Source organism: Streptomyces flavovariabilis (genome assembly GCF_000725785.1).
Classification (GTDB): domain Bacteria; phylum Actinomycetota; class Actinomycetes; order Streptomycetales; family Streptomycetaceae; genus Streptomyces; species Streptomyces hawaiiensis.
Map to the genome: position 1 here is coordinate 112,825 of NZ_JNXD01000018.1, position 56,871 is coordinate 169,695.

General features: G+C 71.6%; 50 protein-coding genes, 1 tRNA gene and 1 pseudogene (2 of these 52 cut by a window edge). 18 read left to right on the forward strand and 34 right to left on the reverse strand.

Annotated elements, in window-relative coordinates; genetic code table 11:
* The 3 genes from IO24_RS0128345 to bldG form a co-directional block, all read right to left on the reverse strand.
* Positions 1-1,745 carry the 5' portion of a sodium-translocating pyrophosphatase gene (locus tag IO24_RS0128345; RefSeq protein WP_031140387.1) on the reverse strand. The gene continues 661 nt to the left of window position 1, outside the view, so 1,745 of the gene's 2,406 nt are visible here — the first part of the coding sequence; the start codon lies at positions 1,743-1,745; its stop codon lies off the left edge, out of view.
* Between the two features lie 272 nt (positions 1,746-2,017).
* Positions 2,018-2,455 carry an ATP-binding protein gene (locus IO24_RS0128350; RefSeq protein ID WP_031140389.1) on the reverse strand — a complete coding sequence of 146 codons (438 nt, stop codon included), beginning with the start codon at positions 2,453-2,455 and terminating at the stop codon, positions 2,018-2,020.
* A 122-nt stretch (positions 2,456-2,577) separates the two neighbouring features.
* The gene (gene bldG / locus IO24_RS0128355; protein WP_003991900.1) at positions 2,578-2,919 is read right to left on the reverse strand and encodes an anti-sigma factor antagonist BldG; all 342 of its coding nucleotides are present in this window, start codon (positions 2,917-2,919) and stop codon (positions 2,578-2,580) included.
* Positions 2,920-2,997: 78 nt separating this feature from the next.
* Here bldG and IO24_RS0128360 point away from each other — a divergent pair, with 78 nt between their 5' ends.
* Positions 2,998-5,544, forward strand: a complete 2,547-nt coding sequence (locus IO24_RS0128360) for a DEAD/DEAH box helicase (RefSeq protein WP_078899400.1) — start codon at positions 2,998-3,000, stop codon at positions 5,542-5,544.
* 40 nt (positions 5,545-5,584) lie between these two features.
* Here the strand turns inward: IO24_RS0128360 and IO24_RS43460 are convergent.
* The 7 genes and pseudogenes from IO24_RS43460 to ssd all read right to left on the reverse strand — a co-directional run.
* Positions 5,585-5,974, reverse strand: a pseudogene (locus IO24_RS43460) (Rv3654c family TadE-like protein); the annotation flags it as partial.
* On the reverse strand, positions 5,971-6,330 hold the full coding sequence (locus IO24_RS0128365) for a TadE family type IV pilus minor pilin (protein WP_031140395.1): 360 nt from the start codon (positions 6,328-6,330) through the stop codon (positions 5,971-5,973). The gene IO24_RS0128365 and the pseudogene IO24_RS43460, both read right to left, overlap by 4 nt.
* Positions 6,317-6,526 (reverse strand): DUF4244 domain-containing protein, encoded by a 210-nt coding sequence (locus tag IO24_RS43465; protein ID WP_078899406.1) that lies wholly within the window; start codon positions 6,524-6,526, stop codon positions 6,317-6,319. Before IO24_RS43465 ends, IO24_RS0128365 begins: the two co-directional genes overlap by 14 nt.
* Before the next feature lie 70 nt (positions 6,527-6,596).
* Positions 6,597-7,391: a type II secretion system F family protein gene (locus IO24_RS0128375; RefSeq protein ID WP_031140398.1), complete on the reverse strand. Its 795-nt coding sequence runs from the start codon at positions 7,389-7,391 to the stop codon at positions 6,597-6,599.
* Positions 7,388-8,260 (reverse strand): type II secretion system F family protein, encoded by an 873-nt coding sequence (locus IO24_RS0128380; protein ID WP_031140400.1) that lies wholly within the window; start codon positions 8,258-8,260, stop codon positions 7,388-7,390. Before IO24_RS0128380 ends, IO24_RS0128375 begins: the two co-directional genes overlap by 4 nt.
* A complete protein-coding gene (locus IO24_RS0128385) occupies positions 8,244-9,473 on the reverse strand; it encodes a TadA family conjugal transfer-associated ATPase (protein ID WP_045296600.1) in 1,230 nt (409 codons plus the stop codon). The genes IO24_RS0128380 and IO24_RS0128385 overlap by 17 nt, the downstream gene beginning before the upstream one ends.
* Complete coding sequence (gene ssd / locus IO24_RS0128390) at positions 9,470-10,582, reverse strand: septum site-determining protein Ssd (RefSeq protein ID WP_031140404.1); 1,113 nt, start codon at positions 10,580-10,582, stop codon at positions 9,470-9,472. The genes IO24_RS0128385 and ssd overlap by 4 nt, the downstream gene beginning before the upstream one ends.
* 573 nt (positions 10,583-11,155) lie before the next feature.
* On the opposite strand from ssd, the gene IO24_RS0128395 reads away from it, so the two are divergent.
* Positions 11,156-11,989: an HAD family hydrolase gene (locus IO24_RS0128395; RefSeq protein ID WP_031140406.1), complete on the forward strand. Its 834-nt coding sequence runs from the start codon at positions 11,156-11,158 to the stop codon at positions 11,987-11,989.
* A gap of 334 nt (positions 11,990-12,323) precedes the next feature.
* Here the strand turns inward: IO24_RS0128395 and IO24_RS0128400 are convergent, their stop codons facing one another.
* Both IO24_RS0128400 and IO24_RS0128405 read right to left on the reverse strand, forming a co-directional pair.
* Positions 12,324-13,148, reverse strand: a complete 825-nt coding sequence (locus tag IO24_RS0128400) for a Fic family protein (protein ID WP_031140408.1) — start codon at positions 13,146-13,148, stop codon at positions 12,324-12,326.
* A 109-nt stretch (positions 13,149-13,257) separates the two neighbouring features.
* Entirely contained in the window at positions 13,258-14,523 is a 1,266-nt protein-coding gene (locus tag IO24_RS0128405; protein ID WP_031140410.1) for a polysaccharide deacetylase family protein, read from the reverse strand.
* A gap of 291 nt (positions 14,524-14,814) precedes the next feature.
* On the opposite strand from IO24_RS0128405, the gene IO24_RS0128410 reads away from it, so the two are divergent.
* The 6 genes from IO24_RS0128410 to IO24_RS46695 all read left to right on the forward strand — a co-directional run bounded on the left by IO24_RS0128410 (position 14,815) and on the right by IO24_RS46695 (position 23,070).
* Complete coding sequence (locus tag IO24_RS0128410) at positions 14,815-17,184, forward strand: bifunctional SulP family inorganic anion transporter/carbonic anhydrase (RefSeq protein ID WP_031140412.1); 2,370 nt, start codon at positions 14,815-14,817, stop codon at positions 17,182-17,184.
* 432 nt (positions 17,185-17,616) lie between these two features.
* A complete protein-coding gene (gene acs / locus IO24_RS0128415) occupies positions 17,617-19,572 on the forward strand; it encodes an acetate--CoA ligase (RefSeq protein ID WP_031140413.1) in 1,956 nt (651 codons plus the stop codon).
* Positions 19,573-19,764: 192 nt separating this feature from the next.
* Positions 19,765-21,201: a Na+/H+ antiporter NhaA gene (nhaA, locus tag IO24_RS0128420; protein ID WP_031140415.1), complete on the forward strand. Its 1,437-nt coding sequence runs from the start codon at positions 19,765-19,767 to the stop codon at positions 21,199-21,201.
* A 121-nt stretch (positions 21,202-21,322) separates the two neighbouring features.
* A complete protein-coding gene (locus IO24_RS0128425) occupies positions 21,323-21,811 on the forward strand; it encodes a phage holin family protein (RefSeq protein WP_031140417.1) in 489 nt (162 codons plus the stop codon).
* The gene (locus IO24_RS0128430; RefSeq protein WP_031140419.1) at positions 21,808-22,761 is read left to right on the forward strand and encodes an alpha/beta fold hydrolase; all 954 of its coding nucleotides are present in this window, start codon (positions 21,808-21,810) and stop codon (positions 22,759-22,761) included. Before IO24_RS0128425 ends, IO24_RS0128430 begins: the two co-directional genes overlap by 4 nt.
* A gap of 126 nt (positions 22,762-22,887) precedes the next feature.
* Positions 22,888-23,070: a hypothetical protein gene (locus IO24_RS46695; RefSeq protein ID WP_078899401.1), complete on the forward strand. Its 183-nt coding sequence runs from the start codon at positions 22,888-22,890 to the stop codon at positions 23,068-23,070.
* Between the two features lie 51 nt (positions 23,071-23,121).
* Here IO24_RS46695 and IO24_RS0128435 read toward each other — a convergent pair whose 3' ends face one another.
* The 3 genes from IO24_RS0128435 to nth all read right to left on the reverse strand — a co-directional run bounded on the left by IO24_RS0128435 (position 23,122) and on the right by nth (position 26,222).
* Entirely contained in the window at positions 23,122-24,321 is a 1,200-nt protein-coding gene (locus tag IO24_RS0128435) for a MarP family serine protease (protein WP_031140422.1), read from the reverse strand.
* A 13-nt stretch (positions 24,322-24,334) separates the two neighbouring features.
* On the reverse strand, positions 24,335-25,030 hold the full coding sequence (locus IO24_RS0128440; RefSeq protein ID WP_031140424.1) for an NUDIX hydrolase: 696 nt from the start codon (positions 25,028-25,030) through the stop codon (positions 24,335-24,337).
* A 157-nt stretch (positions 25,031-25,187) separates the two neighbouring features.
* Positions 25,188-26,222: an endonuclease III gene (nth, locus tag IO24_RS0128445; RefSeq protein WP_078899402.1), complete on the reverse strand. Its 1,035-nt coding sequence runs from the start codon at positions 26,220-26,222 to the stop codon at positions 25,188-25,190.
* A gap of 335 nt (positions 26,223-26,557) precedes the next feature.
* On the opposite strand from nth, the gene IO24_RS0128455 reads away from it, so the two are divergent.
* A complete protein-coding gene (locus IO24_RS0128455; RefSeq protein ID WP_020129286.1) occupies positions 26,558-27,232 on the forward strand; it encodes a Crp/Fnr family transcriptional regulator in 675 nt (224 codons plus the stop codon).
* 72 nt (positions 27,233-27,304) lie between these two features.
* On the opposite strand, the gene IO24_RS0128460 is transcribed toward IO24_RS0128455, so the two are convergent.
* From IO24_RS0128460 to sp36, 4 genes are all read right to left on the reverse strand, one after another.
* Entirely contained in the window at positions 27,305-28,135 is an 831-nt protein-coding gene (locus IO24_RS0128460; protein WP_031140432.1) for an MBL fold metallo-hydrolase, read from the reverse strand.
* On the reverse strand, positions 28,132-29,001 hold the full coding sequence (locus IO24_RS0128465; RefSeq protein WP_031140434.1) for an NUDIX hydrolase: 870 nt from the start codon (positions 28,999-29,001) through the stop codon (positions 28,132-28,134). Before IO24_RS0128465 ends, IO24_RS0128460 begins: the two co-directional genes overlap by 4 nt.
* Positions 29,002-29,082: 81 nt before the next feature.
* The gene (locus IO24_RS0128470) at positions 29,083-29,544 is read right to left on the reverse strand and encodes a RidA family protein (protein WP_031115991.1); all 462 of its coding nucleotides are present in this window, start codon (positions 29,542-29,544) and stop codon (positions 29,083-29,085) included.
* On the reverse strand, positions 29,544-29,702 hold the full coding sequence (sp36, locus tag IO24_RS44630; RefSeq protein ID WP_097218487.1) for a Sp36 family protein: 159 nt from the start codon (positions 29,700-29,702) through the stop codon (positions 29,544-29,546). The genes IO24_RS0128470 and sp36 overlap by 1 nt, the downstream gene beginning before the upstream one ends.
* Positions 29,703-29,809: 107 nt before the next feature.
* On the opposite strand from sp36, the gene bagA reads away from it, so the two are divergent.
* The gene (bagA, locus tag IO24_RS0128480; RefSeq protein ID WP_031140438.1) at positions 29,810-30,787 is read left to right on the forward strand and encodes an ATPase BagA; all 978 of its coding nucleotides are present in this window, start codon (positions 29,810-29,812) and stop codon (positions 30,785-30,787) included.
* 50 nt (positions 30,788-30,837) lie between these two features.
* Positions 30,838-32,235 (forward strand): ATPase BagB, encoded by a 1,398-nt coding sequence (gene bagB, locus IO24_RS0128485; RefSeq protein WP_199808865.1) that lies wholly within the window; start codon positions 30,838-30,840, stop codon positions 32,233-32,235.
* Positions 32,236-32,356: 121 nt separating this feature from the next.
* Here bagB and wblA read toward each other — a convergent pair whose 3' ends face one another.
* Positions 32,357-32,695 (reverse strand): transcriptional regulator WblA, encoded by a 339-nt coding sequence (wblA, locus tag IO24_RS45775; protein WP_030846174.1) that lies wholly within the window; start codon positions 32,693-32,695, stop codon positions 32,357-32,359.
* Between the two features lie 408 nt (positions 32,696-33,103).
* On the opposite strand from wblA, the gene IO24_RS0128495 reads away from it, so the two are divergent.
* Positions 33,104-35,404: a transglycosylase domain-containing protein gene (locus IO24_RS0128495; protein WP_031140442.1), complete on the forward strand. Its 2,301-nt coding sequence runs from the start codon at positions 33,104-33,106 to the stop codon at positions 35,402-35,404.
* Positions 35,405-35,541: 137 nt separating this feature from the next.
* On the opposite strand, the gene IO24_RS0128500 is transcribed toward IO24_RS0128495, so the two are convergent.
* Positions 35,542-36,006, reverse strand: coding sequence for a GatB/YqeY domain-containing protein (locus IO24_RS0128500; protein ID WP_031140444.1), 465 nt, complete (start codon positions 36,004-36,006; stop codon positions 35,542-35,544).
* 136 nt (positions 36,007-36,142) lie between these two features.
* Between IO24_RS0128500 and IO24_RS0128505 the strand changes: the two genes are divergently transcribed.
* The 3 genes from IO24_RS0128505 to IO24_RS0128515 all read left to right on the forward strand — a co-directional run bounded on the left by IO24_RS0128505 (position 36,143) and on the right by IO24_RS0128515 (position 38,179).
* Positions 36,143-37,081, forward strand: coding sequence for a metallophosphoesterase (locus IO24_RS0128505; protein WP_031140446.1), 939 nt, complete (start codon positions 36,143-36,145; stop codon positions 37,079-37,081).
* A 206-nt stretch (positions 37,082-37,287) separates the two neighbouring features.
* The gene (locus IO24_RS0128510; protein WP_031140448.1) at positions 37,288-38,058 is read left to right on the forward strand and encodes a Pr6Pr family membrane protein; all 771 of its coding nucleotides are present in this window, start codon (positions 37,288-37,290) and stop codon (positions 38,056-38,058) included.
* Positions 38,059-38,105: 47 nt separating this feature from the next.
* A tRNA-Pro gene (locus IO24_RS0128515) sits at positions 38,106-38,179 on the forward strand.
* Positions 38,180-38,243: 64 nt separating this feature from the next.
* Here IO24_RS0128515 and IO24_RS0128520 read toward each other — a convergent pair.
* The 9 genes from IO24_RS0128520 to IO24_RS0128560 all read right to left on the reverse strand — a co-directional run bounded on the left by IO24_RS0128520 (position 38,244) and on the right by IO24_RS0128560 (position 47,573).
* Positions 38,244-38,783: a Pycsar system effector family protein gene (locus IO24_RS0128520; RefSeq protein WP_031140450.1), complete on the reverse strand. Its 540-nt coding sequence runs from the start codon at positions 38,781-38,783 to the stop codon at positions 38,244-38,246.
* Between the two features lie 89 nt (positions 38,784-38,872).
* Positions 38,873-40,255 (reverse strand): DUF4407 domain-containing protein, encoded by a 1,383-nt coding sequence (locus tag IO24_RS0128525; RefSeq protein ID WP_078899403.1) that lies wholly within the window; start codon positions 40,253-40,255, stop codon positions 38,873-38,875.
* On the reverse strand, positions 40,248-41,321 hold the full coding sequence (locus tag IO24_RS0128530; RefSeq protein ID WP_031140455.1) for a hypothetical protein: 1,074 nt from the start codon (positions 41,319-41,321) through the stop codon (positions 40,248-40,250). The genes IO24_RS0128525 and IO24_RS0128530 overlap by 8 nt, the downstream gene beginning before the upstream one ends.
* On the reverse strand, positions 41,318-43,582 hold the full coding sequence (locus tag IO24_RS0128535; protein ID WP_031140457.1) for a hypothetical protein: 2,265 nt from the start codon (positions 43,580-43,582) through the stop codon (positions 41,318-41,320). The genes IO24_RS0128530 and IO24_RS0128535 overlap by 4 nt, the downstream gene beginning before the upstream one ends.
* Positions 43,575-44,366 carry a hypothetical protein gene (locus IO24_RS0128540; protein ID WP_031140459.1) on the reverse strand — a complete coding sequence of 264 codons (792 nt, stop codon included), beginning with the start codon at positions 44,364-44,366 and terminating at the stop codon, positions 43,575-43,577. The genes IO24_RS0128535 and IO24_RS0128540 overlap by 8 nt, the downstream gene beginning before the upstream one ends.
* Positions 44,367-44,458: 92 nt before the next feature.
* On the reverse strand, positions 44,459-45,211 hold the full coding sequence (locus IO24_RS0128545) for a Crp/Fnr family transcriptional regulator (RefSeq protein ID WP_234335289.1): 753 nt from the start codon (positions 45,209-45,211) through the stop codon (positions 44,459-44,461).
* A 175-nt stretch (positions 45,212-45,386) separates the two neighbouring features.
* Positions 45,387-45,761: a Pycsar system effector family protein gene (locus tag IO24_RS0128550; RefSeq protein ID WP_031140463.1), complete on the reverse strand. Its 375-nt coding sequence runs from the start codon at positions 45,759-45,761 to the stop codon at positions 45,387-45,389.
* 64 nt (positions 45,762-45,825) lie between these two features.
* Positions 45,826-46,536, reverse strand: coding sequence for a TIGR03943 family putative permease subunit (locus IO24_RS0128555; protein ID WP_031140465.1), 711 nt, complete (start codon positions 46,534-46,536; stop codon positions 45,826-45,828).
* Positions 46,533-47,573, reverse strand: coding sequence for a permease (locus IO24_RS0128560; RefSeq protein WP_031140467.1), 1,041 nt, complete (start codon positions 47,571-47,573; stop codon positions 46,533-46,535). Before IO24_RS0128560 ends, IO24_RS0128555 begins: the two co-directional genes overlap by 4 nt.
* 182 nt (positions 47,574-47,755) lie before the next feature.
* Here IO24_RS0128560 and IO24_RS0128565 point away from each other — a divergent pair, with 182 nt between their 5' ends.
* On the forward strand, positions 47,756-49,648 hold the full coding sequence (locus IO24_RS0128565; protein ID WP_031140469.1) for a potassium channel family protein: 1,893 nt from the start codon (positions 47,756-47,758) through the stop codon (positions 49,646-49,648).
* 144 nt (positions 49,649-49,792) lie between these two features.
* Here the strand turns inward: IO24_RS0128565 and IO24_RS0128570 are convergent, their stop codons facing one another.
* Positions 49,793-51,652, reverse strand: a complete 1,860-nt coding sequence (locus tag IO24_RS0128570) for a S9 family peptidase (RefSeq protein WP_031140471.1) — start codon at positions 51,650-51,652, stop codon at positions 49,793-49,795.
* Between the two features lie 102 nt (positions 51,653-51,754).
* Between IO24_RS0128570 and IO24_RS0128575 the strand changes: the two genes are divergently transcribed.
* The gene (locus IO24_RS0128575; RefSeq protein WP_031140473.1) at positions 51,755-52,576 is read left to right on the forward strand and encodes a class I SAM-dependent methyltransferase; all 822 of its coding nucleotides are present in this window, start codon (positions 51,755-51,757) and stop codon (positions 52,574-52,576) included.
* Between the two features lie 100 nt (positions 52,577-52,676).
* Positions 52,677-53,471, forward strand: a complete 795-nt coding sequence (locus IO24_RS0128580) for an SURF1 family protein (RefSeq protein WP_037668659.1) — start codon at positions 52,677-52,679, stop codon at positions 53,469-53,471.
* Positions 53,472-53,669: 198 nt separating this feature from the next.
* On the opposite strand, the gene IO24_RS0128585 is transcribed toward IO24_RS0128580, so the two are convergent.
* The 3 genes from IO24_RS0128585 to IO24_RS0128595 all read right to left on the reverse strand — a co-directional run.
* The gene (locus IO24_RS0128585; RefSeq protein ID WP_031140477.1) at positions 53,670-54,710 is read right to left on the reverse strand and encodes a hypothetical protein; all 1,041 of its coding nucleotides are present in this window, start codon (positions 54,708-54,710) and stop codon (positions 53,670-53,672) included.
* Between the two features lie 128 nt (positions 54,711-54,838).
* Positions 54,839-55,414 (reverse strand): SigE family RNA polymerase sigma factor, encoded by a 576-nt coding sequence (locus tag IO24_RS0128590; RefSeq protein WP_031140479.1) that lies wholly within the window; start codon positions 55,412-55,414, stop codon positions 54,839-54,841.
* A gap of 522 nt (positions 55,415-55,936) precedes the next feature.
* Positions 55,937-56,871: the 3' portion of an aspartate-semialdehyde dehydrogenase gene (locus IO24_RS0128595; protein WP_031140481.1), read on the reverse strand. It continues 151 nt past the right edge of the window; only the last 935 of its 1,086 coding nucleotides appear in the window; the start codon falls outside the window, past its right edge; it ends in the stop codon at positions 55,937-55,939.

A 56,871-nucleotide genomic window follows, 5' to 3' on the forward strand; every position in this document is an offset into this window, starting at 1 on the left:
AGGAAGACGACCGCCGCACCGGCGATGAGACCCACGAGGTTGTTGGGCTGCGAGATGTCCATCATCAGACTCATCGGGGCGCCTTCCCCGCTGAGTTTCTCGCCCACGTCCCGCGCGCCGGTGAAGATCGCGTCGCGGTACGACCCGAACAGCGCCGCCGCCGCGAGCACGGCCGTGGCGATCGCGATGCCCTTGGTGATCGCCTTGGTGGTGTTGCCGACGGCGTCCAGGTTGGTGAGCACCTGCGCGCCCGCGCCCTCGACGTCGCCGGACATCTCCGCGATGCCCTGCGCGTTGTCGGAGACCGGCCCGAAGGTGTCCATCGCGACGATCACACCGACCGTGGTGAGCAGGCCGGTGCCGGCCAGCGCCACCGCGAACAGCGCCAGCATGATCGACGTACCGCCGAGCAGGAACGCCCCGTACACACCGAGGCCGATCAACAGGGCCGTGTAGACGGCGGATTCGAGACCGACGGAGATACCGGCGAGGACGACGGTGGCCGGGCCGGTGAGCGAGGACTTGCCGATGTCCCTGACGGGCCGGCGGCTGGTCTCGGTGAAGTAGCCGGTCAGTTGCTGGATCAGGGCGGCGAGGACGATACCGATGGCCACCGCGATGAGCGCGAGGATCCGCGGGTCGCCGTCCTTGCCGAGGATCGCGGCGTCGGTGACCCCGTCGAGCTCGGAGTACTTGCCCGGCAGATAGACGAAGACGGCCACCGCCACCAGCACCAGCGAGATCACCGCGGAGATGAAGAACCCGCGGTTGATCGCGCTCATGCCGCTGCGGTCGGCGCGCCGGGGCGCCACCGCGAAGATGCCGATCATGGCGGTGATCACACCGATCGCCGGCACGAGCAGCGGGAAGCCGAGCCCGGCGTCGCCGAAGGCCGCCGAGCCGAGGATCAGCGCGGCGACCAGGGTGACGGCGTACGACTCGAAGAGGTCGGCCGCCATGCCCGCGCAGTCGCCGACGTTGTCGCCCACGTTGTCGGCGATGGTCGCGGCATTGCGCGGGTCGTCCTCCGGAATGCCCTGTTCGACCTTGCCGACCAGGTCGGCGCCGACGTCGGCGGCCTTGGTGAAGATGCCGCCGCCGACACGCATGAACATCGCGATCAGCGCGGCCCCGAGGCCGAAGCCCTCGAGCACCTTCGGCGCGTCGGCCGCGTACACCAGCACCACGCAGGAGGCGCCGAGCAGGCCGAGGCCCACCGTGAACATGCCGACCACGCCGCCCGTACGAAAAGCGATCTTCATCGCCTTGTGCGAGACGGTGGTCAGATCCTTTTCCGGCTCGCCTTCCGCCGGGGTGGCTTCGCGCGCCGCCGCGGCGACACGCACATTGCTGCGTACGGCGAGCCACATGCCGATATAGCCGGTGGCCGCCGAGAACGCCGCTCCGATCAGGAAGAACACCGACCGTCCGGCACGCTGATTCCAGTCGTCCGCGGGCAGCAGCATGAGCAGGAAGAACACGATCACCGCGAATACGCTGAGCGTGCGCAGCTGACGGGCCAGATAGGCGTTCGCGCCTTCCTGGACCGCTGCCGCGATCTCCTTCATGCTGTCGGTGCCCTCGCCGGCCGCGAGTACCTGGCGCACCAGGACGCCCGCGACCGCCAGTGCCGCCAGTGCGACGACCGCGATGACCACGATGAGGACGCGGTTGCCATCGGTCAGTACGGCGGCTGCGAGGTCTGTGGGATGGCCCGACTGTTGTGAGAGGGAAAGCCCCGCCATTCGTCCTCCTTGACGCTTGGGCTGAGCTCAAGATGTGGACGGGATTGTAGGTACCGGAACCTGATCAAAACAGTGCGCGATTAACGGAATTGGTCTTCCGGGTAATGCCCTGAAAGCATTCTGAGGCTGCCGGAGAGCGCGCGAATGATCGTGAACGAATTCACGCGATGAACGGCACAGGAACTACTGTAAAGGCGAGCACTGACACCCGCACATGACGAAGGGCCCCACGGGTGGGGCCCTTCGGAAGAACGGTGTGCGCGGTGGCGGGGTCAGACCAGAATCGTCGGCGGCGGCGTGGTCGGCCAGGTCATCTTGATCAGCCCGCCGTGCTCTCCCGCGCTGACCTCGACGTCGTCGACGAGTCCGCTGATGACCGCGAGGCCCATCTCGTCCTCGTCGGTCTCCCCGTCGGGGTCGCCGGGACCGGCGCCGGGGGCGCGCTCGCCGGCCACCGCGTGCGGGGCCTCGTCGCCGACCTCGATGGAGAACTGCTTCTCCTCCTCGATCAGCAGCACCTTCACCGGTGCCGAGATACCGCCGCTCTGGTGCAGCCCGACGGCTCGGGTGCACGCCTCGCCGACGGCGAGCCTGACCTCGTCGAGGACGGCCTCGTCCACTCCGGCCCTGCGCGCCACCGCTGCCGCCACCAGCCGGGCGGTCCTGACGTGCTCGGGCAGCGCGCTGAAGCGGAGCTCAACGGTGGCCATGCATCCCCCTCGCAACTTCGGGCGTGCTGTCGGGAGGCTCCGGGCCTCCGAAAGCCCGGGCCCCCTCGGTCTTCACTTCTGCCGAACGTCGTCCGGCCCGGGCCCGGAGCCCGGGACCGGTGTCAGTCGGTGGCCGCAACCGCTTCCTCGACCGAGGTGTGAATCGGGAACACCTTGGTGAGGCCGGTGATACGGAAGATCTTCAGAATGCGCTCCTGGTTGCACACCAGGCGCAGAGAGCCCTCATGGGCCCGCACACGCTTCAGGCCGCCGACCAGTACGCCGAGCCCGGTGGAGTCGAGGAAGTCCACGCCCTCCATGTCGACGACAAGGTGGAAACTGCCGTCGTTCACCAGCTCGACCAACTGCTCGCGCAACTTGGGCGCGGTATATACGTCGATTTCGCCACCGACCCTGACGATCGTGCGATCGCCCATGGTTTCGGTCGACAGGGACAGGTCCACGGATCCTCCAGCACCTTGCTATCGAGCGGTCGCCCTAGGGGCATTCGGCTTCAGCCCCTGGACGCTTCGCCAGCCGCGATGGCATTCAATCACTTACCGGCAGGCGTAGACGACGCCTTGGCTCCATTGTCCGTCACGCCAGTGACACACTCGGTGCCGATGGCCAAGAATCACCGATCCGATCGAACCCCGACGGACCCCGCCTCCCGACCCGCGCCGGGCGCGGTCCTGGACCGGCTCGCGTCCGGTCCGGGCAGGGCTTCGCGCATTACTCATACGGAGCACTTGCCCCCCCGTGAGGGCCGGCATGCCGTCTGGCCGGACCGGATCCGCGCGGAGGTCGTCGCGGCCGTGCGTGCCACGGGCATCGAGCATCCCTGGGCCCACCAGGCACGGGCGGCCGAGCACGCCCTCGACGGCGAGTCGGTCGTCGTCGCCACCGGCACGGCCTCAGGCAAGTCCCTGGCCTACCTCGTGCCGATCCTGTCCACCCTCGTGGAGGGCGCGGAGGCCCCGAACGGCCGCGGTGCGACCACTCTCTACCTGGCTCCGACCAAGGCTCTCGCAGCGGATCAGTGCCGTTCCGTGAAGGAACTTTCACAACCTTTGGGCAATTCCGTCCGCCCGGCCGTGTACGACGGCGATACTCCGTTCGAGGAACGCGAGTGGATCCGCCAGTACGCCAACTACGTCCTGACCAACCCGGACATGCTGCACCGCGGCATCCTGCCGTCCCACCCTCGCTGGTCCTCCTTCCTGAAGTCGCTCAAGTACGTCGTCATCGACGAGTGCCACACCTACCGCGGCGTCTTCGGCTCACACGTCGCCCAGGTACTGCGCCGGCTGCGCCGCCTGTGTGCCCGCTACGGCGCGTCGCCCGTGTTCCTGCTGGCCTCGGCGACCGCCGCCGAGCCCGCGGTGGCCGCCGGTCGCCTCACCGGTGTGCCGGTGCTGGAGGTGGCCGACGACGCCTCCCCGCGCGGTGAACTGGTGTTCGCCCTCTGGGAACCGCCGCTGACCGAGCTGCACGGCGAGAAGGGCGCCCCCGTCCGCCGCACGGCCACCGCCGAGGCAGCCGACCTGCTGACCGACCTCACCGTGCAGGGCGTGCGCTCGGTCGCCTTCGTCCGCTCCCGGCGCGGCGCCGAGCTGATCTCGGTCATCTCCCAGGAGCGGCTGGCCGAGGTCGACCGGTCGCTGGCCCGGCGTGTCGCGGCGTACCGGGGCGGCTACCTCCCCGAAGAGCGCCGCGCTCTCGAACAAGCCCTCCATTCGGGTGAACTGCTGGGCCTCGCCGCGACGAACGCCCTCGAACTCGGCATCGACATCTCCGGCCTCGACGCGGTCGTCATCGCCGGCTACCCGGGCACGCGCGCCTCCCTGTGGCAGCAGGCGGGCCGGGCCGGACGGTCCGGGCAGGGCGCCCTGGCCGTCCTGGTCGCCCGCGACGACCCGCTGGACACCTTCCTCGTCCACCACCCCGAGGCCCTGTTCGACCAGCCCGTCGAATCGACCGTCCTCGACCCGGACAACCCTTACGTGCTGGCCCCGCACCTGTGCGCGGCCGCCGCGGAGCTGCCCCTGACGGACGAGGACCTCGACCTGTTCGGCCCGGCCGGCGCGGATCTCCTGCCGCAACTGGAGGCCGCGAAGCTGCTGCGCCGCCGCACCAGGGCCTGGCACTGGACCCGCCGCGAGCGCGCCGCCGACCTGACCGACATCCGGGGGGAGGGCGGGCGCCCGGTCCAGGTCGTCGAAACCGGCACGGGCCGGCTGCTCGGCACGGTCGACGCGGGCGCCGCGCACTCGACGGTCCACGAGGGGGCGGTCCACCTCCACCAGGGCCGCACGTACCTGGTGCGCTCACTGGACCTGGAGGACTCCGTCGCCCTCGTCGAGGAGGCCGCCCCGCCGTACTCCACGGTCGCCCGCGACACGACGTCGATCTCCGTCCTGGAGACGGATATCGAGATCCCGTGGGGCGACGGCCGCCTCTGCTACGGCTCCGTCGAGGTCACCAACCAGGTTGTCTCCTACCTCCGCAGACGGCTCATCACCGGTGAAGTGCTCGGTGAGACCAAACTCGACCTCCCTCCTCGTACGCTGCGCACCCGCGCCGTGTGGTGGACCGTCACCGAGGACCAGCTGGACCGGGCCCGGATCAACCCCGAGATCCTCGGCGGCTCCCTGCACGCCGCCGAACACGCGTCGATCGGCCTGCTGCCCCTCTTCGCGACCTGCGACCGCTGGGACATCGGCGGCGTGTCGATCCCGCTCCACCCCGACACGCTCCTGCCCACGGTCTTCGTCTACGACGGCCATCCGGGTGGCGCGGGCTTCGCGGAGCGCGCCTTCCACACCGCCCGCACCTGGCTGACCGCCACCCGGCAGGCCATCGCCTCCTGCGAGTGCGACGCCGGCTGCCCGTCCTGCATCCAGTCCCCCAAGTGCGGCAACGGCAACGACCCGCTGCACAAGAGGGGGGCGGTGCGGCTCCTCACGGTGCTGCTGGAGGGGGCTCCGGAGGAGAAGGAGCGGGCGGACCAGGAGAAGCGGGCGGACCAGGCGCCTGAGCAGCCGTCGGCAGATCCAACGGAGCCGTCGCAGGCCCCGCCCGCGCCCTGACCTCCGCCGTGAACGGGCCCCGTCCCGACGCCGCCGTCACGTCCGAGACCTCCCCGACGACCTGGCAGCGCACGAGCCGCACGCCCTGTGCCCGGGCCGTCCGGCCGGCCCGGGCACAGGCCGCCGTACCGCCGTCGGCCCAGTGGTCCGCCGCGGCGAGTGCCGCGAGATCCGCGCCGCCCGCCGCACGATGCCGGATGACGACGGCCTGCCCGAGCGCGAGGACGACACCGAACACCACGCACAGGACGGCGATCGCCCCGACACTCCAGACGCCGGCGGAGCCCCGGTCCGAACGGGCGCTCCGGACGGCGGCGGACACCCGGTCCGAACCGGCGCTCCGGACGCCGGCGGACACCCGGTCCGAACCGGCACTGCGGGCAGCGGCCGACGCCCGGCCCGAGCAGGCCTTCCTCTGGTGCCGTCTCACCCGCCCACCGCCTCCTCCACCGACGCCACGGCCTCCTCGCGCACGGCGAAGGACAGACCGCGCAGTACCGGCGGCTGCGCCACGACGACCACCCGGACGTGCTCGGCGTCCCGGCTGACGGTCACCTTCGCGCCGGGCGGTGCCGCCTCGCGGGTCAGCTTCACGACCGCGCCGGGCGGGTCCTGGCGGGCCGCCGCACGCGCGCCGGTCCGGGCCGCGTCCACGCACTGGATCTGCGCGGCCACGACCAGGAGCCCCCACACCAGCGCCATCGCGAACATCACCAGTACGGGCAGCACGACGGCCGACTCCGCCGTGACGAACCCCCGGTCCGCGCCCCGCTCACATCCGCGCATTGAGGGCTTCCTTCACGATGTTCTGGAGCTCCGCGCTGACCGGGCCGCTCGTGACGACCTTGTAGAGCACCACCGCGAACGCCACCGCCGCGACGATTCCCATCGCGTACTCGGAGGTGACCATCCCCGCGTCCCTCCGCGCCGCACGCATCCCGCACACCAGGGCACGCAGTCGTGCCCGTACCGCCTGATACATCTCAACCCCCGTAGGAAAGAGTCCGAACTTCTTCTGTCTGTCGCTCAGTTGCTTCCGGTCCGGCGCCGCGTCATCCACCACCCCCTCCGAGCACCCCGCCCGCGAGCCCGATCACCACGGGCAGCACGCCGACCGCGATGAAGGCGGGCAGGAAGCACAGCCCGACCGGCGCACTGACCATCACGCCCGCCCGGCGGGCCCTGGCCGTCGCGGCACGGCCCCAGTCGGCCCGGGCCTCCGCGGCGAGCCGCGCGACCGGCACCGCGGCGGGCATCCCGGACACATCGGCCCGTTCGAGCAGCCGGGCCAGACCTCCGGCGCCCGGGACGGCACCCAACCCCCGCCAGGCCGAGCCCGGTTCGCCGCCCAGCCGTACCTCCGCGGCACCCCGGGCGAGGGCGTCCCCGACCGGGCCGCCCAGGGCCTCGCCCACCGCCTGCGCGGCGATCACCGGGCCGGCCCCCGCCGCGATGCAGGCCGCCAGCAGGTCGGCGGCAAGGGGCAGTTGCCGCGCCGCCTCAGCGAGGCGGCGCTCTCCCGGGCCGGTGGCAGCCGTCTCCTGCCTCAGCCGCCACCGCCGCCACACCGCCGCTCCGGCCAGTCCCACGGCCGCCCCGGTGAGGCCTTCGACGAGCACCCATCCGGCGCACGCCACGCCGAGAGGAACCAGCCAGGTCCGCGCGGCCGCGCGCATCGCCGGCCGCCGGACAGGAGCAGCCGCTTTCCGGGGACCTGACAGGCCGGTCAGCCGACGGCGCATCCTCCGGCGGCGCCGCGCCTCCACCAGCCACCGCACCAGCCATCCGCAGGCCAGCACGATCCCCATGGCCGCCCCCAGCCTGTGGACAACTTCTCCGCTGCTCATGCCGCCACCTCCGCACCCCGCACGATCCGCCGCACCCACCACAGCCCCAGGCCCTCCAGCACCCCGCCGGCCGCCAGACAGCCCAGCCCCGCCCCGGTGTGCAGCAGGACGTGGAGGGGACCGGCCCCGAGTGCGGTGCCGATGAGCAGCCCCAGGGCCGGCAGCCCGGCGAGCATCACCGCCGTGGCCCGGGCGCCCGCCAGCTGGGCCCGCAGATCGGAACGCTGGTCCCGTTCCGCCCGGAGGGCGGCGGCGAGCCGGTCGAGTCCGGCCGCGAGCCCCGCACCCTGGTCCACGGCCACCCGCCAGCACGCCGCGAGTCCCCGCAGTCCCTCGGCGCCCGGTTGCCGTGCCGCCGTCGCGAGCGCGTCCGGCACGTCACCGCCGAACCGCGCCGCCGCCAGCACCGTCGCCTGCGCGTCCGCGAGTCCGCCGTGGTCCCGCGCGGCCCGCAGCAGCGCCTCACCCGGCTGGCGTCCGGCCCGCACCTCACCGGCGAGCGCCCCGCACAAGGCGATCACCGCGTCGGCCCGGCACTCCCGGTCCCGCCGCGTCCGGCCGGCGAGCCGGGCCCGCCGCAGCAACGGCACCCCGGCCGCCCCCAGGACGGCCGGCAGCACCGACGCCCCGAGTACCGCCAGCACCAGCCCCGCCACCGGCAACCACCACTCGGCCCGCAGCCGCCCGCGAACGCCCCGCAGCCCACCGGTCATCCGCCGCCACCCGGGCGGCCCGTCCCCTGCGGCTCCACTGCCCGCGAGGAGCAACCGCGCCCGCCGCGCCGCGTCCTCGCGCTCACCCAGCATCCAGACGGCCGCCCCCATGCACGCAACGGCCGCAGCCATCGACATCTCAGGCACCCCCGTCATGACTCGCCCCCTCCATCCCGGCCCCGCCCGGGCGGCCGCTCTCGTTCGCCTCGCCCCGGAGCAGCCCCCGCAGCCGCTCCCACCCCCGCTCGCGCGCGAAGGCCTGCGCTCCCCACCGCAGCGCCGGCACCGTCCGCACCAGCCCCGACGGCTCCCGTTCCAGCACATGCACCTCGGCGATCCGCCGCCGCCCGGCCCGGTCGCGCACCAGGTGCAGCACCACGGAGAGGGCGGCCGCCAACTGGCTGTGCAGCGCGGCCCGGTCGAGCCCCGCGGCCGTACCGAGCGCCTCCAGCCGGGCCGGTACATCGGCGGCGGCGTTGGCGTGCACGGTCCCGCAGCCGCCCTCGTGGCCGGTGTTCAACGCGGCCAGCAGATGCACCACTTCGGGTCCGCGCACCTCGCCCACGACCAGCCGGTCCGGCCGCATCCGCAGCGCTTGGCGCACCAGGTCCTCGAGGGTGACGAGGCCCGCCCCCTCCTGGTTGGCGGGCCTCGTCTCCAGCCGCACGACGTGCGGATGGTCGGGCCGCAGTTCCGCCGAGTCCTCGGCGAGGACGATCCGCTCGTCCGGTCCCACCAGCCCCAGCAGGGCACTGAGCAGCGTGGTCTTGCCGGTGCCGGTGCCGCCGCTGACGAGGAAGGACAGCCGGGCGTCGAGCAGGGCGCGCAGCACGCGGTCCCCGCCCGGTGGCACCGTGCCCGCCGCGACCAGCTCGCCGAGCGTGAAGGCACGCGGCCGTACGACCCGCAGCGACAGGCAGGCGCAGCCCACGGCCACCGGCGGCAGCACCGCGTGCAGCCGGGTTCCGTCGGGCAGCCGGGCGTCGGCCCAGGGCCGGGCGTCGTCCAGGCGGCGTCCGGCGACGGCGGCGAGGCGCTGGGCGAGCCGTCGCACGGCCGCCGCGTCCGCGAACCGCACCGGCGTCAGCTCCAGTCCGCCGCCCCGGTCGACCCAGACCCGGTCCGGGGCCGACACCAGCACGTCCGTCACCGACGGATCGGCGAGGAGCGGCTCCAGCGGCCCGCTGCCGACCAGCTCGGACCGCAACTGTGCGGCGGCCCCCAGGACTTCGGCGTCGCCGAGGACCCGCCCCTGCTCCCGCAGCGCCTGCGCCACGCGCGCGGGAGTCGGCTCGGCCCCGCTCTCGGCCAGCCACCGCCGCACCCCGTCGAGCAGTGCCGCGCCCTCGAGTCCGGCCAGGGTGGTCATGCCGCACCCGCCTCGACGAGCGCCCGCTCCCAGAACTCCTTGCAGAACCGGGCGAGCGGGCCGCGGGGGACGGCACCCGGTGGCGCCGTGTCCTCGTCCGGGCGCGACAGCCCGGGCTCGGCCGGCACCTCGCCGACCAGGGGCAGTCCGAGCAGCCGGGCCACCTCACGGTCGTCGAGCCCCGGTGGGTAGGGTCCGCGGACGGCCACTCGCAGATCCCGCAGGACCATGCCGACCGCGGAGGCCACCCGCCCCGCGGCCGCGACGGCCCGCAGCTCGGCGGGCACCACCAGCACGCCCACGTCCAACTGGGTGAGGACCTCGGCGACGCCGTCGTCGATCCGGCGCGGCAGGTCGACCACGACCGTGCCGCCCCGGCGCCGGGCCGCCGCGAGCACGGCCCGCACCGCCTGCGGCGGGACCGCGATCCGGTCGCCGCGGTCCCAGCTGAGCACCCGCAGCGAGTGCAGCTCGGGCAGCGACTCCTCCAGGGCTCCCCCGCCGACCCGGCCGCGCGAGGAGGCGAAGGCGGGCCAGCGCAGCCCTTCGGCCGTCTCACCGCCGAGGAGTACGTCGAGTCCGCCGCCCAGCGGATCGGCGTCCACGAGGAGGGTGCGCAGTCCCTCCCGCGCGGAGGTGACGGCGAGAGCGCACGCGAGCGTGGACGCTCCGGCCCCGCCCCGGCCGCCGATGACGCCCACGGTGAGGGCGGGCCGGCCGACGCCTTCGGCCACGTCGGCGATCCGGTCGACCAGCCACTGCTCGCCGTCGGGCAGCATCAGGACGTGTTCGGCGCCGATCTCGACGGCCCGCCGCCACACCCCGGAATCGTCCTGGTCCCGGCCGACGAGCACCACGCCCCTTCTGCGCACGGCCCCGCGCACTCGCCGCGCGGCGTCGTCGCCGACCAGGACGAGCGGTGCGGCCTCCCAGCTGCCTCTGCGCTCCGGCACCCCGTGGTGCACCTCGGGTGTGGCGCCCGCCGCCGCGCACAGGCGCAGCAGATCGTCGAGGAGTTCGGTGTCCTCGGTGACGATCAGCGGTCCGCCCTGCCGCCCTCCGGCGGCCGGCGGCGGGTCGTGTGTGACGGTTCCGGCCACGGTTTCCATCCCCCTTCGCTGCATGAGTCGCGCGGCCTCTGCGGCCCCGCGATTCCCAAACGTGGGAGGAGCCGACAAGCGACCTCCCTGTGAACGGCCGGCGGAAACCGGCCGAACGCCTCCGGGTACTCGGAACCGGCCATGAACTCGCCGCGAGCGGGATGCGTTGGAATCACGGTGCAGCGATCCCGGAAATCGTGTGGATCTTGGTCAATAACTGTGGACGGCCCGGGGGTTGTGAATATCGGCGTCACCCATACCGGTGAGCCGCTCAGGCTCCCGGTGCGACTCCCGCAGAGCGGTCGGTCAACTACACACCGTAACAGATCATGGGCATGTCAATACATGCCCGAGGCCGCATCAGAGCGGCTGTCAGGCCATACCAAGGGGAAGAAAATGCATCCGGACATGCGACGACCCCCGCCGGGGGGGAGAGCGGGGGTCGTCCCCACGGCCGACTCGGGGGGGGAGGAGTCGGGCCGGGTTAGCACGGTCGCGAACGATCCGTGACTTCCATGGTGTACCCGAGAGCCTTCTCAGGCAAACCCACGCGCCCCACCTTACGCCGAATGGGCTGCCCCTATGCTCTGGGGCGTGGAAAACCACTCGTTGCCCCGCACAGCCGCCTTCTTTGACCTGGACAAGACGGTCATTGCGAAGTCGAGCACGCTCACGTTCAGCAAGTCGTTCTACCAAGGCGGTCTGATCAACCGCCGGGCCGTCTTGCGTACCGCATATGCCCAGTTCGTCTTCCTGGCCGGCGGCGCCGACCACGACCAGATGGAGCGCATGCGCGCATATCTGTCCGCCCTGTGCCGCGGTTGGAACGTGCAGCAGGTCAAGGAGATCGTCGCCGAGACACTGCACGACCTGATCGACCCGATCATCTACGACGAGGCCGCCTCCCTCATCGAGGAACACCACACCGCCGGCCGCGACGTCGTGATCGTGTCCACGTCGGGCGCGGAGGTGGTCGAGCCGATCGGCGAGCTGCTCGGCGCGGACCGCGTGGTCGCCACCCGCATGGTCGTGGGCGACGACGGCTGCTTCACCGGCGAGGTGGAGTACTACGCGTACGGCCCGACCAAGGCCGAGGCCGTCAGGGAGCTGGCCGAGTCCGAGGGATACGACCTCAGCCGCTGCTACGCCTACAGCGACTCGGCGACCGATGTGCCGATGCTGGACTCCGTCGGCCACCCGCATGCCGTGAACCCGGACCGGGCGCTGCGCCGGGAGGCCCTCGCGCGCGGGTGGCCGATCCTGGACTTCCACCGCCCGGTACGGCTCAAGCAGCGGATCCCCGCGTTCTCCGTACCGCCGCGCCCGGCGCTCGTCGCGGTCGCCGCCATAGGCGCCGCCGCGGCCACCGCGGGACTCGTCTGGTACGCGAACAGGCGCCGGGCGACGGTCGCTTGACCTGCGGCCGAACACCGCCCTATTTGAACCCAAAAGTAAAGAAGTGCAGCCTGGACTTCCGCTTGCTCCGGGGCAGGAGTACAAAGGACTCAACGGCCCGCGAGACCAAGGACATCCGAGAGGATCACCTTTTCACGCATTTGGCCCCACGGACCGAGCATGAACACCGGGCACCCACGCGACGTCGACCCGTCGAATACGGGCCAGCCGCACCAGGGACGGGCAAAGCTCCCGACCTGATGGGCATATATCGAGGACGCTTGGTAACCCGATGCTCATGCCAGCGGCGGTACGAGAACTCGTACCGCCGCATTATTTTTCCGGCCGGGCGATGTCACGCCGCTCCGCGCTGCAGCGCCTCGCACACCGCCATCGATTCGCGGGCCCCCAGTTCGACCGCCCTGCCGCAGTGGGCGATCCAGGCGGCGACCCCCTCCGAGGTCCCGGAGACGTACCCCCCGAGGGCGTCCAGATAGGCGTCGCGTCCCAGCTCGGCGTGGCCGACCTCGGCCGCGCAGACCGACTTCGGATCCAGGCCGCTGCCGACCAGGACGATGCGTTCGGCCGTGCGGGCGACCAGTCCGTTGTGGGACGTGAAGGGGCGCAGGGCGAGGAGCTCGCCGTGCACGACGGCCGCTGTCACCAGCGCCGGTGCGGAGCCGCCCGCGATGATCAGCCCGGCCAGTCCGTCCAGCCTGCCGTGCGCCTCGGTGGCACTCGGCAGCGGCAGCCCGACGAGCGGCTCGTCGACCTGCTCGCCCTCCTTGCGGGGCCGCCCCACCTGGTCGTCCTGGTCCGCGGCCGCCACCAGGTGCAGCCGGGCCAGCACCCGCAAGGGGGACTGCCGCCAGATCGACAGCAGCTGGCCCGCCTCCGCGGTGAGCCGTAGGGCGGCGCCCACGGTGCGGGCCTCGTCGTCGCCGCTGAAGTCCGTACGCCGGCGCACCTCTTCCAGCGCCCAGTCGGCACCGGACAGCGCGGCCGAGCCGCGGGCGCCGCGCAGAGCGGCCTCGGAGGTGATCGCGTTGCTGCGCCGCCGCATGACCCGGTGCCCGTAGACCCGGTCCACGGCCTTGCGTACGGACTCCACGGAATCGGCCACTCCGGGCAGCGCCCCCAGGGCCGCGAGGGGATCGGCGCTCGCGCCTGCTGTACTCATGAGTACGACCCTACGCACCCCGGGGCCCCGTCCCCCGGCGGAGTGGCCTTCTTCACGCGCGCGACCGGGTTTCACGCGCGCGTGCGACCGGTGACGTCCGCCCGAAGGGTTACCTCCTGGCCGCCGGAGCCCCGGGCACGCCCCTGGGTGCCGGGGCGGGCCGGTCCGACAGGAAGGACGCCCAGCCCTGCTTGGGCGCCTCGCCGACCCGCAGGGTGCGCAGCTTGTCCAGCGTCTTCGGGTCCTGCGCGTCCAGCCAGTCCACGAGCTGCCGGAACGAGACGCAGCGCACCTCCTTCTTGGTGCACACCCTCTCGATGACCTCCTCGACGGCCCGCATGTAGGTGCCGCCGTTCCAGGACTCGAAGTGGTTGCCGATGATCAGGGGCGCGCGGTTGCCGTCGTAGGCCCGCTGGAAGCCTTCGAGGAGGCCGTCGCGCATCTGGTCGCCCCAGAAGCCGTGCATGGCGGGGTTGCCCTGGGTCTTGGTGCCCGACTGGTTGACCATGAAGTTGTAGTCCATGGTGAGCTGCTCGAAGGAGTGGCCGGGGAACGGCACGAGCTGCATGGACACGTCCCACAGGCCCTGCTTCTTCTTGGGCCAGACCTGGTCGTTGACGCCGCTGGTGTCGTAGCGGAAGCCCAGGTCGCGTGCCGCCCTCATGAAGTTGCGCTGGCCCTCGAGGCAGGGCGTGCGGGCGCCGATGAGCTCCTTGTCGTAGTCGAAGGGCAGCGGGGACGCGTCCTTCAGGCCGGTATTGGTCTTCCAGCTCTTCACGAACCGCTTGGCCTGGGAGATCTCGTCCTTCCAGTCCTCGACCGACCACTCACCGACGCCGCCTCCGCTGCCGCAGAAGTGGCCGTTGAAGTGGGTGCCGATCTCGTTGCCCTCCAGCCACGCCAGGCGCAGCTGCTTCACCGTGGCGGCGATGCCGCGGCGGTCGTTGAAGCCGATGTCGGAGCGGCCCGGGGAGTGCTGCGGCGGCCGGTACTGGTCACGCTCGTCGTCCGGCAGCATGTACACGCCGCTCAGGAAGTACGTCATGGTCGCGTTGTTGTCCCTGGCGACCTTGCGGAAGTGGGAGAACAGCTTCTGGCTGTCCTCGCCCGCACCGTCCCAGGAGAAGACGACGAACTGCGGGGGCTTCTGGCCGGGCCGCAGGCGTTCGGGCCTGGGCAGGTGCGGCTGGGCGCCGGTGTAGGCGGTGGAGCCGTCTCCGATCAGCCGGACCGCGCTCTTCGGCGCCTGTGCCGGTGTCGCCTTCCGCGGTTCGGGGTTCTGCTGCCGAGGGGTGCCGGTCGCGCAACCGGCGAGCGATGCGGCGCAGACAGCGGCGATCACGGAGCCCGCGGCGATCCTGTGGGTGGCGGCCATGTTCCGCCCACCTTCTTCCTTCTCTCGGGTGCGGACAGCGCCGCCAAATTCGCATGAGACCGAGAAGGAATTAGTACGACAAGCCGATCAAATGGCCACTTCACTCTTCAGGGTTATTTATTCGCCCATTTGCCCGTAAAGTCTATGCTCACCCTTTACTCTGCATTACGATCCGTTTACCGAGCGTTGATTCGTCCCGCCGATTTACGCCGTGACCGCCGCGACCGAACCCCGCCCCGAGCGGGACCCCACAGTTACGCGACCGCGCAGCCCCGGAGGAGACGGGAAGCCATGTCAGCCTGCGTCCCCACACGCGCCGCCGACCCCAACCGAACCGAACGCACCCATCCGCCCCACAGTCCGCCACCGGCCGGGCCCCGCCGATTCCGGATCGCGGGTGCCGATGTGTCGGCCTCGATCGCGGTCTTCCTGATCGCCCTGCCCCTGTCCCTGGGCATCGCCCTCGCCACCGGCGCCCCTCTCCAGGCCGGCCTCGTCGCCGCCGCCGTGGGCGGGCTGGTCGCCGGGCGGCTCGGCGGCTCCCCGCTCCAGGTGAGCGGACCGGCCGCCGGCCTCACCGTCGTGACCGCCGACCTCATCCAGCGCTACGGATGGCGGACGACCTGCGCCATCACCATCCTTGCCGGCCTCGCCCAGCTCGGCCTGGGCTGCCTGCGCGTGGCCCGTGGCGCCCTCGCCGTCAGCCCCGCCATCGTGCACGGCATGCTCGCCGGGATCGGCGTCACCATCGCCGTCGCCCAGCTGCACATCGTGCTCGGCGGCACACCGCAGAGTTCCGTCCCGGACAACCTCCGTGCGCTGCCCGCCCAGTTGGCGCAGATGCGCCCCTCGGCCGTGTCGGTGAGCGTGCTGACCCTGGCGCTGCTGCTGCTCTGGCCGAGACTGCCCGGCCGGGCCGGACGCCTGCTGCGCAAGATCCCGGCCGCGCTCGTCGCCGTCGCCGGGGCCACCGCGGCCGCCGCCCTCGCCGGGCTCCGCCTGCCCAAGGTCGACCTGCCGTCCTGGAGCAACCACGCCCTGGCCGGACTGCCCGAGGGCCCCGTGCTCGGCCTGATCGCCGCCGTGCTCACCACCACGCTGGTGTGCAGCGTGCAGTCGCTGCTCGGCGCGGTCGCCGTGGACAAGCTGGTGGCCGGCCGCCCGGGGCTGCCCGCCCGTGTCGGGCGCTCCCGCCTCGACCGCGAACTGCTCGGACAGGGCGCGGCCAACATCGTCTCCGGCTCGCTCGGCGGACTGCCCATCGCCGGTGTGGCCGTGCGGAGTTCGGCGAATGTGCACGCGGGTGCGGTCAGCCGGAACTCCACGATGCTGCACGGCGTTCTCGTAGTGATTGCCGCGCTGCTGATGGTCCCGGTCCTGGAGCTCATCCCCCTCGCCTCGCTCGCCGCCCTGGTGATGGCCGTCGGCATCCAGATGGTGTCCCTGAACCACATCCGCACGGTGACCCGCCACCGAGAAGTCTGGGTCTACGCCGTCACCACCCTCGGCGTGGTCTCCCTCGGCGTCCTGGAGGGCGTGGCGCTCGGCATCGCCATGGCCGTCGGCGTCGCCCTGCACCGCCTCACCCGCACCCGCATCACGCACCAAGAGAGGGAAGGAGTTCATCACGTACACGTCAGAGGACAGCTGACGTTCCTGGCGGTGCCACGGCTCAGCCGGGCCCTGCATCTCGTGCCCCACGGTGCCGACACCGTCGTCGAGCTCGACGGGTCGTTCATGGACCACGCGGCGTACGAGACGCTGCAGGACTGGCAGAAGACCCACACCGCGCAGGGCGGCACCGTCCAGATCACCGGCCGGCATCCCGGCACCCGCATCTCCGAGCCCCAGGCCGGCCCCGACTGCCGCTGCCGGCCCTGGACGCCCTGGCGCAACCACCAGTGCCACGGCCCCCGGTCCGTACCGGTCGCCGGGAAGAACCCGGACGGGTCGGACCGCTCCGAGCCGGACCCGACGGGCACCGGCGGAGCCAACGGGCACGAACTGGCGCGTGGCATCAGCGCGTTCCAGCGCAACACCGCGCCCCTGGTCCGCAGTGAGCTGGCCCGGCTGGCGCGTGAGGGGCAGCGGCCTTCGCAGCTCTTCCTGACCTGCGCCGACTCCCGGCTGGTCACATCGATGATCACCTCCAGTGGTCCGGGCGACCTGTTCGTCGTGCGCAACGTGGGCAACCTCGTCCCTCGCCCCGGCGAAGAGAGCGGCGACGACTCGGTGGCGGCCGCCATCGAATACGCCGTGGACGTGCTCAGGGTGCGGTCCATCACGGTGTGCGGGCACTCGGGATGCGGCGCCATGCAGGCGCTGCTCAACTCCGAGCCCGGCGGCGCCCGGACCCCGCTGAAGCGGTGGCTGCGGCACGGGCTGCCGAGCCTGGAGCGCATGGCCGACAAGAGCCTGCCCTGGGGCACGCTGGCCGGGCGGTCACCCGAGGACGCGGTCGAGCTGCTTTCTCTGACGAACGTCGTCCAGCAGCTGGAGCACCTGCGCGCCCACGACTCGGTGGCCCGGGCCCTCGACGAGGGCACCCTGGAGCTGCACGGGATGTACTTCCATCTGGGCGAGGCCGAGGCCTACCTGCTCACCGAGAGGGACGCCGGTGGCGTCTTCGACCGCGTACGGGAGTCGGACCTGACGGCGTGAGCCGGGCGCCGGGCCAGGGTGTCTTCCTGCCCGGCACCGGTTGAGGGTGTGCCCCCGATCGAGCCCGGGGGCACACCCCTGCCCGGCACCGGTTGAGGGTGTGCCCCCGATCGAGCCAGGGGGCACACCCGGTGGCCCGCCGGGCCGGCCCCAGGACAGGGGAGGCCGCCGACCGCCCGCCGCCCCGGCCCGGCCGCTCCGCCCCTCCAGAACGCCGTCGTGGCTCTTCTCCGCGCTTCGGCGACCCGGGTGACGGGCAGCACACGCAGTGAACTTTCCCTGGTCGGCGTCCGTGGGTACGGATGACCCCGGTCCCCGACAGCACCGTCCGACAGGTCTAAACCAATCGGCGGTCGGCCCTTGTCATCGCACCCCCGGGTCTGATGAGCTGTGGCCTGGGACACAACGGACACCCTGGGAAAGGCAGATGCCGTGAGCAACGAAAGCCTGGCCAACCTGCTCAAGGAAGAGCGCAGGTTCGCACCCCCCGCCGACCTGGCCGCGAACGCCAACGTCACCGCGGAGGCGTATGAACAGGCCAAGGCTGACAGGCTCGGCTTCTGGGCCGAGCAGGCCCGTCGGCTGACCTGGGCCAAGGAGCCCACCGAGACCCTCGACTGGTCGAACCCGCCGTTCGCCAAGTGGTTCAAGGACGGCGAACTCAACGTCGCCTACAACTGCGTCGACCGGCACGTGGAGGCCGGCCACGGCGACCGGGTCGCCATCCACTTCGAGGGCGAACCCGGCGACAGCCGCGCGATCACCTACGCCGAGCTGAAGGACGAGGTCTCCAAGGCCGCCAACGCCCTGCTGGAGCTGGGAGTTCAGGCGGGCGACCGGGTCGCCGTCTACATGCCGATGATCCCCGAGACGGCGATCGCGATGCTGGCCTGCGCCCGGATCGGCGCCGCCCACTCGGTCGTCTTCGGCGGCTTCTCCTCGGACGCGCTCGCCACCCGCATCCAGGATGCCGACGCGCGCGTGATCATCACCTCCGACGGCGGCTACCGGCGCGGCAAGCCGTCCGCGCTGAAGCCGGCGGTGGACGAGGCCGTCGAGAAGGCGGGCATCGTCGAGCACGTCCTGGTCGTGCGCCGCACGGGCCAGGAGGTCGCCTTCACCGAGGGCCGCGACGTGTGGTGGCACGATGTGGTGGGACGGCAGAGCGCCGAGCACACCCCGCAGGCGTTCGACGCCGAGCACCCGCTGTTCATCCTCTACACCTCGGGCACCACGGGCAAGCCGAAGGGCATCCTGCACACCTCCGGCGGCTACCTCACGCAGACCGCCTACACCCACCACGCCGTCTTCGACCTCAAGCCGGAGACCGACGTCTACTGGTGCACCGCCGACGTCGGCTGGGTCACCGGCCACTCATACATCGTCTACGGCCCGCTGGCGAACGGCGCCACACAGGTCATGTACGAGGGCACGCCCGACACCCCGCACCAGGGCCGCTTCTGGGAGATCGTGCAGAAGTACGGCGTGACGATCCTCTACACCGCGCCGACCGCGATCCGTACGTTCATGAAGTGGGGCGACGACATCCCCGCCAAGTTCGACCTGTCCAGCCTGCGGGTGCTGGGCTCGGTGGGCGAGCCGATCAACCCCGAGGCGTGGATCTGGTACCGCAAGAACATCGGCGGCGACCGCACCCCGGTCGTGGACACCTGGTGGCAGACCGAGACCGGCGCGATGATGATCACCCCGCTGCCGGGCGTGACCGCCACCAAGCCCGGCTCCGCGCAGACGCCGCTGCCCGGCATCGCCGCGACGGTCGTGGACGACGAGGCCAACGAGGTACCCAACGGCGGGGGCGGCTACCTGGTGCTGACGGAGCCGTGGCCGTCGATGCTGCGCACCATCTGGGGCGACGACCAGCGGTTCATCGACACCTACTGGTCGCGCTTCGAGGGCAAGTACTTCGCCGGTGACGGCGCCAAGAAGGACGACGACGGCGACATCTGGCTGCTGGGCCGGGTCGACGACGTCATGCTCGTCTCCGGGCACAACATCTCCACCACCGAGGTCGAGTCCGCGCTGGTCTCCCACCCCTCGGTCGCCGAGGCGGCCGTGGTCGGAGCGGCGGACGAGACGACCGGGCAGGCGATCGTCGCGTTCGTGATCCTGCGCGGTACGGCCTCGGAGACCGAGACCCTGGTCAGCGAGCTGCGCGCCCATGTCGGCAACGCCCTGGGCCCGATCGCCAAGCCCAAGCGGATCCTGCCGGTGGCCGAGCTGCCCAAGACCCGCTCCGGCAAGATCATGCGCCGTCTGCTGCGGGACGTCGCCGAGAACCGCCAGCTGGGTGACGTCACCACGCTGACCGACTCCACGGTCATGGCCCTCATCCAGGACAAGTTGCCGGCCGCCCCCAGCGAGGACTGAGTGGCATAGCGGAACCGGCGAAGGGCACCCGGCAGACGGCACGCCGGGTGCCCTTGTGGCGCCCGTGGTGTGATCGCCGGGTACGCTCGGCGCACACGTTCAGCTGAACCAAGCAAAACAACTGCTCCATGGTGCGCCGGGAAGTCTGGTCGGCATGTGTTCCGCCCTGCCCACCGACCGGAGGTCTCCCCCGTGACCGCGCCCCGCTCCACCACCGCCCGCAAAGTCCTCGGCCGGCTCTCGCTGCCCGAGCGGAACTATGTGGCGAACGCGCTGCGCACGGAGACCGTGGGTGGGGTGCTGCTGCTCGCCGCCGCGGTCATCGCGCTGCTCTGGGCGAACATCCCCGCGCTGCGCGGCAGCTACGACAGTGTCTCCCACTTCCACCTGGGCCCCGCCGCCCTCGGCCTCGACCTGTCCGTCGCGCACTGGGCCGCCGACGGACTGCTGGCGGTCTTCTTCTTCGTCGCCGGGATCGAGCTCAAGCGGGAACTCGTGGCGGGCGACCTGCGCGACCCGAAAGCCGCCGCGCTCCCTGTCGTCGCCGCGCTGTGCGGCATGGCCGTACCGGCGCTCGTCTACACCGTCACCGCCGTCGCCGGCGGTGGCTCCCTGGCCGGCTGGGCCGTGCCGACCGCGACCGACATCGCCTTCGCGCTCGCCGTGCTCGCCGTCATCGGCACCTCCCTGCCGAGCGCGCTGCGGGCCTTCCTGCTCACGCTCGCCGTCGTCGACGACCTCTTCGCGATCCTGATCATCGCGGTGTTCTTCACCGCCGAGCTGAACTTCGCCGCGCTCGGCGGCGCCGTCGCGGGGCTGGTGCTCTTCTGGCTGCTGCTGCGCAAGGGCGTACGCGGCTGGTACCTGTACGTGCCGCTCGCACTCGTCATCTGGGCGCTGATGTACAACAGCGGCGTCCACGCCACCGTTGCCGGCGTCGCCATGGGCCTGATGCTGCGCTGCCACCGCCACGAGGGCGAGGACCGCTCCCCCGGCGAGCACATCGAGCACCTCGTACGGCCCCTGTCCGCGGGGCTGGCCGTTCCGCTGTTCGCACTGTTCAGCGCGGGCGTCGCGGTGTCCGGCGGGGCGCTCGCCGACGTGTTCACCGAGCCCGAGACCCTCGGCGTCGTCCTCGGGCTCGTCGTCGGCAAGGCGCTCGGCATCTTCGGCGGCACGTGGCTGGCGGCCCGATTCACCCGCGCCTCGCTCAGTGACGACCTCGCCTGGGCGGACGTGTTCGCCGTGGCGGCCCTCGCCGGCATCGGATTCACGGTGTCGCTGCTCATCGACGAACTCGCCTTCGCCGGCGACCAGACGCTGACGAACCAGGTCAAGGCTGCCGTCCTGCTGGGATCGCTCATCGCCGCGACACTCGCGACCGTCCTGCTGAAGTTGCGGAACGCCAAGTACCGCCGCCTGTGGGAGGAAGAGGAGCGCGACGAGGACGCCGACGGCGTCCCGGACGTCTACGAGGAGGACGACCCGGCGTACCACCTGCGGCTCGCCGCCCTCTACGAGCGCAAGGCCGTCGAACACCGCCGCATCGCCCAGGAGAAGGCAGCGGCGCGCCACGGGCTTGCCGAAGTACCGGGCGGGGCAGGCGATGACCACCACCGTCCGGCATGATCTGACGAGACGGTACAAAAGACGGGACCGTACGCAGTCATGCCGTGCGCAGTCGGACGACTGTGCACGAGTCAGGCAGAAGACGCGGACATCGGACCGTACGCAGAAGAGGGAGACCGCGATGAGCGCACCCGACGGCAGCCCGGTCGGCGCCGAACGCAGCATCGGCCAGCTGTTCGCCACGGCGACAGCGGAAATGTCGGCGCTGGTGCACGACGAGATCGCGCTGGCGAAGGCGCAGCTCAAGCAGGACGTGAAGCGCGGCGCGACCAGCGGCGGCGCCTTCTCGGCGGCCGGCGCGGTGTTGATCTTCTCCCTGCCGATGCTGAATTTCGCGCTGGCGTACGGCATCCGCACCTGGAGCGACTGGAACCTCGCGGTCTGCTTCCTGCTGTCGTTCGCGGCGAACGTGCTGGTCGCGCTCGTCCTCGCGCTGGTCGGCATCGTCTTCGCGAAGAAGGCCAAGAAGAGCAAGGGCCCGCAGAAGGTCGCCGCGTCGATGAAGGAGACCGCGGTCGTGCTGCAGAAGGCCAAGCCGCACCCGCGGCCGGAGCTCCCGCGGGACCGGGTCCCCGAGGCCATCGAGGCTGTGGCACGCTCGTCATCATGACGGGCTCCTCCATCCCTCCGGGGCAATCACCTCCGGCACCACCGGCTCCGGCCGTCCTGCTGGACGGCCCCTGGAGCCATCGCGACGTCGCCGCCAACGGCGCCCGCTTCCACATCGCCGAGCTGGGCGACGGCCCACTGGTGCTGCTGCTGCACGGCTTCCCGCAGTTCTGGTGGACCTGGCGGCACCAGCTGGTGGCACTCGCCGACGCGGGCTTCCGGGCCGTCGCCATGGACCTGCGGGGCGTCGGCGGCAGCGACCGCACGCCGCGCGGCTACGACCCCGCCAACCTCGCGCTCGACGTCACCGGCGTCATCCGCTCCCTCGGCGAGCCGGATGCCGCGCTGGTCGGCCACGACCTGGGCGGATATCTCGCGTGGACGGCGGCCGCGATGCGCCCCAAGCTGGTGCGGCGGCTGGCCGTCGAGTCCATGCCGCACCCGCGGCGCTGGCGCTCGGCCATGCTGAGAGACGTCAAGCAGACCCGCGCCGGTTCACACATCTGGGGGTTCCAGCGGCCCTGGATCCCGGAGCGGCAGCTCACCGCCGACGACGGGGCGCTCGTGGCAGAGCTGATCCAGGAGTGGTCCGGGCCGCGCCCGCCCGAGGACGAGACGCTGGAGACGTACCGCCGCGCCATGTGCATCCCCTCCGCGGCGCACTGCGCGGTCGAGCCGTACCGCTGGATGGTGCGCTCCCTGGCCCGCCCGGACGGCATCCAGTTCAACCGGCGGATGAAACGGCCCGTGCGGGTGCCGACCCTCCATCTGCACGGCTCGCTCGACCCCGTGATGCGCACGCGCAGCGCGGCCGGCTCCGGCGAGTACGTCGAAGCCCCCTACCGGTGGCGCCTGTTCGACGGCCTCGGTCACTTCCCGCACGAGGAGGACCCGGTCGCGTTCTCCTCGGAACTCATCAACTGGCTGCGGGATCCCGAACCCGACCGGTGACCGACCGCCCCGCCCGGTACCGGCACGTGAACGCTTGTCCTACGAACGGCCAATTGCCTGGCGCATAGGCCAATTGGACGTCCGGGGAGCGGTTATCGACCATGGGGCGGGGGCACACGTCGGGGTATGGGCTGGACGCACGACTACAGTGACGCAACCCGCAATCGCCGCTCGGCGGGCGGTGCGAACCCCCACCGGCGAAGCGGCACACCGCAGATGGTGACCGCGGACCCCAGGGTCGGGATTCCGCGCATCCTCCGCCGCCGGGCCCGCTGGGTCTCCGTACGTCTGCGTCCCACACGCGACTGAGGCGTCACCCGCGCGAGTGACGCCCCGACACCTCCCGCTCCAGGACCGCTCCTAGAGCGCGCAGCTGTCGCTGCCCACCTGCTGGTTGGCGGTGCGCCCCTTGGCGATGTCCTCCTGGATCTCGTCCACGGTCAGCGCGTATCCCGTCTCGGCGTCGTCGAGCGACTTGGCGAAGACGACGCCGTAGACCCTGCCGTCGGGTGTGAGCAGCGGGCCGCCGGAGTTGCCCTGGCGGACGGTCGCGAAGAGGGAGTAGACATCGCGGCGGACCGTGCCGCGGTGGTAGATGTCCGGGCCGTTGGCCGTGATGCGGCCACGCACGCGTGCGGCCCGCACGTCGTACGCCCCGTTCTCCGGGAAGCCCGCGACGATCGCGCTGTCGCTGCTGCTCGCGTCCTTCTCGGTGAACCGCAGCGCGGGCGCCTTGAGATTCGGCACATCAAGGACGGCGATGTCGCGCCGCCAGTCGTAGAGCACGACCTTGGCGTCGTACTTCCTGCCCTCGCCGCCTATCTGCACGGTCGGCTCGTCGACGCCGCCCACCACATGCGCGTTGGTCATCACGCGGCGGTCGGAGAAGACAAAGCCGGTGCCCTCCAGGACCTTGCCGCAGCTGGGGGCCGTGCCCATGACCTTGACGATGGAGCGCTGGGCGCGGGTCGCCACCGGGCTGCCGGCCAGCGCCTGGTCCGGGGGCCGGACGTCGGTGATCGGCTCGTTGGAGAACGGGCTGAAGACCTGCGGGAAGCCGTTCTGCGCGAGGACGGAGGAGAAGTCCGCGAACCAGGTGGCCGCCTGGTCCGGCAGAGCCTGCGAGACGCCCAGCAGCACCTTGGAGTTGCGGACCTCCTTGCCGAGCGTCGGCAGCGTCGTGCCCGCGAGGGCCGAGCCGATCAGCCAGGCGACCAGGAGCATCGCCACGACGTTGACCAGGGCGCCGCCGGTGGCGTCGAGGGCCCGGGCCGGGGACCAGACGATGTGCCGGCGCAGCTTGTTGCCGAGGTGGGTGGTGAGGGCCTGGCCGACGGAGGCGCAGACGATGACGACGACGACCGCGACGACGGCGGCGGTCGTGCTCACCTCCGCGTTGTCCGTCAGCGCGTCCCAGATGACGGGCAGCACGTAGACGGCGACGAGGCCGCCGCCCAGGAAGCCGATCACCGACAGGATGCCGACGACGAACCCCTGGCGGTACCCCACGACCGCGAACCACACGGCGGCGACCAGCAACAAGATGTCCAGCACGTTCACGGAGGCCACCCTGTCATGCGCGCCAGTCGAGCGGGACCTGCTTCTCGCGGTCCCAGGGCCGCTCCCAGCCCGCAAAGTGCAGCAGCCGGTCGATGATTCCGGCCGTGAAACCCCACACAAGGGCCGATTCGACCAGAAATGCCGGACCTCGGTGGCCGCTGGGGTGGACGGTCGTCGCCCGGTTGGCGGGATCCGTGAGATCCACCACGGGGACGGTGAAGACCCTGGCGGTCTCGTTCGGATCGACGACTCCGACCGGGCTCGGTTCCCGCCACCAGCCCAGCACGGGAGTGACGACGAAGCCGCTGACCGGGATGTAGAGCCGGGGCAGCACGCCGAACAGCTGGACGCCGGAGGGGTCTAGGCCGGTCTCCTCCTCCGCCTCGCGCAGGGCTGCCCGCAGCGGGCCGTCGCCCTTCGGGTCACCGTCCTCCGGGTCGAGGGCGCCGCCCGGGAACGAGGGCTGCCCGGCGTGCGAGCGCAGGGAGCTCGCACGCTCCATGAGCAGCAGCTCCGGCCCGTGCGTGCCCTCGCCGAACAGGACCAGCACGGCGGACTGGCGCCCGGCGCCGTCCTCCGGCGGCAGGAACCGGCTCAGCTGGCTCGGCCGGACCGTCTCCACGGCGTGCACCACCGGGTCCAGCCAGCCGGGCAGCCCGGCCTTGCTCAACACCACCGGGCCGCCCTGTGTGTCGCTCGCCCGCGTCATCGCCACCCCCGTCGTCCTGCCGCATCCAACGCGCGACGGCCCTGGGATCGTTCCGCGGACGCCCGGGAACCCCTGAACGGACGGCGCGTCGGACTCTTCGGGTGGCGCATCGGGGCGCTCGGGTGGCGCAGCGGATGCTTCGGGCGGCTCGCGCGGCTCATCCGGCCCCCAGCGGCGGCGCCGGTTTGCCGCCCGCGTCCAGGTAGGCCTGTGGGGGCTTCAGCCGCTGGCCGGGGAAGCCGCCCTTCTCGTACTTGAGGAGCTTCTTCGCCTTCTCCGGGTCGGTCTCACCCTCGCCGTACGCCGGGCACAGCGGGGCGATCGGGCAGGCCCCGCACGCGGGCTTACGGGCGTGGCAGATGCGGCGGCCGTGCCAGATCACGTGGTGCGAGAGATCCGTCCAGTCACTCTTCGGGAAGAGCGCGCCGACGGCGGCCTCGATCTTGTCCGGGTCTGTCTCGCCGGTCCACTGCCAGCGGCGCACCAGGCGCTGGAAGTGCGTGTCCACGGTGATGCCGGGGCGGCCGAAGGCGTTGCCGAGCACGACGAACGCGGTCTTGCGGCCGACGCCGGGCAACTTGACCAGGTCCTCCAGCCGGCCGGGCACCTCACCGCCGAAATCCTCGACCAGGGCCTTCGACAGCCCTATGACCGACTTCGTCTTGGCCCGGAAGAAGCCGCACGGGCGGAGGATCTCCTCCACCTCCTCGGGGTTGGCGGCGGCCAGGTCCTCCGGGGTCGGGTACTTGGCGAAGAGGGAGGGTGTCGTCTGGTTGACGCGCAGGTCGGTCGTCTGGGCGGACAGGACCGTGGCGACGACCAGTTGGAAGGGGTTCTCGAAGTCCAGCTCGGGGTGCGCGTACGGAAAGACCTCGGCGAGCTCGCGGTTGATACGGCGGGCCCGGCGGACCAGGGCGGTACGCGACTCGTCACCCGGTGGGTGGACGACGGTCTTCGCGGGGGCGGTGCCCTTGAGGCGGGCGGTGGCCTTCTTGGGCGCGACCGCGACCTTCCTGGCCGCGGGCGCCTTCTTCACGGCGGCACCCTTCGAGGCCTTCTTCGCGGCAGCGGCCGCAGAGGTCTCGGAAGCAGCCTTCTTCACGGACGCGGCCTTCGTCGCGGACACCGCCTTCTTCGCAGATGTCGCCTTCTTCGCGGACGCGGGCTTCTTCGCGGACGCGGCCTTCTTCACTGGTTCCGTCTTGTTCTGTTTCGTCGTTTTCCTACCGCCAACGGGGCTCTGTTCGCCCACAGCGGAATCGCGACGTACAACCACCCGCGCAGCTCCCTCGGCCTGTGCTCTCACCGGCGATTTGGACACCCGGCCAGCCTAAGGCCCGGCACGGACATCCGCCCCGGCCCCTGAAGATCGGCGCCCAATTGGACCCCTGCCGCGTACCCCGGGACACGTGTGCGGCATCCTTGTGACAGATCACACTGTTTGGACCGCCCGACAAAATGGGCACCACGGTCCCTCGGTACACGGGGGAGCAATATCCCCTGAGCAGGTCGACAAGGAGAGAACTCGTGGACGACGTTCTGCGGCGCAATCCGCTCTTCGCGGCGCTCGATGACGAGCAGGCCGCGGAGCTCCGCGCCTCCATGAGTGAGGTGACCCTCGCCCGCGGTGACTCGCTGTTCCATGAGGGCGACCCCGGTGACCGCCTGTACGTGGTCACGGAGGGCAAGGTGAAGCTCCACCGCACGTCCCCCGACGGCCGCGAGAACATGCTGGCCGTGGTCGGCCCCAGCGAGCTCATCGGCGAGCTGTCGCTGTTCGACCCGGGCCCGCGCACCGCGACCGCCACGGCACTGACCGAGGTCAAGCTGCTCGGCCTCGGCCACGGCGACCTCCAGCCCTGGCTGAACGCCCGCCCGGAGGTGGCCACGGCGCTCCTGCGCGCCGTCGCGCGCCGGCTGCGCAAGACCAACGACGCGATGTCCGACCTCGTCTTCTCGGATGTCCCGGGCCGTGTCGCCCGCGCCCTGCTCGACCTGTCACGCCGGTTCGGCGTGCAGTCCGAGGAGGGCATCCACGTCGTGCACGACCTCACGCAGGAGGAGCTGGCCCAACTGGTCGGCGCGTCCCGCGAGACGGTCAACAAGGCCCTCGCGGACTTCGCCCAGCGCGGCTGGCTGCGTCTGGAAGCCCGCGCGGTGATCCTCCTGGACGTGGAGCGCCTCGCCAAGCGCTCACGCTGACCGCACACCTGGCCGACGTCATCGGGCCCCGTCTCATCACGAGACGGGGCCCGACGTCGATTCCACGCACGGTCAGATGAGCCCGTGCTCCTCCAGGTAGTCCAGCTGCGCCCGTACCGACAGTTCCGCGGCCGGCCACAGGGAGCGGTCCACGTCCGCGTAGACGTGGGCGACGACCTGCCCGGGGGTGCGGTAGCCGTCCTCGACGGCCGTCTCGACCTGGGCGAGACGGTGGGCGCGGTGGGCGAGGTAGTACTCGACGACGCCCTGGGCGTCGTCCAGGACCGGACCGTGGCCGGGCAGGACCGTGTGGACGCCGTCGTCGACCGTGAGGGAGCGCAGGCGCCGCAGGGAGTCCAGGTAGTCGCCGAGGCGGCCGTCGGGGTGGGCCACGACCGTCGTGCCACGGCCGAGGATCGTGTCGCCGGTGAGCACCGCCCGGTCGGCCGGGAGGTGGAAGGAGAGGGAGTCGGCGGTGTGACCGGGGGTCGGTACGACGCGCAGCTCCAGCCCGCCGGTGGTGATCACGTCCCCGGCAGCCAGGCCCTCGTCGCCCAGCCGCAGTGCCGGGTCCAGGGCACGCACGCGCGTGCCGGTCAGTTCGGCGAACCGGGCGGCGCCCTCCGCGTGATCGGGATGGCCGTGGGTCAGCAGGGTCAGAGCGACGCGCTTGCCGGCCTGCTCGGCCGTGGCGACGACCTGGCGCAGGTGCCCGTCGTCCAGCGGACCCGGGTCGACCACCACGGCCAGGTCCGAGTCCGGCTCGGAGAGGATCCAGGTGTTCGTGCCGTCCAGGGTCATCGCCGACGCGTTGGGGGCCAGGACGTTGACGGCCCGCGTGGTGGCGGGCCCCGGGAGGACCCCGCCGCGGGGCTGGCCGGGAAGGGCTGCTGCGTCCGTCATGCGCTGGCTCCACCCGTCGCGATGTGTTTGGTGAACTCGTCGTGGCCCGGCCAGGAGAGCACGATCTCGCCGTCCACCAGGCGGGCGGTGGCCAGGACAGGCGTCAGGTCACGCCCCGGAGCGGCCTCGAGCGCCTGGGCGGCCGCCCCGTACGTCGTCAGCTGGCGCAGGGTGGCGATCGTCGGCGGCATCATCAGCAGCTCGCCCTTGTCGTACCCGGCCGCCGCCTCGCGCGGGGCGATCCACACGGTGCGGTCGGCCTCCGTGGAGGCGTTGCGGGTGCGCTGCCCCTCGGGGAGCGCGGCCACGAAGAACCAGGTGTCGTAGCGGCGGGACTCGAACTCCGGGGTGATCCAGCGGGTCCAGGCGCCGAGCAGGTCGGAGCGCAGGACCAGGCCGCGGCGGTCCAGGAATTCCGCGAAGGACAGCTCCCTCGCGACCAGGGCGGCCCGGTCCGCCTCCCAGTCGTCGCCCGTGGTGTCACGGACGACCGCGTCGGGGGCCGGCCCGGCGAGCAGCACGCCCGCCTCCTCGTACGTCTCGCGTACGGCCGCGCAGACGATCGCCTGGGCCGCCGTCTCGTCGACGCCGAGCCGGTCGGCCCACCACGCGCGCGTGGGGCCCGCCCAGCGGACGTGGTGGTCGTCGTCGCGCGGGTCGACACCGCCGCCCGGATACGCGTACGCGCCTCCGGCGAAGGCCATGGAGGCGCGTCTGCGCAGCATGTGGACGGCGACGCCGCCGCCGGTGTCCTTCAGGAGCATGACGGTGGCCGCGCGCTTGGGGGTCACCGGTGTGAGGGTGCCGGCCGCGAGTGCGCGGATGCGGTCCGGCCACTCCGGGGGGTACCACTGACCGTTCGCCATGGGCGCGAGGCTATCCCGTGACGGGCGGATGTTCGAGTGACACCGGGGACGGATTCCGCAGCTGAGGCCGTGGAAGAGGTGCTACGCGAGCTCCACCTGGATCTCGACCTCGACCGGTGCGTCCAGCGGGAGCACCGCCACGCCCACCGCGCTGCGCGCGTGCACGCCCTTGTCGCCGAGGACCTCGCCGAGCAGCTCGCTCGCACCGTTCAGCACCGCGGGCTGGCCCGTGAAGTCCGAGGCCGAGGCCACGAAGCCGACGACCTTCACCACGCGCGCGATGCGGTCCAGGTCACCGGCGACGGACTTCACGGCGGCCAGGGCGTTCAGCGCACACGTGCGTGCCAGCTCCTTGGCCTCCTCCGGGGTGACCTCGGCGCCGACCTTGCCGGTGACGGGAAGCTTGCCGTCCACCATCGGGAGCTGCCCGGCGGTGTAGACGTACGGGCCGGACTGCACGGCCGGCTGGTACGCGGCGAGCGGCGGGACCACGTCGGGCAGGCTCAGCCCGAGCTCGGCCAGCTTCGCCTCGACGGCACCCACTACTGCTTCTCCCGCTTCAGGTAGGCCACGAGCTGCTCGGGGTTGTTCGGCCCGGGCACGACCTGGACGAGCTCCCAGCCGTCCTCGCCCCAGGTGTCCAGAATCTGCTTCGTGGCGTGGACGAGCAGCGGCACAGTCGAGTATTCCCACTTGGTCATGCGGCCGACTCTAGCCGCTGCCCCACGGGGGTCACACGGCCGACCACGGCATGAGTTGTCCACAGCCTCCCGCGTAGCCCGGGCGCGGACTGGTTAGGCTCGAATACGTGAGCAGGCTCCAGGTCGTCAGCGGCAAGGGCGGTACCGGTAAGACCACGGTGGCCGCCGCACTAGCACTGGCTCTCGCCACGGAGGGGAAGCGGACGCTTCTCGTCGAGGTCGAGGGCCGTCAGGGCATCGCGCAGCTCTTCGAGACGCAGGCGCTGCCCTATGAGGAGCGGAAGATCGCCGTCGCTCCCGGGGGCGGGGAGGTGTACGCACTGGCCATCGACCCCGAACTGGCCCTTCTGGACTACCTCCAGATGTTCTACAAGCTGGGCAGCGCCGGACGGGCCCTGAAGAAACTCGGCGCGATCGACTTCGCCACCACCATCGCGCCCGGCCTCAGGGACGTCCTCCTGACCGGCAAGGCGTGCGAAGCGGTGCGCCGCAAGGAGCGCAGCGGGCGGTTCGTGTACGACTACGTCGTCATGGACGCCCCGCCGACCGGGCGGATCACGCGCTTTCTGAACGTGAACGACGAGGTGGCGGGCCTCGCCAAGATCGGCCCGATACACAATCAGGCGCAGGCCGTGATGCGGGTGCTGAAGTCGCCCGAGACGGCCGTGCACCTGGTGACGCTGCTGGAGGAGATGCCCGTCCAGGAGACCGTGGACGGCATCGCCGAGCTGCGTTCGGCTCGGCTGCCGGTGGGGCGGATCATCGTGAACATGGTCCGGCCGGAGGTGTTGGACGAGACCGATCTGGAACTCGTACGGACGGTCCCGCGTTCCACTGTCGCGCGGTCCCTGTCGTCCGCGGGGCTCGGCGGGGCGCGGCGCGGCGGGCACGCCGAGCGGCTGGTGGACCCGCTGCTCACACAGGCCGAGGAGTACGCCGAGCGGTACACGCTGGAGCACGAGCAGCGCGCGGTCCTGGCCGAGCTCGGCCTGCCGCTGCACGAACTGCCGCTGTTCACCGAGGGCATGGACCTCGCGGGGCTGTACGAGCTGGCCCGCGAGCTGCGCGAGCAGGGCGTGTCATGAGCCAGGACGGACGGGCAAGGCCCGTCATGAGTCGGAAGCAGGGGATGTCCATGAGTCCGGACCCGGCCCACCACCGTCTGTCGCCGGCGCGTCTGCTCGACATGGACCCGCTGCTGGAGGACCCGAAGACCCGCATCGTGGTCTGCTGCGGCTCGGGCGGGGTCGGCAAGACCACGACCGCGGCGGCCCTGGGGCTGCGCGCCGCCGAGCGGGGCCGCAAGGTGGTCGTCCTGACCATCGACCCGGCCCGCCGACTCGCCCAGTCCATGGGCATCGACTCCCTCGACAACACCCCGCGCCGGGTGAAGGGCATCGACGACTCCGCGGGTGGCGAGCTGCACGCGATGATGCTCGACATGAAGCGCACCTTCGACGAGATCGTCGAGGCGCACGCGGACCCCGAGCGGGCGGCCGCCATTCTGGGCAACCCCTTCTACCAGTCGCTCTCGGCGGGCTTCGCGGGCACGCAGGAGTACATGGCGATGGAGAAGCTCGGGCAGTTGCGCGCCCGGGACGAGTGGGACCTGATCGTCGTCGACACCCCGCCGTCCCGCTCGGCGCTGGACTTCCTGGACGCGCCCAAGCGGCTCGGGTCGTTCCTGGACGGGCGGCTGATCCGGCTGCTGACGGCACCGGCGAAGCTGGGCGGCCGGGCCGGCATGAAGTTCCTGAACGTCGGGATGTCGATGATGACCGGCACCCTCGGCAAGCTGCTCGGCGGTCAGCTCCTCAAGGACGTCCAGACGTTCGTGTCCGCGATGGACACGACCTTCGGCGGTTTCCGCACCCGCGCGGACGCGACGTACAAGCTGCTCCAGGCGCCCGGCACGGCGTTCCTCGTGGTCGCGGCGCCGGAGCGGGACGCGCTGCGCGAGGCCGCGTACTTCGTGGAGCGGCTGGCCGCGGAGGACATGCCGCTCGCCGGTCTTGTGCTCAACCGGGTGCACGGCAGCGGCGCCGACCGGCTGTCGGCCGAGCGGGCGCTCGCCGCCGCGGAAAATCTTGAAGAGCCCCGCATTGTGGATCAGGAGGGCGGGAAAGCAGTACTTCGTAACTCCCCCGACGCACAGGACAGTTCAGACTCTCCCACGCCCGCAACACCAGCTCAGGCTCCGGCATCGGCTCCCGAGGATGGCTCCCCCACCGAGAACACCGAAGACGCCCAGGCCACCGAGCACACCGCGGCCGCGGAGCGGTCCGTCGACCAGCTCACGGCAGGCCTGCTGAGACTGCACGCAGATCGCATGCAGTTGCTCTCCCGTGAGCAGCGCACGCGTGACCGCTTCACCGCGCTCCACCCCGAGGTGGCCGTGACGGAAGTGGCCGCGCTGCCCGGCGACGTGCACGACCTCGCGGGACTGCGCGACATCGGCGACCGGCTCGCGGCCGACGAACGCGAGCTTCCCGTCCCCGCCGACCAGCCAGAGCCGCCCGAGGCGACTGCCTGAGGGCAACCCGGCCGGAGCGCAGGGCTCCTGAGCGACGCGGAAGAGCGCGCAGGCGGCGGCGAAGGGCCCGGAAGGGGGCCCTCAGACCGACCTGGACCTGCGGAGTTCCCGGAGGGACTCCTCAGCTCACCGCCGCGTAGTTCTCGTAGATCTCGTCGTCGTCGAGGGGCAGAACACCGCACCCCCGCTCGTACTCCGTGCGCGCCGTCTCCAGCAGCCGGCGCCAGGAGGTCACCGTGGGACGCCTGCGCAGCAGTGCGCGGCGCTCCCGCTCCGTCATGCCTCCCCACACACCGAACTCGACGCGGTTGTCGAGCGCGTCGGCCAGGCACTCCGTGCGCACCGGGCATCCGGTGCACACCGCCTTGGCCCTGTTCTGCGCTGCTCCTTGAACGAACAGTTCATCCGGATCGGTAGTGCGGCAGGCCGCCTGCGCACTCCAGTCGACTACCCAGCCCATACCGGCGCCGTCCTCTCCCGAATCGAGGCTCCCCCACGGCGGCAGCGGCATATTCACCGCCGCCAGTTGAGGACGTTACGGAAGGTGGGCACAGCGCAACACCCCCTTCGGGCCCAATCTTGAATGGCCCGAACGGACTATGGGTAAGCGGCAGATCACCCGGGGGAGTGAGCTGGCGACATACGTAACCTTCCCGGCAAAGCGGGACAGTTCAGCTGCGTCACAACGGACGCCGTATGACACACAAGGCGGATTCGGACACGGCCCCACCAAAAAAGTTGGGGAACACCCAGAACGATTCGGGGTCGCCGGACGTATTGATACGTGACCTCACTGCTGTGACAGTTGAGAGCAGCTTAGGCCAAGGCCTATACGCCTGTCCGGCGAATGAGAACGTAGGCTGCCCTCATGCCAAACAAGCGCTCGGGCGGTGGTCTGTCTCCCACGCAGCAGGCCGCCAAGTTCCTCGGTGTCAGTGTCCTCGCGGGAGCCGTGCTGGCCGGCATCGCACTCCCGGCGGTGGGCGCGCTGGGACTCGCGGCCAAGGGATCGGTCGAGAGCTTCGACGAGCTCCCGGCCAACATGAAGACCCCGCCGCTGAGTCAGCGCACCACGATCCTCGACGCCGACGGCGGCCAGATCGCCACGGTCTACTCGCGCGACCGCACGGTGGTCCCCCTCAAGGACATCTCGCCGTACATGCAGAAGGCGATCGTCGCGATCGAGGACTCGCGCTTCTACCAGCACGGCGCGGTCGACCTGAAAGGCGTCCTGCGCGCCCTCAACAAGAACGCGCAGACCGGCGGAGTCTCCGAGGGTGCCTCGACCCTGACGCAGCAGTACGTGAAGAACGTCTTCGTCGAGGAGGCGGGCGACGACCCGACGAAGGTCGCGCAGGCCACCCAGCAGACCATCGGCCGCAAGATCCGCGAGCTCAAGTACGCGATCCAGGTCGAGGAGGAGCTGGGGAAGAAGAAGATCCTCGAGAACTACCTGAACATCACGTTCTTCGGTCAGCAGGCCTACGGCGTCGAGGCCGCGGCCCAGCGCTACTTCTCCCGGTCCGCCAAGGACCTCAGCCTCGAGCAGTCGGCCCTGCTCGCCGGCATCGTCCAGTCGCCCAGCCGGTACGACCCGGTCAACGACGAGGCGGAGGCCACCAAGCGCCGCAACACCGTGCTGCAGCGCATGGCGGCCGTCGGCGACATCTCCCGGGCGCAGGCCGCCGAGGCGATGAAGGCGCCGCTCGGACTGAAGGTCAGCAAGCCCAAGAACGGCTGCATCACGGCGGTCAAGGGCGCGGGCTTCTTCTGTGACTACGTGCGCGAGGTCTTCCTGACCGACCCGGTCTTCGGCAAGACCAAGGAGCAGCGCGCGAAAGTCTGGAACCAGGGCGGCCTCACCATCCGCACCACCATGGACCCGCAGGCCCAGGACGCGGCGCAGCGGTCCATCAAGGAGCACGTCTACAAGAGCGACGAGGTGGCCACCGCCGCCACCCTCGTCCAGCCCGGCACCGGCAAGGTCCTCGCCATGGGCCAGTCGCGTCCGTACGGCGTCGACACCAAGAAGGGCGAGACGACCCTCAACCTGTCCGTCGACGACCACATGGGCGGCGGCATGGGCTACCAGCCCGGTTCGACGTTCAAGCCGATCGTGGCCGCGGCGGCCATCGAGGACGGCATGCCGGCGAACAAGGTGTACTCCTCGCCCTACCAGATGGCGTACCCGAGCCCGGTCTCGGCCTGTGACGACAAGCGGTGGGTGAACGACCCCGCCAACCCGGCCAAGCTCGAGAACGAGAACTCCTCCGAGGTCGGCCCGTACGACATGCGGGAGGCGACCGCCAAGTCGGTCAACACCTACTACGTGCAGATGATCAGCGACATCGGCATCTGCCCGGTGACGACGATGGCGAAGAAGATGGGCGTCGTGCGGGCCGACGGCGACAAGATGCCGCAGGTGCCCTCGATCGCCCTCGGCACCCAGGAGATGTCCCCGCTGACCATGGCGAACGCGTACGCGACCTTCGCCTCGCGCGGCATGTACTGCACGCCGGTCGCCATAGAGTCGGCCAGCCGGCGGGTCGGCGACAAGACCACGTCGCTCCAGGTCCCGAAGTCGACCTGCTCGCGCGCGATGTCGGAGAACACCGCGGACACCATCAACACGCTGCTGAAGGGCGTGGTCGAGGACGGTACGGGCAAGAAGGCCGGCCTCGGCAGCCGCCCCAGCGCCGGCAAGACCGGTACGACGGACGAGCGCTACGCGGCCTGGTTCGTGGGCTACACGCCGAACATGGCCGGTGCCGTGTGGGTCGGCGACCCCGCGCACAAGCGGAAGATGTCCGGCATCACCATCGGCGGCCGGTCGTACGGCAAGGTCTTCGGTGGCGAGGTCCCCGGCCCGATCTGGGGCGACATGATGTCCGGCGCGCTGGAGGGCAAGCCCGTAGAGAACTTCAACACCGTCCACATCCCCGACAGCAAGCCCCGGGACCGCGGTGACGGGGACGACGGCGGCCGTGGTGACGGGGGCAACGACGACGACGGCGGCAACGGTGGCAACGACGGCTTCATCGGCGGCCTGGTCGGCGGCAACAACGGCGGAGGCGGCAGCGAGCCCACGCCTTCGTTCTCCATCCCGGAGGGCTTCTTCCGTGGCCAGGGCAACGGCGGCGGGAACGGCAACGGCGGCCGCTTCGGCTGACCCACCGGCGTGACGGACGGAAACGGCCCCTCTTCCCGTACGGGAGGAGGGGCCTCCTTCATTGCTGAGCGCTGAGCCGGGTCAACGGGTCGGCACCCGAGTCGAGCAGCCGGACGTGTCCGGGGACGGTGACCAGGTCAGCCGGCCAGCAGCTTCTTCACCGCGGCGGCGACACGGCCACCCTCGGCCTGGCCCGCTACCTTGGGGTTCACGATCTTCATGACCGCGCCCATGGCCCGGGGCCCCTCCGCACCGGCCGCCTTCGCCTCCTCGACGGCCTGGGCGACGATCTGCTGGAGCTGCTCGTCGGACAGCTGCTGCGGCAGGTACGTGGCGAGGACCTCGCCCTCCGCCTTCTCCCGCTCGGCCTGCTCGGCACGACCACCCTGCGCGAAGGCGTCGGCCGCCTCACGCCGCTTCTTCGCCTCGCGGGTGATCACCTTCTGTACCTCGTCGTCGGAGAGCTCGCGCTTCGCCTTGCCCGCGACCTCCTCCTTGGTGATCGCGGCGAGCGTCAGCCGGAGCGTCGAGGAGCGCAGCTCGTCGCGCTCCTTGATCGCAACGTTGAGGTCATCCTGCAGCTTCGACTTGAGCGTGGTCATGGGGTCGATTGTCGCAGGTGCGGGAGGAAGAACGCCCCTCGATTTACGGGGGCCACGGCCGAATGGCCGGTGCGGTCAGGCTATTTCGCGCACCGCCCGGGCACGGACCCCGCCCCGGGTCTGACACGATGGTCGTATGCGCGCGCGATACGGAGTCCCCCTGGGAATCGCGGCGGCTGGCGCCGCCGGTCTGTTGTACGCGGCGGGCTTCGAGGCCCGCTCCTTCCGCCTGCGCCGGGTGACGGTCCCGGTCCTGCCCGCGGGGATGCGCCCCCTGCGCGTGCTCCAGGTCTCCGACATCCACATGGTCGGCGGCCAGCGCAAGAAGCAGCGCTGGCTGCGGTCCCTGGCGGGCCTGCGCCCCGACTTCGTGATCAACACGGGCGACAACCTCTCCGACCCGGAGGGCGTCCCGGAGGTCTTGGACGCGCTCGGCCCCCTGATGGAGTTCCCGGGCGCGTACGTCTTCGGCTCCAACGACTACTACGGTCCCAAGCTGCGCAACCCCGCCCGCTACCTGCTCGAGAAGGCCCAGGGCCGCCACGGGCTCAACGGCAACGCGCCGGCCGAGGGCGTGGTGCACAACCCGTGGGAGGACCTACGGGACGGCTTCGACGCGGCGGGCTGGCTCAACCTGACCAACTCGCGCGGTGAGCTCAAGCTCGAGGGCGGCTCGGTGGAGCTCACGGGCCTGGACGACCCGCACATCAAGCGGGACCGCTACGCGCAGGTGGCGGGCGGCCCGTCTGAGTCGGCGGACTTCTCCATGGGCGTCGTGCACGCCCCGTACCTGCGCACCCTGGACGCCTTCACGGCCGACGCCTATCCCCTGATCCTGGCCGGCCACACCCACGGCGGCCAGCTGTGCGTCCCCTTCTACGGCGCCCTGGTCACCAACTGCGACCTGGACACGGACCGCGTGAAGGGCCTGTCCACGCACACGGCGGAGGGTCGTACGTCGTACCTGCACGTGTCGGCGGGCTGCGGCACGAACCGCTACACACCGGTCCGGTTCGCGTGCCCGCCGGAGGCCACGTTGCTGACGCTGGTGGGACGCGAGGAGCCTAGCCGGTAGCCGGTAGCCGGTAGCCGGTAGCAACGAAGGCACGGCGCCGGGCCAGGCCGGGGACCAGTCCGCGGCGCCTACCCGGATGGGCGGACCACGGTGCCGAGCCGGATGGGCGGACCACGGTGCCGACCCGGGTGGGCGGTAACAGGGTCGGTAACCCACACGGCCCTACCCACATCGCCCCTTATGTCCGTTTCTGTCAGCGTGGGGGCATGACCGCCCCGATACCCCGGGACATCCCGGACCTCCCAGCGATCCCGTTCCCGCCGGCACTGAAGCCCTCCCCGGTGCCCGCCACGGCCGTCGTCACCCCGGTCCGCCGCCCCGCGGCCGCGGCCTACCGTCTACTGATCGCCGTCGCGGCGGCAGCGGGGGTGACGCTCGAACTGCTCCTCGGCGATCCGTCCCGGGTCCTGAGCTACTTCACGATCCAGAGCAACATGCTCCTGGCGCTGGTCATGGCCCTCTCGGCCCGCCGCGCATGGACGGCCAGCCGCCCGCTCCCGGGTGCCGTGCTGGGTGCGACGCTGCTCTACGTCGTCATCGCGGCCCTGGTGCACCACCTGCTCCTGGCGAACGAGGCGAGCCCGTTCTCCCTCACGGGCGAGGCCGCCGCCCCGACGGGCTGGCAGGCCCTCTCCCACTCGGTGCTGCACACGGTGACCCCGATAGCGGCGGTACTGGACTGGCTCCTGCTCACGTCCCCCGGCCGCCTGCACCTCCGCCAGGCCAGCACCTGGCTCCTCTACCCCATGGCCTACCTGGCCTTCTGTCTCACCCGAGGCGAGCTGCTCCTCCCGGGCACCCCCGACCGCTACCTCTACCCGTTCCTGGACGTCGGCCAGGACGGTTTCAAGCGCGTCCTCGGCAACGCCCTCCTCCTGGGCCTCTCCTTCTACGCCCTGGCCGTGCTCCTGGTGGGCCTCGACCACGCCCGCCCGAACCCCATCCGCCACCGCGGCAAAACCGGATTTCGTCTCTAGCCACCGGTGGGCTAAAGTAAACGTCGTCGCCGCGACAGCAGCGACATCGGGGTGTAGCGCAGCTTGGCAGCGCGCTTCGTTCGGGACGAAGAGGTCGTGGGTTCAAATCCCGCCACCCCGACAGTAAAGTAATACGAAAGGGCCTGATCCAGTGGATCAGGCCCTTTCGGGTTGTCGCGGGTGTGTTACGCCGACGCTCCCGTCACTATGCCCAGCAGTGTGAGGGCGACGAAGGCCGTGCCCCAAACCAGTGCGTGGCGTATGCAGCGGTATTTGGTCCAGGCGGTCTGGGACAGGACCGCCAGCTGGCTCAGGTCACGGGACACCGGGTCGGTGTGTCGGACCGTTTGTTCCAGGTGTGTGAGCGACATCGCCAGCCTCGCGTCGCCGAAGTAGTGCGTGCGGGAGTGGTGGGGGTTGCCCAGCCGTGGGGTCACGGCCAGGCCCAGCAGGACAAGGGCCGGCACGCAGGCGGCGCAGCCCGCCCAGAGGAGGAACTGCGCGACCGCCGGGTAGAGGCGGGGGGCGACGACGCCGCTGCCGATCGCGCCGAGCAGGGCGGTCAGGGCCGCGCCCAGAAAGGCCAGCATCAGCCCGGCCTTGTTGTCGGCTTTCACCAGTTCCTCCCGGGCCTCGGTCAGCAGGGTCCTGGCGAGTTCCGCGCCGCGGTCGCTGCCGGTGTGGTGGTCGGGGCCGGGGTCGGGATCGCCTCCGGGTGTGGTCATGTGTCCCTCCTCCTTGCCGTCGGTGCCGGGGCGGCCGCCCCGGCGTGCGGGGCGGCCGTGGTGCGGGGTTCCTCGTGCGGGCGGGAGCGTCAGACCGTCGACGACCGGCGGATCTCGTCCTCCAGTGCGTTCACGGCCTGCCGGACCCTGATGTTCATCGCTGCCGTGTGCTCCCTGGACGCCGCCTCCGACTCGGCGCGGTGCCGCCTGACGTCCTGTTCGATGGCGTCCTGGGCGATCTCGAGGTTCGCCATGGCGCGGCGCTCGGCGAGCCGGACCTCCTCGCCGTGGATCTTGACGGCGCTGTTGCTCTCGTTGCTGAGCATCCGGTCGTACGCGGTGTCGCCGCTCAGGTACTTCACCAGCACGGGAAGCATGTCGAGGAGTACGAACAGCAGGCGGACCAACCAGATGCCCGCGAACAGCACCGTGTTGCCACTCGCGAGTTCGTCGAGCGCCCTGATCCGTTCCAGGACACCGATCTCCTTCTGCTTGGCGCGTTCCTCTTCAAGGCGCCGCTCGATGCCGTCGGCGCGGGCCTTGAGGAACGCCCCGCGCGACGAGGTCAGCTCGGCCTCGATCTTCGAGATGCGGTTGTTCATGCCGGCGAGCCGCTTCTCGTTCTCGCTCGTGCGGTGAGTGGTCCGGTAGTCCTGTGCCTTGTCACGCAGGCGCAGGCACTCGGAGGTCCGCTGGTAGAGACCGGTCGCGGCTATGCGGACCAGCCGGCGGCACTCGTCGCGCACCTCGGAGTCGATGGCCTCCAGCCGGGTGGTGTCCCGGTCCACTCGCTTCTGCAGGGTCACGGCGTCCGAGCGCAGGGCTCCCAGTTCCTCGCCCCGTTCGCCGGGCGTCGCTCCGAAGGAGAGGACGTACGTCCTGTCGCATCCCCTGGGTGTGACGGCCTGAGTCGTGGACGGTACGGGGTTGCAGCGGACCAGGTTCGTGCGCAGCCGGTCGACGGCGTCCGTACGGTCGTCCGCGACGCGTTCCTCGATGGCCGTCTGGAAGATGCGCAGCACCAGCGGTTCGGCGATCACCACACCGAGCAGGAGCGCGATCAGCAGGCGGGTGACGAGAGGGCCGGCGCGTCGCCGGGCGTTCGGCTGGGGGGTGACCAGCCAGCGGTCGAGGTTGAGGACGAACAACATCCAGATGACCGTCGGTATCACGGCCACGAAGGAGACCCTGCCGAGCGCCTCGGTCGCGAAGTTCCACATGGAGAACGCCGCGATGACGGAGGTGCCGAGCACGACCCCGCCGAGGGCCGTGTACTTGCTCCGCTCGTACTTGACCCGGGCCAGCAGTTCCTCGTCGACACCGGTCAGGGCGCGCAGCCGTCGTGCGGTGTCGACGTCGAGGGGGCGGCGGGCGGGGTCGGTAGCGGGCTGCTCACGCATACGGCCGGGAGCGGGCTTCTGGTCTTCGGCGGTGCCGGAAGCCGTCACGGGTTCTGTCAGGAAGTCAGTCAACGAGATCGTCCTCGTCCGCGACGAACCCGCCCTGCGCGTCGCGCGCACCGGCCCGGCCCGCTCCCGCGCGAGCGGAGCGCGCCTTGCCCGGCTCGACCATGCGGGCGCTGTCGGCGGCGCTTGCGATGCCGGGCGTGGCCTGGCTGCCGGTTTCCCGCAGAACCTGGTCCAGGACCTGGTGATAGTCGACGTACTCGCTGCCGCCCATCTGCCGCAGCAGCGTCAGCAGCATGTCGCGGCGCATCTGCGCCTCCGCCGTCTCCCGCGCCTGTGCGTGGGCCCGGTCGGACGTCTCGGCCGTGTGACGGCGGGCCGAGTCCTGGTCGGTGATCCGGTGGATCCGGGCGGCCGCCTGCGTGACGTCGATCTCCTGCCGGGCGATGCCGAAGGCGTCCACGTGGTCGGATCCCTGGGAGAGCAGTTCCGCGATCCGTCGGGCGTCCTCGGTCTCGAAGTCGCGCTGTCCGCGCTGGAGTTCCCAGGAGCGCCGCTCGTCGCGCAGCTTCTGCTCCCAGTCGCGCAGGTCGTCCGAGGCGTGCACCTCGGCGCTGACGAACTCCACGCTCATGCCCGCGACCCGGGGCGGCACGATCGCGCTGTAGGCGGTCATGCGGTGGCTGACCTCGATCCGTACGGCGTTGACCTCCTCCACGCGGTGCCCGGCGCTCGTCCTCGGCAGGTCGGCGTCGCCCATCAGGTAGGCACGCAAGGGAACGGTGACGTCGATGATGCCCTGCCGGGCGATGACCGTCGGGTCGGTCACCTGGCAGGTGAAGGCCGCCCGCACCGTGAAGTTGTCCGCCTCGCTCATCGACGGGAGCGTGCGCTCGACCTCGACCAGTCGGGCCCGGGTGTCGACCAGGCTGACGGAGGAGGCGTCGAGCACGTCGGGGTGGGCCGGGTCGAAGACCATGCCCTCGGGGAAGGTGCGGTAGTTCCCGCCGACCCTGAAGACGTAGGCCGCGCCGGGCGGCAGTGGCGGCACGTCCTCGCGGCGGCGACGCCGAGACCACCAGGTCCCCTGGACCGTGGTCAGGATGTGCTCGGCGATGACCGGGTAGTTCACTTGCTTCGGCCTCCTTGAGCTGTAGGGAAGGGTGCGGTGGATATGTGGTGCGCGGTGGTGCGCCGGGGCCCCGCCGGCGCCCGTCCGCGCAGTGATCCGAGGAGTACCTGCGCCAGTTGGCGGGCGCCGGGGATCGCGTAGTCGGGGTGCTTCAGGGCGATGGACAGGTGGTGGCACAGGGCGGCCCACTGGCGGCCCGTCATGGCGCTGCGCATGGCCTCGCCGAGTTCGCGTACGGCGCCGGTGACGGACGGGTCGTCGCGCAGCTGCACCAGCGTTCGGCACAGCGCGCCGACCGCCCGGCTCCTGTTGCCGCTGTGCAGTACGTGGGCCCACAGGGACCCGAGGTGGCGGGCACTGTCCGGGACGGTGCGCAGGAGAGCCGCGGTGACGGGCTCTGCGGTCTCCAGCCCTACGGTCTCCAGCAGTTGGACCGTGGTGCGCAGCGCGATCGACCTCTCCCGTGACCCCGGCCCCGTCCTGGCGATCACCGTCCGTACGTACCGGAGGATGAACAGGACTTGTTCGGGGTCGTGTTCGGCGGTCTGCAACAGCAGGACCAGCGAACGGCGGGCCGAGAACGCGATCCGCTCTCCGCGCTGCGCCAGCGACCAGAGCCCGTTGAGCGCGTCCAGACGGTAGAGGGAACCCAGGCGGCCCGTCAGCGCCATGGCCGCCGTCACGGCACGGCCCTGGCCGCTGTTGTCCGTCCAGCTCACGACGATGTTCAGGGCCTGCGGCGCGAGATGCTCGACGTCGCACATGAACTGCAGGGTCAGGGCGGCGGTGACACGCTGATTGGTGAGTCCCTCGGACCACACCTTCAGCAGGTTCTCGTCGACCTCGACGAGAGCGTGCCGGGCCAGCAGCGCGACACCGCGGGCCACCTCGGTACGGGTGTCGAGATCACCCCGCAGGGCAAGGTCGCCCAGCCACTGGCGCAGCGGGTACCAGAGCTCGTATCCGTACAGGTCGTGCAGTTCCGTGATGACGAGCTCGCGGACGCGCGACGAGGTGAAGACCAGACGCCGCTCGCTGCGGCCGGCGTCCCGGCCCTGGCCCGGCCGGTGCTCGGTGGTCACGAGCCCCACCGCCCGCTCCTTCCACCGGGCCCGGGACTGCCGGGCCACCGCGCCGCCCGGCGGCGTCCCGGTCTCGTCGTCGGCCTCGGCGACCGGCCTCTCGCCGCTCTGCTCCCAGTTGCGCACATGGGCGGCGAGCGCGGCGCACTCCTTCTCGAACGTCCGCTCCGGCACTCCCTCCAGGAAGGCCAGGGCCGCGAGCGGGAGCAGGTCGTCCGCGGAGGGCTGCTGCCGGAACCACTCCTGGACCCGCTCCCGGTACCGGTCCCGGAGGGTGTCCAGCGCCTGCTCGGCGCCCTCCCGGGGCAGGACCACGGCCGCGGCCACGACGTCGCCGGGCCGCCGCTGCTCTCCGACCCGCTCCAGTAGTTCCCGCTCGGTGTCCGGGGCGAGGGGGGCGTGCTGCAGCATCTCCCGGCAGTGCTGGAACAGTTCCACGGGGTCCGGGGCGTGCCATGGCACGCAGTGGTCCCGCAGGGCCAGCCGCCGGCGCGTCGTGTCGGCCGCCGTGACGACCAGGTAGGACCCCTTGCGGCGCAGTTCCTCGCTCAGCCGCCCGATCTCGTACGCCTGCACGGCGCGGTCGGGCAACTCGCCCACGTAGTCGAGGATGACGTATCCCTGACCCGGTTTGAGGTCCCGCGACGCGGCGAGGTCGGCGAGAGCGTTGGCGGGCGAGAGGCTGCGCAACCTGGCCGCGTCGCCGAGGATCTCCCGGAGCAGAGCGAGGGATCCTGCGCCCCGGCCGCTGCCGTCCTGGCCGGTGAGCACCACCAGGGAGTTCTCGCGCAGCTTGTCGAGCGCCTCGTCGAAGCAGGGCTGCGGGGGCAGGTAGAACCGCAGGGCCCGGCCGGCTTCCTCCGGTTCGATGGTGCCCGGGGCGAGGCCGGGGGACGGGGCGGCACCGATGCCGAACGCCGCTCCCGTGGCGTCGACGACGCCGTAGAAGTTGTTGTTGACGAGCTGGTGGACGCGGCGGAGATCGTCGTAGCCGCGGTCGTCCTCCTCCCGTTCGTCGGGCTCTGTGCGCCGCTCGGCGGGCCGGTCCGGGCCCGCCCCCTCGTCCGCGGCCTGCGGTGTGCTGGCGAGGTCGTCCGGCACGGGCGGCTCGGCGTCGTCGTGGGGAGCGGGGACGGGCGCGATGTCCAGCCCGTCGTCCGGGTCCGTGACGTCAGCCACCGGCGCTCCCGAAGCCGAAGACGGCCCCTCGGGCGTCCACCGGGCCGGCGATGTTGGTGACGTTGATGTTGTCGCTTCGGTACTCGTTGCTGATCCCTGTCGCGCCCGCGGCGGCCGGCTCGGGCCGGTCCGCCGCGGGCTCCCCCGGCACCGGGGCCGCGTGCTTCCCCCGCTGCGCGGCCCCGGGTTCGCGCGAGGCCGCTGCCGGCGCGGGCACCCACAGCCAGGCCGTGGCCTCGTACTCCTTCGCCTGCGCGGTGACGCGGGTGAAGTCGTCGGTGGACAGGGTCGTGTGTCCGCCCGCCACCGTGGAGCGGAAGACGTCGTCGGACAGCAACAGCGCCAGGTCGGCGTCGGGGTGTGCGGCCAGGGCGTCGTAGAGCGGACGCGCGGTGAGCAGGCGCGCGGTGGCCACCACGGCCGTGCCGGCGAAGCCGTTGTCGGCCAGCTCCACCAGCCCCTGGTGGACGACCGCCCGCAGCCGCATCCGGGCCGTGGGAACTCGCTGGGCGTTGTACTCCCGCAGTTCGGCGACGAGATGGCGAATGTAGTCGTCGACCAGGCGCGGCTCGGTGCCGTCCAGGGGACGCACCGCGATCTGCTCGTCGCCCTTGCGCTGGATCTGCCACTGCGCGCGGTCCAGGCCGGCGCCCCTGGCTGCGCCGTCCAGAATCCGCGGCAGATCATGCTGCGTCTGGGACTGTCTACGGTCGTTCTTTCCACCGTAGGCCTCTGCGTCCACGGCTATACAGGCGCAGGGACGGAAACCGGACCACTCAGCCACCCGATCATTCCTCTCTGGACATGCCGTGAGCGGACACCGCTCACGAAGTGCTGCCCGAGAGGCTAGGAGAGGGGGCGAGAAGTGATCCCGTACTAATACGGGTTGTCGGCAACGACTTTGGCGAATTCAAGCAGTTTCGGGACGTCACAGATGGTTATGGTTCGGTAACTGCGTTCCACCAGTCCCTTGGCTGTCAGTGCGGCCAGGCTCTTTTCGGCCGTGTTGAGTGCGAGGCCGGCCAGCGAGGCGAGTTCCCTCTGGGTGAGCGTCACGCCGAGGTCGCACCGCGTGCCGTCGCCGTCCGGCGCGGGCTGGGCGTAGGCCTGGCTCAACTCGGCGAGGACGCGGGCCAGCCGGGTCATCGAGTCGTAGGCCTGGAAATCGACTCGGCGCCGGTTGGCCCAGCGCAGGCGGGCGCACAGCATGTGGAGGATGGCCCGCATGGCGTCCGGGTGGCGGGTGAGGAAGGTTTCCAGCGCCCGCATCTGGATGATCCGGGCGGTCACGTCACTGCACGCGACGACCGTGCCGGACCTGGGCCGCTCCTCGAAGGCGGCCATCTCACCGACCAGGTCGCCCGCTATACGGACGGCGAGCAGCATGTCGTAGCCGCTCTCCGCGCTGGCGACGACCTTCACGACACCGCTCGTGATCAACAGGATGTGCCGGCTCTCGTCGCCCTGTTGCAGCAGCGCACGATGCGGTGGATAGGCGATCGGGGTGCCCTGCGTCAGGAGTTCTTCGCGTGTGGCATTCCGTAACCGGCCGAGAAATGTGGACGGCGGCCACGCGTGATTCACCAGCACCTCCGACGGTCTCACTCCGCTGCGCTTCGCGCCGTTCAAGCCTGACCATGCTGCCGTCGGGCCGTGCTCCGGCAAACAGACGGGAAGAGATGTGGCCTGTTTTCTCGCGTCGCAGCCTGAATTGACCGAACGGGCGTTCCTCACGACAACGGCCGATCTCAATACCGGCGGGTAAGGATTAGGTCGGGCGCCCGCCCGGGCCTCGTACGGCGCCCTACGACAGCAGCCCGGCCAGTGTCCCTGCCAAGGTGAGGGTCAGGAACGCCACTCCCCATCCCATCGCGTGACGTACGCGGCGGTGCCGGGACGGGATGTCGGCGGGCCGGGGCCCGGTGGCCAGGCTCAGGAGGACCAGGGACGGGGCGCAGGCCGCGCAGCCGGTCCAGAGGAGGAGTTGGGGGATCGCCGCGTACTGGGTGGGGGTGATGACACCGGCGGTGATCGCGGTGAGGAGGGCGGTCAGGGCCGCGCCGAGGGTGGCCAGGGTCAGGCCGGCTCGGTGGTCGGCCTTCGCCAGCTCCTCGCGGACCGCCTCCGGCAGGAACGGCCGGTCGAGTTCCGCCGTGCGCTCGCCATGGAGTGTGGTCATGCGTACCCCTCGCTGATCAGCGGATTCTCCCGGGTACCCCAACGGGGCTGTGCTACACCGCAGTTCAGCTGTTCCACGTCTCGTCGTACGGGTCGTGCGGGGTGGGCACCGGTCTGGCCGTCGTCACCTCCAGGTACGGGATCGGGCCGTTGTTGACCGGGTCCTTCGTGCGGCGGGGGGTGTAGGTGCCGGTGATCTCCAGCCAGGTGTCCGGTCGCAGGACCGGGGGGATGTCGCCCGTCAGGGCGATCTTGACCGGCTGGGCGTCGGCCGCGCAGCAGTTGAGTCCCATGCGGACCAGGAAGGGGGTGCCTTTCCGGTCCAGGGTGACGAAGCCGGTGATCTTCAGCTCGCGGTCGTTCAGGGAGCGGCCGTCGTCGTAGATCGCGCGGCCGGCGTAGTCGGCCACGGCGAGGCGCAGCGGTGCGTCGCCGGTGGGGAGGGCCGGGAAGCCGAAGGGTTTCGTCAGGGCCGTGCCGGTGTGCGCCGCGCTGTAGGAGCCCAGGGCCGGCGGGGCGACCAGGATCAGGGCGAGGACCGGGAGCGTGAGGAGCCAGGAGACGCGGGGTTCGCGGTGCGGGTGGTGGCCGTGGGTGGGGGTGCGGCGGTCGTACCAGAGGGTCGCGGCCGCCGTGGTGATGAGGACCGCACCTGCCAGGAGGACCAGGGGGCGCAGGCCCTCCTTGACGTAGCGCAGGTACAGGTCGGTCGTGCCGGCATGCAGGAGGGTCGCGCCGAGCAGGAAGAGGAGGGCCGTCTGGGCCAGGCGGTTCACAGCAGGACCGTTCCGGTCAGGGCCGATACGACGACGGCCAGGGCGAAGGTCGCGGGGGCGAACCGCAGGGCGAAGGCGCGGCCGAAGGTGCCCGCCTGCATCGCGAAGAGCTTCAGGTCGATCATGGGGCCGACGACCAGGAAGGTCAGACGGGCCGTCAGGGAGAACTGGGTCAGGGACGCCGCCACGAACGCGTCCGCCTCCGAGCAGATGGAGAGCAGGACGGCCAGGACCGCGAGGACCAGGACCGACAGCACGGGGTTACCGGCAGCGAGGCTCAGCCATTGCGCCGGGACCACCGCCTTCAGGGTCGCCGCGGCCATCGCGCCGATCACCAGGAAGCCGCCGGCGTGTGTCACGTCGTGGCGGACCGAGCCCCAGAAGGCCGGCCCCTTGCCCTGACCCTCGTACGACGCGCGGGCCGGGGGGCGCAGCCAGTCCGGGCGGCCGAGGCGGTGCCAGAGCCAGCCCATCGAGCAGGCCACCAGCAGACTCGCGGCGAAACGGGCCGGCACCATCTCCGGGTTGCCGGGGAACGCCACGGCCGTCGCCGTCAGCACGATCGGGTTGATGGCGGGCGCCGACAGGAGGAACGCCAGGGCCGCCGCCGGTGTGACGCCTCGGCGGACCAGGGCTCCGGCGACCGGCACGGACGCGCACTCGCAGCCCGGCAGTACCGCGCCGGCCGCGCCCGCGACCGGGACCGCCAGGACCGGGTGCTTGGGCAGGGCCCGGGCGAAGAACGACGGCGGCACGAACACCGCGATCGCCGCCGACAGCAGCACACCGAGCACCAGGAACGGCAGCGCCTGGACCATGACCGCGACGAACACCGTCATCCAGCTCTGCATCACCGGTGCGGCCAGGGCCCCGCGGATCGGGTCCTGGAACATCACCGCGGTGAGCAGCAGAAGGGTCAGCAGGAGGGGGGAGTCGAGGCGCCGGCCCTCCTCCTTGCCGCCCTCTTCCCGGCCGCCGTCGGCCGGGGGGTCCCCGCGCTCGGCGTCGTCCTGCGGGGCGGTCTTCGTGATGGCCACGGGCCCGGTACCTCCGGTGGTGCGCGAGGGCATTCCCCATTCCCTCCCCTTGCGTACGGGCGGCGACGGCCGGGCGTTCACGCGACACCGTCCCCTTCTGGAACCGGTCGTCCCGGTGAGGCAGTCTTCTCCTCGTGGGGAGCGTTCCGAACCAAGGCCAGCCGAGTGATCCGGCCGCACACATGATCGTGTGCGGTGACGACGGGCTCGCGCACCGGCTGGCCGCCGAACTCCGCGGTGTGTACGCCGAGCAGGTCACGCTCGTCGTACCGCCCTCGGGGAGACGGGTGCGTCAGCCCGTGGTCGGGCGGGCCCGGGCCGCCTCGGCGGCGCTGCTCGACCGGGTCGTGAACGCGGCCGTCAACCGGTCCGGCGCCGGCGGTGAACCGGCCGCGAGCGAGCAGGTCGTCGAGGCCGCCGAGCTCACCGAGGCAGTGCTCACCGAGGCCGGCGCCGACCGTGCGGCGGCGCTGGCGCTCGTCTACGACGACGACGAGACCAACATCCGTGCCGCGCTCACCGCCCGCCGGCTCAACCCGCGCCTGCGCCTCGTACTCCGGCTCTACAACCGGCGGTTGGGGCAGCACATCGAGGAACTGCTGGACCAGACCGCCGCCGTCGCCTCGGGAGACGGGCGGGGAGCGGGCCTCGACGCGTCGACGACGGTGCTGTCCGACGCCGACACGGCCGCGCCCGCGCTGGCCGCCACCGCCCTCGTCGGCACCAGCAAGGTCGTCCAGACCGAAGGACTCGTGCTGCGTGCGGTGGAACGGCAGCCGCCGCGGCCGGGCGAGGTGGCCGACCCGGGGCTGTGCACGCTGGCGCTGCTGTCCGCGACGAGCAACGACCCGGCCGGGGCCGATGGTTCGGAGAGCAGCGGGGAGCACGGGCCGCAGCTGCTGCCGGACGAGGCGGCGGTGGCGTCGGCGACCGGGCGCGGCACCGTGGTCCTGGAGCAGGTGTCGTACTCCGGGCCGTCCCTGCCGGCCGGGCGGGGCGGTGTGCCGCCGTTCGCCTCGCTGTTCTCGCGGCGGCTGCGGTGGTCGCTGGCCGGGCTGGTGGGGTGTGTGCTGGCCCTCGCCGTCGCGTTGACGATCGTGACCGGGGAGCATCCGCTGTACGCGACGTACGTCACGCTGCTCGATCTCTTCGGCATCAACGATCCCGCGTTCCACGAGTCGACCGGGCAGCAGGTGCTGCAACTGCTGTCCGGGCTGGTCGGGTTGCTGCTGCTGCCGGTGCTGCTGGCGGCGGTGCTGGAAGCGCTCGGCACGTTCCGCAGCGCGTCCGCGCTGCGCAAGCCGCCGCGGGGGCTCGGCGGGCATGTGGTGCTGCTCGGGCTCGGCAAGATCGGGACGCGGGTGCTGACGCGGCTGCGGGAGCTGCACATTCCCGTGGTGTGCGTGGAGTCCGATCCGGACGCGCGGGGGATGGCCACGGCGCGGCGGCTGCGGGTGCCGGTGGTGCTCGGGGACGTCACGCAGGAGGGGGTGCTGGAGGCCGCGAAGATCCACCGTGCGCATGCGCTCCTGGCGCTGACCAGTGCGGACACCACGAACCTGGAGGCCTCGCTGTACGCGCGGTCCGTACGGCCCGATCTGCGGGTGGTGCTGCGCCTGTACGACGACGACTTCGCGACGGCCGTCTACCGCACGCTGCGGGCCGCGCATCCGTACGCCCTCACGCGGAGCCGGAGTGTGTCCCATCTGGCCGCGCCCGCGTTCGCCGGGGCGATGATGGGGCGGCAGATTCTGGGGGCGATTCCGGTGGAGCGGCGGGTGCTGCTGTTCGCGGAGGTGGAGGTGGCCGGGCATCCGCAGTTGGAGGGGCGGACGGTCGGGGAGGCGTTCCGGGCCGGGGCCTGGCGGGTGCTGGCGCTCAATACGGCGCCCTCCGGGGGGCGGCGGGGTGACGGGGGGAGCGCGGAGGAGGACGGCGCGGCGGCGTCGGGGCTGGTGTGGGATCTGCCTCCTTCGTATGTGCTGGGCACGGGGGACCGGGTGGTGCTGGCGGCGACCCGGCGGGGGCTTGCGGAGTTGCTGGGGCGGAGGCGGCGGGAGCGGACGGGGACGTGACGCCGAGCGGTGCGTTGTTGTCCCGGCTCGGCGTCACGACGTACGCGGCACCGGTGCCCGGGCCGGGTCGGTCGCGCAACCCGGCGCAGCGGGGTGCCGCCCGCGCCCACCCGTGCCGCCCCGGGCGGCACGCATGCCCGCGGTTCACGGCCGCCGGCTCAAGTACCTCTCCGCGAACTCCAGCTCCAGCCGCACCTGCTTGATCCGCTCGTCCACCACCAGGGAGCCGTGACCGGCGTCGTAGCGGTAGACCTCGTGGACCGCGCCTCGCGCCTCCAGTCGCTTGACGTAGTTCTCGATCTGGCGGATCGGGCAGCGCGGGTCGTTGACGCCGGCCGAGATGTAGACCGGAGCCTTGACCTGGTCGACGTAGGTGAGGGGCGAAGAGGCCTCGAACCGGTCGGGGACCTCCTCGGGGGTGCCGCCCAGCAGCGTGCGGTCCATCGCCTTCAGCGCTTCCATCTCGTCGTGGTACGCCGTGACGTAGTCGGCTACGGGGACCGCCGCGATGCCGAGGGTCCACGCGTCGGGCTGGACACCGAGGCCGAGGAGGGTGAGGTAGCCGCCCCAGGAGCCGCCGGTGAGGACGAGGCGGCCGGGGTCGGCGAGGCCGGAGCCGACGGCCCATTCGCGGACCGCGGCGATGTCCTCGAGCTCGATGAGGCCGACGCGGTTCTTCAGGGCGTCCGTCCAGGCACGGCCGTAGCCCGTGGAGCCGCGGTAGTTGACACGGATCACCGCGTAGCCGTGGTCGACCCAGGCCGCCGGGCCCGCCGCGAAGGAGTCGCTGTCGTGCCAGGTGGGGCCGCCGTGGATGTCGAAGACCGTGGGAAGCGGCCCGGTGGTGCCCTGCGGCCTCTGGACGAGGGCGTGGATGCGGCCTCCCGGCCCGTCCACCCAGACGTCCTCCACCGGCACCGAGCCGGGCGACCTCATGCCGGGCGGGTCGAGCACGACACCGCCCGTCGTGGAGCGGACCGCCGACGGCTCGGCCGCCGAGGACCACAGGTACTCCACGCTGCCGTCGGGCCGGGCCGTCGCACCGGACACCGTGCCGGGCGGGGTCGGGATCTCCGCCAGGGCGCGGCCGGCCAGGTCGTAGCGGAACAGCTCGCTGCGGGCCTCGAAGCTGTGGGCGATGAGCAGGCCGCTGCCGTCCGGGTACCACTCGGCGCTGACGTCGCCCGGCAGCTCCAGCGCCAGGTCCGTCTCCTCGCCGGTGGCCACGTCCCACACCAGGGGCTCCCAGCGGCCGCGGCGCTGATGGCCGATGAGCAGGCGCGTGTCGCCGTCGACGGGGGCGAAGCCGAGGACCTCCAGGCCCAGCTCGCGGGTGCCGCCCTCGGTGTCGTCGAGGTCGGCGACCGCCGTGCCGTCGGGGCGCAGGACGCGCAGCGCGGAGTGCATCGCGTCGCCGTGCTCGGTGTGCTCGATGGCGATGAGCGAGCCGTCGTGGGAGAGGTCGCCGACGCCGGCCGACTCGCGGTGCCGGTAGATCTCCACCGGTTCCTCGCCGGTGCGGACGAGGTGGATCGTCGTGCCGTCCTCGTCCGTGGAGCGGCCCACGACCGCCGTACGCCCGTCACGGCCGAGGGCGAGGCCCGCCGGGTAGGAGGCGTCCAGGCCCTCGGCCGCCGGGTCGTCCGCGCCGCCCTCGAAGGGCTGGCGGCGCCACACGCCGAACTCGTCGCCGTCCTTGTCGTCGAACCACCAGATCCACGCGCCGTCCGGGGACAGCACGCCGTCCGTCGTGCCGTTCGGCCGGTCCGTCACCTGGCGCTGCTCGCCGGTCGACCGGTCCCAGGCGTACAGCTCGTACGTCCCGGTCGCGTTCGAGACGAACAGCGAGCGGTCCGGAGCGTCCTCCGCCCAGTCGGGCAGGGACACCCGGGGCGCCCGAAAGCGCTTCTCCCAGTCCGGCATCCGCTCCTGCCGTCCCGCCTGTACCGCTTGCTCGTGCTGGTCCCGCTGATCCCGCGCGTCGGACCCGTTGCTCTCAGTCATGGCCCCATACTGCCCGCCCCGGCCGGCAATTCGCTGGCGAGGTCCCCAGCCTGTGGATAACCTCCACCGGTCCCCCTCCCGAGCAGGTCAGGAGTCACACCCTTGTACTCCCCCACCCCGGCCGACTGGAATGAGGCCAACCGCGCCCACTGGGACGAGCGGGTCCCGCTGCACGTCGCCGGTGATTTCTACGATCTGGACGCCTTCCGGGCCGGTCAGGACCCCTTGCGCGACTTCGAGCTCGCCGAGGTCGGTGATGTCGGCAACCGCTCTCTGCTGCACCTGCAGTGCCACATCGGCCTCGACACGCTGTCCTGGGCCCGGCACGGCGCCGCCCGCGTCGTCGGGCTCGACTTCTCCGAACCCGCGATCGACCTGGCCCGCGAGCTCGCGCGCGACCTCGGGCTGGGCCCGGAGCGGGCGGCGTTCGTCGCGGCGGACGTGTACGACGCGGCGGCCGCGGTCCCGGACCCGTCGTACGACATCGTGTACACCGGGGTCGGCGCGCTGTGCTGGCTGCCCGACATCGGGCGCTGGGCGGAGACCGTCGCGTCGCTGGTGGCACCCGGCGGGTTCCTCTACCTCAGCGAGTTCCACCCGCTCACGGACGTCCTCGACGACGAGACCGGCTCGCGGATCACGCACGACTACTTCGCCCGTGACGCCTGGGTCGAGGAGAGCGCCGGGTCGTACGCGGCCGGAGCCGAGTTCACGCACAGCCGGCGGGTCGAGTGGCAGCACCCGGTCGGGGAGGTCGTCTCGGCGCTCGCGGCGGCCGGGCTGCGGATCGAGTTCCTGCACGAGCACGACGTGTCGCTGTTCCGGCGGTTCGGGAGCTTCGAGCGGCGGGACGGTTACTTCCGCTTTCCGGAGTGCCGGCCGCGGATTCCGCTGATGTACTCGATCCGGGCCCGGAGGGACTGACCGTACGGAGCGACCTCGCCGGCCGGAACCCGCCGACGGGCCCGGGCCGTTGCCGACCCCCGCGGGCCGGGCCTGCCCGGCAGCCCCGTACCGTGGGGGTGTGTACCGGTTTCTGCTGACGCCCCGATGGTGGGGGATCAACGTCTTCGTGCTGTTGTCCATCCCCTTCTGCATCTTCATGGGGTCCTGGCAGCTGGGCCGGTTCGAGGACCGTGTGCAGGACCATCGCACCGCGACCGAGCAGGTCTCCGAGGCGCGGCACGAGGCGCCCCGGCCCCTCGAGGACATGCTGCCGGTGACCAAGGCCACCTCAGGGAAGCTGGTCACCGCCGGCGGGCGGTACGGCAAGCAGCTGCTGGTGCCCGGGCGGGAGCTCGACGGCAAGCAGGGCTTCTACGTGCTGACGCTGCTGCGGACCGGCTCGGGTGAGGCGCTGCCCGTGGTGCGGGGATGGCTGCCCGGGGACGCCGGCGCGGCGAAGGTTCCCGCACCGCCGGCCGGTGAGGTCACCGTCACCGGGGCGCTGCAGGCGTCGGAGACGCCGGGGGACAACGGGGTCAGTGCGCAGGGCGGGCTGCCGGCCGGGCAGACCTCTGCGATCAGTGCGGCGTCGCTGGTGAATCTGGTGCCGTACGACGTGTACGACGCGTGGGTCACGCTGACGACGGGTGACTCGGGGATGAAGGCGGTGCCGGCTGCCGCGCCGCCGGATTCGGGGCTTGATCTGAAGGCGTTCCAGAACCTGGGCTACACCGCCGAGTGGTTCGCCTTCGTGGGGTTCGTGATCTTCATGTGGTTCCGGCTGGTACGGCGTGAGGTGGAGTCCGCGCGCGACGCGGAGCTGGGGCTGGTGACGGGTGAGGAGCCTGTCGCTGTGGACGCCGCTGTGAACTGAGCGGCGCCTTCGCCCGGGCCGGGTGGGTCTGCGGCCCGGCGTGGCGGGGTGCCTCCCCCAAGCTCTCGGCTGCGCTCGAGCAGGGGGTACCCCCATCGCCCACCCGTGCCGCCCTGGGGGCACCTCCCAGGCCCTTAAGGCACTGGGGGAGGCACGACTGCCCGCAGCCAAGCGGGATCAGCAACCCGCACCCCGTGGCTACGCCCCCGCCAGCACGCCCGTCCAGTACACCGTCCCCGCGCACGCGTTGGACACCGTCACCGAGCTCGCGCCCGAGCCCGTGGCCGGGGTGTACGTCACCGCCACGCTGCCGTCGACCGTGCCGTCCTCCGTGGCCAGCTGCGGGGCCGTGCCCGTGTCGCCGCCGGTGGAGGTGCCGGCCGTGGTCGTCGGGTCCTCCGACGGGGTGGGGTCGGGGCTGGGATCGGGGCCGCCGACGCTGCCGCCGGGGGTGGGGCAGGTCTCGGAGGGGACCCAGGCGAACTTCACGTCGTAGCCGATGCCCGGCTGGAGCACCAGCTGGGCGGCCTCCAGGGACGGGTCGGGCAGGAGCCCGGCCGCCGCGTCCCCGGCGGTGTGCCGGACCGCACCGACCTTGCTGATGTCGGCCGCGCCCTGCGGCAGCGCGCTCACCGAGCCGGGGCCGGTGACCGTACAGGCCGCGCCGGAGACGTTGGTGACACGGAAGGAGCCGGAGACGGCGCCCGTGGAGTCAGGGGCGTTGCTGCTTCCCGAGGCGGGGCCGAGCTGGGCCGGGGTGCACGCCGGGATGCCGGCGGCGGTGGTGGAGGAGGGGTCGGTTCCGCCCTGGGACGCGCCGGTGGAGGCGCCGGATCCCTTGCCCTTGTCCTTCTCCTTCTTGTCGTCCTTCTCCTTGCCCTCGGTCTTGCCGGAGGAGCCGCCCGCGGTGCTCTCGCCGCCGTCCGGGCCCTTGCCCTCTCCCGAGCCGCCCTGGGTCTCGGAGGCGTGGCCGATGGCGGACGGGTTGGCGTCGGAGCCGGTGGCGTTGGAGACGTGCACCAGGGCGGGGATGGCGGTGCCGATGAAGAGCGCGGCGGCGGCCATGCCGACGACGGCCTGCCGCTTGCGGGTCCGCCGCTGGGGCACCGCCTTCCGCAGATAGTCCAGGGTGCCGTCGCGCGGCTCCACCTCCTGCACCACCTGGTGCAGCATCGTGCGCAGGTCCAGCTCGTCCGAGTCGAGCCCGTCGGGGCTCTGGTCGTCGGGGCCGTGGTTCACAGTTCCGTTCCCAGCGTGCGATTGCTTCGGATCTTGCCCGTGCAGCCTTGTCGGCGTCTGCCACTCTTCGAGGCGCTCGACGGGCTCGGGGCCGTCGCGCCCCTTGCCGCCCGCGCCGTTGCCGTCACTCATGCCGACGCCTCCATGGCGACCCTGAGCGCCGCGATACCGCGCGAGCCGTACGCCTTGACCGAGCCCAGCGATACGCCGAGCGTCTCGGCGACCTGCGCTTCGGTCATGTCCGCGAAGTAGCGCAGCACCAGCACCTCGCGCTGGCGGCGCTGCAGCCCCTTCATCGCCTTGATGAGGGAGTCGCGCTCCAGCTGGTCGTAGGCGCCTTCCTCGGCGCTGGCCATGTCGGGCATCGGCTTCGACAGCAGCTTCAGGCCGAGTATGCGGCGGCGCAGCGCGGAGCGCGAGAGGTTGACGACGGTCTGGCGCAGGTACGCCAGGGTCTTCTCGGGGTCGCGGACCCGCTTGCGGGCGGAGTGGACACGGATGAACGCCTCCTGCACGACGTCCTCGCAGGAGGCGGTGTCGTCGAGGAGGAGGGCGGCGAGACCCAGCAGCGAGCGGTAGTGCGCGCGGTAGGTCTCGGTGAGGTGGTCGACGGAGGTGCCGGCCGCTACGCCGTCCTCTGCGCCGTCACGCTGGTTGGGTATGCGGGCCGGCCGCGCTGCGGGCACGGGCGCGATCACCGGCATGCCACCGGGCGTACCGGCCATGCGGGGTCGTAGAGCCGCCGGACGGGGCGGTCGAAGGACCGTGCCGCGTGCCGCGCTGAAGTCGAGTACCTCTGCCACGCCTGTTGGACACGCTGACCCCCGTGAGGGTTGTACGTGCCGGGCATCACTTTCACGCCGACCGTCGTCGTCGGCGGTCTACCCGCGTCAGGCAGCACAACCGATGGTGCATTAAATGCCCTCATGCGCCCCGCTCTTCCCCTATGTCCAGATGTGAACGGACGTCCCCACGCCCGGTTCCAGGCGTCCCCACGCCTGATGAAGCGCTCCCACGGCCGAAGGGCGACCGCAAAGACGCTCCCCGCCCTCCGCACGGTTGCGGAGGACGGGGAGCTAAATCCTCTGATGCCGAAGCGCCACGAAACAAGTGGTCCGGACCATCGACCGGCTCACATGTCGTCCTCAGATCCTACAAACCGCCTCTGACATCGGCCGGGAGTTTCGGCGACGCGAAACTTCACGAAACCCGGGCGGCCACCCCGGTCAGGGCAGCTCGGCCGCGACGAGCTCGGCGATCTGAGCGGTGTTGAGCGCGGACCCCTTGCGCAGATTGTCCCCGCACACGAACAGTTCGAGCGCCGTGGGGTCGTCCAGCGCCCGCCGGACCCGCCCGACCCAGGTCGGGTCGGTGCCGACCACGTCGGCGGGGGTCGGGAACTCCCCCGCGGCCGGGTTGTCGAAAAGCACGACCCCGGGCGCCGTGGCGAGGATCTCGCGGGCCTTGTCGACGGTGACCTCGCTCTCGAAGCGGGCGTGCACGGTCAGGGAGTGCGTGGTGATCACCGGCACCCGGACACAGGTGACGGCCACGGGAAGGCGGGGCAGCCCGAGGATCTTGCGGGACTCGTCCCGCACCTTCATCTCCTCCGACGACCAGCCGTCCTCGCGCGCCGTACCGGCCCACGGCACGACGTTCAGCGCGACCGGCTCCGGGAACGGCCCGGTGTGGTCCCCCACGGCCCGGCGTACGTCGCCGGGGCCGGTCCCCAGCTCCGTGCCCGCGACCAGGGACAGCTGCTGCCGCAGCGTCGCCACACCGGCGCGTCCGGCACCGCTGACGGCCTGGTACGAGGAGGCGACCAGCTCGCGCAGCCCGAACTCGGCGTGCAGCGCGCCCAAGGCCACGATCATGGAGAGCGTCGTGCAGCTGGGGTTGGCGATGATCCCGCGCGGGCGCATCCGTACGGCGTGCGGGTTGACCTCGGGCACGACGAGCGGCACGTCCGGGTCCATCCGGAACACGCCGGAGTTGTCGACCACCACCGCGCCCTTGGCGGCGGCGATGGGCGCCCACCGCTCGGCGATCTCGTCGGGGACGTCGAACATGGCGACGTCGACCCCGTCGAAGGCTTCCTCGGTGAGCGCCGCGACCTCGGTCTCCTCGCCGCGCACGGTCAGCTTGCGGCCGGCCGAGCGCG

What these genes read in the sequence shown, in the direction of transcription:
- IO24_RS0128440 (WP_031140424.1), bottom strand. Translation starts at nt 25,030, where the DNA reads ATGACGCGGGCGAGCGACACACAGGGCGGCCCGGTGGTGTTGAGCAAG.
- IO24_RS0128565 (WP_031140469.1), top strand. Translation starts at nt 47,756, where the DNA reads ATGATCGTGTGCGGTGACGACGGGCTCGCGCACCGGCTGGCCGCCGAA.
- bagB (WP_199808865.1), top strand. Translation starts at nt 30,838, where the DNA reads ATGAGTCCGGACCCGGCCCACCACCGTCTGTCGCCGGCGCGTCTGCTC.
- IO24_RS43465 (WP_078899406.1), bottom strand. Translation starts at nt 6,526, where the DNA reads ATGTATCAGGCGGTACGGGCACGACTGCGTGCCCTGGTGTGCGGGATG.
- IO24_RS0128400 (WP_031140408.1), bottom strand. Translation starts at nt 13,148, where the DNA reads ATGAGTACAGCAGGCGCGAGCGCCGATCCCCTCGCGGCCCTGGGGGCG.
- IO24_RS0128425 (WP_031140417.1), top strand. Translation starts at nt 21,323, where the DNA reads ATGAGCGCACCCGACGGCAGCCCGGTCGGCGCCGAACGCAGCATCGGC.
- IO24_RS0128590 (WP_031140479.1), bottom strand. Translation starts at nt 55,414, where the DNA reads ATGCCGGTGATCGCGCCCGTGCCCGCAGCGCGGCCGGCCCGCATACCC.
- IO24_RS0128465 (WP_031140434.1), bottom strand. Translation starts at nt 29,001, where the DNA reads ATGGCGAACGGTCAGTGGTACCCCCCGGAGTGGCCGGACCGCATCCGC.
- IO24_RS0128385 (WP_045296600.1), bottom strand. Translation starts at nt 9,473, where the DNA reads ATGACCACCCTGGCCGGACTCGAGGGCGCGGCACTGCTCGACGGGGTG.
- IO24_RS0128570 (WP_031140471.1), bottom strand. Translation starts at nt 51,652, where the DNA reads ATGACTGAGAGCAACGGGTCCGACGCGCGGGATCAGCGGGACCAGCAC.
- IO24_RS0128410 (WP_031140412.1), top strand. Translation starts at nt 14,815, where the DNA reads ATGTCAGCCTGCGTCCCCACACGCGCCGCCGACCCCAACCGAACCGAA.
- ssd (WP_031140404.1), bottom strand. Translation starts at nt 10,582, where the DNA reads ATGGAAACCGTGGCCGGAACCGTCACACACGACCCGCCGCCGGCCGCC.
- IO24_RS46695 (WP_078899401.1), top strand. Translation starts at nt 22,888, where the DNA reads ATGGGCTGGACGCACGACTACAGTGACGCAACCCGCAATCGCCGCTCG.
- IO24_RS0128380 (WP_031140400.1), bottom strand. Translation starts at nt 8,260, where the DNA reads ATGACGGGGGTGCCTGAGATGTCGATGGCTGCGGCCGTTGCGTGCATG.
- IO24_RS0128405 (WP_031140410.1), bottom strand. Translation starts at nt 14,523, where the DNA reads ATGGCCGCCACCCACAGGATCGCCGCGGGCTCCGTGATCGCCGCTGTC.
- IO24_RS0128500 (WP_031140444.1), bottom strand. Translation starts at nt 36,006, where the DNA reads ATGACCACGCTCAAGTCGAAGCTGCAGGATGACCTCAACGTTGCGATC.
- IO24_RS0128430 (WP_031140419.1), top strand. Translation starts at nt 21,808, where the DNA reads ATGACGGGCTCCTCCATCCCTCCGGGGCAATCACCTCCGGCACCACCG.
- IO24_RS0128505 (WP_031140446.1), top strand. Translation starts at nt 36,143, where the DNA reads ATGCGCGCGCGATACGGAGTCCCCCTGGGAATCGCGGCGGCTGGCGCC.
- IO24_RS0128360 (WP_078899400.1), top strand. Translation starts at nt 2,998, where the DNA reads ATGGCATTCAATCACTTACCGGCAGGCGTAGACGACGCCTTGGCTCCA.
- sp36 (WP_097218487.1), bottom strand. Translation starts at nt 29,702, where the DNA reads ATGACCAAGTGGGAATACTCGACTGTGCCGCTGCTCGTCCACGCCACG.
- IO24_RS0128495 (WP_031140442.1), top strand. Translation starts at nt 33,104, where the DNA reads ATGCCAAACAAGCGCTCGGGCGGTGGTCTGTCTCCCACGCAGCAGGCC.
- wblA (WP_030846174.1), bottom strand. Translation starts at nt 32,695, where the DNA reads ATGGGCTGGGTAGTCGACTGGAGTGCGCAGGCGGCCTGCCGCACTACC.
- IO24_RS0128550 (WP_031140463.1), bottom strand. Translation starts at nt 45,761, where the DNA reads ATGACCACACTCCATGGCGAGCGCACGGCGGAACTCGACCGGCCGTTC.
- IO24_RS0128375 (WP_031140398.1), bottom strand. Translation starts at nt 7,391, where the DNA reads ATGAGCAGCGGAGAAGTTGTCCACAGGCTGGGGGCGGCCATGGGGATC.
- IO24_RS0128350 (WP_031140389.1), bottom strand. Translation starts at nt 2,455, where the DNA reads ATGGCCACCGTTGAGCTCCGCTTCAGCGCGCTGCCCGAGCACGTCAGG.
- IO24_RS0128520 (WP_031140450.1), bottom strand. Translation starts at nt 38,783, where the DNA reads ATGACCACACCCGGAGGCGATCCCGACCCCGGCCCCGACCACCACACC.
- IO24_RS0128365 (WP_031140395.1), bottom strand. Translation starts at nt 6,330, where the DNA reads ATGCGCGGATGTGAGCGGGGCGCGGACCGGGGGTTCGTCACGGCGGAG.
- IO24_RS0128395 (WP_031140406.1), top strand. Translation starts at nt 11,156, where the DNA reads ATGCTCTGGGGCGTGGAAAACCACTCGTTGCCCCGCACAGCCGCCTTC.
- IO24_RS0128510 (WP_031140448.1), top strand. Translation starts at nt 37,288, where the DNA reads ATGACCGCCCCGATACCCCGGGACATCCCGGACCTCCCAGCGATCCCG.
- IO24_RS0128460 (WP_031140432.1), bottom strand. Translation starts at nt 28,135, where the DNA reads ATGACGGACGCAGCAGCCCTTCCCGGCCAGCCCCGCGGCGGGGTCCTC.